We start from the raw sequence: 57671 nt of genomic DNA, 5'->3' as shown, positions 1-57671 counted from the left end.
AAGCAAGGAATCCGCATCGGGGGGAATCTCGAATACCTTAATCCCCATCTCAGTGAGACGACCGATGATAGCTTCCATTTGTGTTGGGTCGGCATAATCGTTCGGGAGAAGATTAATGAGATCTTCGTGAACCAAGTATCCCTTATTTTTAGCCTCTTCTAATAAGGTGCTAAAACCTAACCGTTGGCTTTCAATGACATTTTCTTCCAATTTAGCAGGAGTAGAGGATGCAGGAACCGCCGCTTCTTTAGCCTTCTGCGGAGGAGTCAGTTTTTTAAGAGCTTCTTCTCCAATCTTTTTATACACAGTGATTTTCTCAGCTCTCTTTACCACCCCCTTCTAGATGGTTTGGATTTCTTTGCCATTGGGCGTTTAACCGCAGGTTTTGATTTGGGTTTTACTGGAGCTTTAGTCTTAGTCTTAGTCTTAGTCTTAGTCTTATTAGTCTTATTGGTCTTTACTTTTTTTGTACTTATTTTTTTCTTCTCTTTCAAGGTATTGAATTTTTTCTTAGTATTGGTCTTAGTATTGGATTTTTTTTACGAGTTGGCATAAATATTCCGCTACCCTATAGTTCTTGGTTAAAATATGGCCTGTTTGCTAAAGTAATTAGTATGACATTCTTTCATCCGTCAAATTGAAACCCCCGAAATGATCTTCTAGGTATAAGTTTGGTCAGATGAGATGGATAGTTTTCTTTATATAAGGTCAGTTGACTGTTTCGTCAAGTTCTTTCTTCAAGTTCTTTCTTCTTAAGAGCTGCCATGTTTTTTCTTTTTCAGCTTGTTCTTTAAGACGTTGAATGGCGTCTTTGAGTTCAATGGCTAAATCGTCTGTTGATAAACGGGCTTCTTCGAGGAGACGCCGTCCCACTAAATCCGCAATTAGTTGGTGTTCTTGAGAGTCGGGCCATAGAGCCAGCAACTCAGCCGTTGAGTTAATCTGCTGCTTGGTTAAAAGCGTGACAACTTTAAAAAGCAATTGCATATCGGGCATGTTACTAATACTAATAGGAAGGAAATCCTTTGGAATTAGAGCAACTAACGAAGGTATTTGTGCCAAAATAGATATCGCATGATAAGCTAGAGAAAGCACTTGCGAAGGTGAAGAGGAATGATTTGGTGAAGTACGTCCCTTTTCTGAATTGTCTTCATTGTCTTCAATAAGCGAATGGATTTCATCAATTTCTACCGCTAGCCGCTTGGCAAGTTCTTTGATGAGAAGCTGATAGAAAAGACCTTTGGGCATGGTATTGAGATATTCTAAGGCCTTTTTAGCAAAATTGGCTTTATCAGCGATGGAATGAAGCGGAATTTCTCTTTGCAAATGTTCAAAGAACACCTCACTCAATGGCAATGCTGCTTTTATTTTTGCTTCGAAAGCATCTTTGCCAATCTTGCGAATTAAACTATCGGGATCTTCTTCTTCGGGTAAAAATAAGAAACGGATATGAATACCATCGCGCATTAAAGGCAGGCTTTCGGTAAGCGCTCGCCATGCAGCTCGCCGTCCTGCATTATCGCCGTCAAAGCAGTAGACGATTTCATTGACATACCGCAATAATTTTTTTAAATGTTGAGTATTAGTTGCTGTGCCCATCGTAGCCACAGCGTAAGGAATCTGATGTTGATGAAGAGAAATAACATCCATATAACCTTCTACAATTAGAAAGCAAGACAAATTAGCTTGTTTTTTTCGGGCTTCATACAGCCCATATAACTCGTTGCCTTTGTGAAAAATTGGCGTTTCTGGGGAATTCATGTATTTAGGTTGGTCGTTACCTAAAGCTCGTCCTCCAAAAGCGATAATACGGCCGCTCTGAACGTCGCGAATAGGGAAGATGATCCGATGACGAAAACGGTCGAAGAGACGATGATCTTTTTTAATGAGCAATCCGTTGGTAATTAGTTGAACTTTAATTTTAGAATTCTTAGTAAATGCTTTTAAATTCTCCCAATTCGACGGTGCATATCCAAGGGCAAATTGTTTGGCAATCTCGCCCGTGAGGCCGCGCGATTTTAAATAATTAATAGCGATTGGTGAACGTTTCAATTGTTGTTGATAATAACGAGCAATTTTTGCTAAAAGGCTATAATACTCTTCTTGTTTGGGTGAGTTAGAATGTCGAGCTTCTAGGGAAATTTCCAGGCTAAATTGAGCAGATAAATCTGTAATGGTTTCAACAAATTCAGTACGATCGAATGCCATTAAAAAATTGATAGCATTTCCACTAGCCCCGCACCCGAAACAATAATAGAATTGTTTCGCAGGGCTGACAGTAAATGAGGGTGTTTTCTCATTATGAAAAGGACAAAGCCCTAAATAGTTGCGACCTCTCTTTTTCAGACTTACACGCGACTGAATTAATTCCACAATATCAATACGAGATAACAGATCTTGAATGAAAGATTGTGGGATACGTCGCATAATTCTATTTTATACGCAGCTCGGATTTGTCGCAGCCGTTTCTTACTAATGGAGTGGAGGAGATAATCTTTAAATCAATATTTAGACTTGACTCAAGAAGCTTTTCACTTTTGCGCTAATGCGCTAACCCGCACCCATATCGTCGATGCGGTGGTCTCCTAGACATTTCTTTCAGTAATACCATTATACCCTTTTCCCCATATCTTTTATTGAGCTCTCCTGGGTCTCTTCAATAGCTTTCTGAATCAGCGTATCAATTTCCGTTTCGCTTATAATGTCAGGAAGGTAACTTTCTAGTATTTCAATTTCGTGTTGTTCTTTCTCAGCGAGATCGGGCCGATTACTGCTTTCATATTGCCTAATGAACTCACGACGTTGTTTGATTATTTTTTTGATTACTTTAATTGCGTCGCTCTCTTCCAACCCATTACCATCTCGTCCTTTGGGGTTATCGATTTCACGTTGCTTAATTGCTGCAATTAACAAACGAATAGTACTTAGACGGTCCTTCTCTTGTGCCCGCATAGCAGTTTTCATATTTTCTTAATGCGGGATTTGAGGTTATTATTCATGGGCCTCTTTGCTTAATGATAAGTTAATAGCGGGTCCGCTCGCGTTCTAGTGCTTCCCTTTCTTTCTGAATTTTCTTCGCGTAGCGCTTCACAGCAGCAGCTCGTTTTCGCTTACGTTTGCTTGTAGGCTTTTCGTAATATTCTATTTGACGTAATTTGGTAAGGATACCCGCTTTTTCACAGGCTCGTTTAAAGCGCCGCATAGCGACATCAAAAGCATTACTATCAGCCACTTCTATCATTGGCATACGTTAATTCACCTCCAGAGTTCGCAAAATGGTACTGGGTTTGAGAATAGAATGCAATCATCTAAGCAAGTTTTCCAGAAATTTAGAATTTCCAGGTGCATTCTGTGCATTGCTCGTTCCAATAGGGACGGCTTGGGGACCCCCGCCCGCCCATCCTTAGCACTCTATAATAAATGGGATTATACTAATCTTGTTTTGGCAAAATGATACCGGACAATCAAGCAAAGGAGACTGTATTATTGACACATCATCAATGCGCCAAGTTGGGTCTATCCGCATTTGGTTTTGTAGTTAAGATTGTTTGGGCGTTGATATTACTCATTTTCGGATAGGTCAGTTGGTGGACCTCAGTTGGGGGTTGATCGATGGTTTCCCTAATTGGATCGGTTTATTTAGGTTATGCACCTACCTTTTGGAGAACGATTGTAGAGGTGATTTGGAGATTTATGGACGGATTTATCAGTGGTGTGATTTTCTGCCTGCTATTTATAATGCTTGCAAATGCTTGCAGTGGCAGATGTATGTCGCAAATGGATGGTATTGACGGTAAGAAACTGGTGAAGTTCACCGCGATTAAATTTGAATTAAAATCCTCCAATCACCTCATTAACCTTAGCCCCGTAACTTATATTATATTCCTGTTGAGTTGCGGGGTTTTGTTATCGGTGAAAGTAATTGCAAGTCCGAACACTGCGCGAATTTCTTAAGTTAGAATCCAGTGGTGGTATTGTTCTTTTTATCGCGGCTGTCTTTGCGCTGATTCTTGAGAATACACCATGTCGTACTTATTACGAGGCCTTGTTTAATGTCCCTCTGAGTATTCAATTAGGCCCGTTGCAATTAACCAAACCCTTATTATTATGGATTAATGATGGATTAATGACGCTTTTCTTTTTATTAGTGGGTTTGGAAATTAAACGAGAAATGTTTGAAGGAGAGCTTAACAGTCTTACTAAAGCTTCGCTACCCGCAATAGCAGGACTAGGGGGGATGGTGGTCCCAGCTTTAATCTATATTGCTTTTAATTGGAGCGATCCTATCTCTCTACGGGGGTGGGCAATTCCTGCCGCCACTGATATTGCGTTTTCATTAGGAATTTTGTCGTTATTAGGAAACCGATTACCTATCGGCCTCAAGATATTTTTAACAGCTTTGGCTATTTTTGATGACATTGGCGCAATTCTTATTATTGCAATTTTTTATACGCATCATATTTCCTTAATTCTCTTGCTAAGCACGAGTCTGCTTTTAGGATTATTGTTTCTATTAAATCGATTACGTGTGACAACGATCACGGCTTATATTCTGATTGGAGTTGCTTTGTGGTTTTGCGTTTTAAAATCTGGTGTTCACGCTACCTTAGCTGGTATTGTCTTAGCTTTTGCGATTCCAATCCGCGATCGGGAAAATCCACGAATTTCGCCATTGCGCAATTTGGAACATAAATTACACTCCTTGGTAGCTTTCGGAGTGCTGCCGGTATTTGCTTTTTTGAATGCAGGTGTTTCTTTTGCGGGGATGGGTTTAGACAATTTATTCAGCCCAGTCACATGGGGAATTGCTCTAGGCTTATTTTTAGGGAAACAAATTGGAATTTGGTCGGCCTCTTGGCTGGGTATCAAAGCAGGTTGGGCTCACATGCCACATGGTGGGAATTGGCGTTCCCTTTATGGCATAAGTTTGGTAGCAGGTGTAGGTTTTACTATGAGTTTATTTATTGGAACCCTCGCATTTGGCTCCGTTGGACAGCATTATCCTGCAATGGTGCGATTAGGTGTTATTACTGGTTCCTTCATCGCAGGAATATCGGGTTATCTAATTTTATACTTTACTTCTTCTTATCGTGATCCTCCATAAGTAATCCCTAGATTGCATTTCTATTAGCCGGGACTGAGTCCGAGCGAATTCAAATCGAAGCGGCGGCCCCTCCGGATAAGGGGATTTAATATCTCCTTGTGCTGAAATAAGCAGACGAGTTTTTACATCATAAAAAACGTCCACTAATTTAATAATGATGTTATTAAATTTTTTTGATCCGAGCGTATGATTGGGATGACGTTACTGACTAGAATTATTTTATATTTTTTGAAAGAGCTAAAAAATCTTTTGTGGATCGCAGTGTTCCACATAAATTCAGGAAATTAAACCATGCCGTTTTTCCTACTTGTTTCCGAATGGGAATAAGCCAGTTGAATAATTCGATAGGCGTATTAAATTCTTTGTTATTTTTTTGCGAAACGAAATATTGAAAGACTTTTTCCATATTTAGTTCCGCTTTTCATTCAGAGGAGCGAAATAAACTCCAGCCGGTACTGTAAATTTCAATCAATAATCTTACGAAGAGCTTAAATGAAAAATTTCGGTATGTTCTTTAATCAGGCTAATTGGCAGAAGAAATTGCTCACGTTGTAATCCTTCTTTGTAAAGATTATCCGGAGGAATATTTGAGCTTGCGATGAAATAAATTTTCCGAACAAACAAGGCTGTTAATAAACCACTCACTCAAAAGCATGACGTCGGAAATGTTATCCACGAAAACTCATCGAAACATAGTACTTTTGCTTCCTATGCCAGTTTTCGAGCAATGAGATCCAATCGATTTTTGTGATCTTGTAAGTGGATTAAATCATTGTGAATCCCATTCATGAACTGATGAAAATGGATCCTCATTTTATTGATAGACAGAAAATGGTAAAGAGGTCAATTAGATAAGTTTTACCAACTCCCACACATCTCCCCATAAGTAGAGTTCTTTGATGGGTTTTGAAGCGAAGAAAAAACTCCGAATTGAGCTTTCTTGTTTAAGGATTTTAGAATGTTGCAATTGATCGACAACCTCTTTTTGTTGAGGATCTTTTTCGATGCGGACAGCTTCTATTTAGTGTTTGATAGTATTTTAAGGAAGTCATTCGTGCGTTAATTTTAAAGTAATTTCGGCTAATCTCTTCCCTAAGGCTTGGCAGAGATTTTTTCTTCTGGGCTGATTGTCCACTTACTTTCGCAACCGGCCATATGGCTAGGCCCGTAAGGAGTCCCTCCAGTGGTTGTGGTGAATAATTCAGTTTCACTATAAGGTAGGCCGACAATAAGTGCGCCATGATGGAGCAAAGGCAGTATCATGCTGAGAAGCGTAGTTTCCTGGCCTCCGTGCAAACTGGCTGTAGAAGTGAAAAATCCGGCTGGTTTACCGATCAGCGTGCCGGATTGCCATAGCGCGCTTGTTGTATCCAGAAAATATTTTAATGGAGCGGCCATATTTCCGAATCGTGTAGGACTGCCTAGGGCTAGAGCGGCGCACTTTTTTAGATCGTCGTGAGTGACGTAGGGAGGCCCTGATTGGGGAATTTCAGGTTCCATAGCTTCAGTTTTTGGAGAGACAGGAGGAACTGTGCGAATTCGTGCCTCAATTCCGTTAACCTTTTCCACTCCTCGCGCTACGTATTCGGCCATTTTAGCAGTGGCACCGTGATGGCTATAATAGAGTACTAAAACAATTAACATCTTTGTAAAACCTTTGATTAAAGCTACTTAAATAGTAAGCCTAAAAATAAAACTTCGCTAGGGGCTAGAGGGTAGGTGATTGTATTGCCAGATAGCATCCGCCTCCCAATTTTTTGTTAAAGCTCCCTTGTTGTTGTAAATCGAGTATTATAAGGGGGGCCTTATCAGTAATACCTATTTTCTTAGTATGGTTATATGTATCTTGGACGATCATCTTGCTTGGAGCAGTGGTTAGTAATATAGTGGGTTGTGATCTTCCGGAGAAATACCGCGTCCTTTAAGATGTTAAACTAAAAAACGCAGATGATCATAAAAATTTTTCGTTTATTTTGTTTGTTTTTTTTGTTTTCTGTAGTTTTTCCCACCTTTACAATTCCTTTTCTTTTACCGTCAAAGAAAAACGATTTATTTGGGCAAATTCAATTTGCCACTGTCCAAAACGGAGATACATTTTCGTCGATTGCCCAACATTATGATGTCGGTTATTACGAACTTGTGGAAACAAATCCCGAAGTTGATCCAGATCATCCGATACCGGGAACGGTTTTAATTATTCCAACTCAATATTTATTGCCTCACATTCCACGAAACGGCATCGTCATCAATTTAGCCGCTATGCGTCTCTTTTATTTTCCGAAAAGAAAGAATTATTTTTATACTTTTCCTGTAGGGATTGGAAAATTTAATTGGTCTACTCCGTTAGGAAAGTTGCAGATAATTCAAAAAATTAAAAACCCTGTTTGGGTTGTTCCTGACAGTATTTTTCGTTATCGTCAAGAACAAGGCGATCCAGTACCAAAAGTGGTCCCTTCCGGTTCCGACAATCCGCTAGGTTATTATGCCTTGCGCTTATCCGAACCTACTTATTTAATCCATGGTACAAACGATCTGGGAAGCGTGGGCCGAAGAAGTAGTGCAGGCTGTATCCATTTGTATCCCGATGATATTAAAGCTCTGTTTAATATGGTGAATGTAAATACTCCCGTTTTGATTATTAATCAACCTTATGTAGCTGGTTGGAATGAAGGGAAGCTGTATATCGAGGCCCACCTACCTTTGGAAGAACAACGCGAGAAACTATTGGCAAATACTTCAGAAATAGTCACAGGACTCGTTAATAGTCTTTCAAAAACAGATAAGGCAACTTATCAAATCGATTGGCAGAAGGTGAATGAAATTGTAAAAGAACACATTGGTGTTCCGACTTCTGTCAGTTATGCGACGGCTGGGTTTTAGCGCATATACATACCTATTCGATTAACTACATAGGCGCTCGTAAAAGCCTCTGCTGCATCTCCAAGCATTTCACTTTTTTCTCATATTAGCCTCACTTGGATTTTGGGCGAAAATTGATGTCAGTCCAAAAATAAAGATATTTCTGGTAATTTCTCCTGCTACCATTGGTAAGGTAGATAAAATACATAATTTGAAAATGGAATGAGCTGTCTTCCAAGTATTTGACGGCATTTCTTCGACGAGAGTATTTTCTTGCGAAGCCTGTGATTATCAGAAAGTAAAGGTGTTCTTTCTGTACGACCTTGTTATGGTTTTTTAAAAAAGTTTAAGGCGCGCGCCTACCCTGAAGGGGGCTGAAACCGTTGGCGCAAATTTAAATAAGTAGCTAAGAATCTCATTATTTTGACGGAAAAATTTTAAAGCAGCAATTAGCAGTAAAAACAAACTTACGGTTGTTTTTAATTCCTTTACGTTGCAATCCAAAACGCCCAGAGGCATTAATGACACGCACATAGCGTCCGAAATATTTTTTTTCTAAGGGTTTCTAAAATTTCGAGGAAAGATAAATTTTTCGTCCAAGAAAATTGTTTGTATATATCTTTCATGAGGGGATCGAATAAATCAGAACGCTTAAAGTAAGCGGCTTTTAAGAAATTGAAAAATCTTGATCTGATAATTTTTCGAGTTTTTCTGCTAATGTGCTATAAAAAATAGCTATAGCAGCACGTTGATACCGAATGTCACGACTCTGCGAAGTATAGGTACGTCGATTATCCCAATCCACACACACCATATTGAATGGGGTAGGAAACCATCAAAAATAACGCCTACTAATGCTGGACTAGATAAATTCCTTCTAAAGCTCGTATTTTTGCTTCCTGATTAACTTCAAGTCTAACTTCCAATGCTTAAAGCAGCAGATACTATATCTGAAAAAGCGATTACTAATTTAGTCCATTCATATCGACAAAGAATACCAACCCGCTTATAGAAAGTGCGGACAGAAATTTTTCAACAATATCGGACATGATAAAACCAAAAAAATAATATCCCCAAAAACGGAACCCAGGTGTTTTGGCACAGAGCGCTATCGAATTATTTGCATAAATCTGCTCATAGGAATCTTCATTAGCAGAGATATAACAAATTATGAAACTTATCTTGGCTATTCCAAAGCATACAATTCCAATAAAAGGATGTTGGATTAGCCGATGAAGGATCGCGCCATCAAATAATTTAAGAAATCCCTGTGGTGCAAACAGTTGCTCGAGGAGTGTCAGGTCATGGGAAATCCCCCCTGTAATGGGTATGGGTGCGAGAATTATTCTTTAAAAATGGCATGAAAAATTTAAGAAATTTGTTTATTTCCTCTCCTACAATTCCTCCATTGGTCATGGCAGGAACAGCAGAGGATAATTTATTAAGAAGTTCCGCAATAGAAGAATGCAGTAAAATCATATTTAGATCCCAAAAAAATTTCTCTGGGAACAGGCTGCAACCAGAAAACGTCTTCTGCTAAAGTTGGAAGTTGTTCAGAAATATAATAAAGTATGTTGAACGTACTTACTTCTTTAAAGAGAAAATAGAAAACATCTTTTTTTGTAACGCAGTCGCATTTTGCGATTCCCTTGGCATTTGTGATTCCACTTCTTTCAAGGGCTCTAACAATGCCTGTCTGTTTCTCGGACGGGATTTTTTCCCTCAAACATACAGAATATTTTCGATGAGAATTTTCGATGAGACCGGAATAATCAAAGGTTGTTTTGATTACTTCCAGTGCTTGAAAGAAGGTCAATCTCCCTGAGGTGGTGGTGAAGAAGACATAGCCGAGGCCAACTTGTAGGTAATTTATCGTCTTTCAGAGTAAGCCCGATATTTGGTAGGCGATAATCGCACTGGGAGAGTGGAGCTCATTATTTTGATAAATAGAGAAGTATTCTGTTGGTGACGAATCTGTGCGATTATCGATTGATCGAAGTTATCAAGATCGAAAGAAAATTCTTCCGGATGTTCATTTTCTGAAGCGGTTCTTTTAATAGTAGGTTCCACTACTATCCGAGACTCTCGGTCTTCCCGTTTCTGTTTGAATTTCGGGCTCTGCATTTTTTATCGAGACAGAAGGCTCTGCATTAAAGTTCTGAACTATTTTTTTCTAAAGGCATTGCTATTGCAACAGTTCCATTTCTATCTGTCAGCGTATCTAGAGATATGTATAGAAGTGGAAGGCTCTTCTTTGTGGGTATCAGGTTCATCAAATACAATCAGTTCAGAAGTTGCAGTTTTCATTGAGGCTTGCTCAGAAGATTTCTCTAGTGTTTGAGTATCAATCTTTTCTAAGTTTTTTGGGCTGTGGTGGGTGGTATTAATATTAGGATTTTCGGTAGTACGCATGATCTTTCTCGAAGGTTATTATTATTGGTTTGTGAGTACTAGGTCCAATTAATTCTGCCACCGTTAAAAAACTTATCGGAATTATTTGTTGATACGTCACCCGACGTATATTTTAATGGTGACAGAATTAATTAGATAGGGCATGGGGGTATGGTAACGCCTAGATCTTAAAGAAACCTTAAAAATAAAAAGTTTATTTTAAAAGTTTATTTTAAGAGGGTGGATTTTGAGTCATGAGTCCTATATTGCTGGCGCCAGCATATTGCAATAACACCATCATTTGAACGACTTTTCCATAGTCTACTTCCTTATCACCTTTCACATAGATTTCTTGTTTTTGATGATTTTGGTTAGCCAATTGTAAAGCTGCGGCGACTCGAGTAACTAAATCTTGAGTTGTAATTGGCTGAGAGGGTTCTTTTGCAATATTAAGAAAATAACTTCCGTGACTATCAATACTGACAATGATGGGGGCTTCTTGCTGTGGACAAAGTGTTTTCGCAGCGGCTTGCGGAAGCTTGACATTAACGCCTTGTGTTAAAAGCGATGCAGTTATCATAAAAATAACCAATAAAACTAACATGACATCAATGTACGGAACCACATTGATCTCAGCTAATGGTCGCTTGCGCATTTTCTTCCCTTACACTATAAGATTTTCGATGTAATAGAGTTAAAAATTCTTCTTGGAAATTATCATAAGCTTGAGTTATTTGTTCTAACCCGTTGGTAAAGCGATTGTAAGCAATTACAGCGGGTATAGCAGCGAAAAGCCCTGCGGCGGTTGCAATTAAGGCTTCTGAAATTCCAGGAGCTACCATAGAAATAGTAACCTGTTGGACAGCGCCTAAAGCTCGAAACGAGGTCATTATCCCTAACACCGTCCCAAACAATCCTACATAAGGACTGGTTGAACCGACTGTTGCTAAAAAATTCAAATTACGTTCCAAAAAATCTACTGCCCGTCTTTGGGCAATACGCATGGCGCGTTGCGTTCCTTCTAAAATAGCCTCCGGATTGGGATGGGATTCTTGTCGCAAACGAGAGAATTCATTAAATCCAGCGAAAAAAATGCTAGCCGTACTTGAGAGTTTATTCTTTTTTTCTGCGAGTTGATGATATAGCGTAGTTAAATTGGTCCCAGACCAAAAAAGATGTTCAAACTTCTTTATTTCTTTGCGAGTTTGGCGTAATAAGAGAAGCCGTTGAAAAATAATGGCCCATGAAGCAATAGAAGCCAGAAATAAAAGAGAAATTAAGAGTTTAACAACAAAGCTGGCATTACTGATAAAACTCCATAGAGTGAGTTCGTCCATTTTTTTCCTCTCTATTGTATAGATTATCGATTGATTTTACCAGAGATGGTTGAGTAGAACACCTCTTTAACCTTTAGGTTTGCGCTTTGTCTGGGGGTAAGTTTAACACCCATGGGGAGTGGTTCGAGGTATCGAAATAAATTCTTGTTGTTTGTCTTTGGGTATACCCGGCGAAGTGAAACTTCGCCAAAGAACAAGAAGGGTGAGAATACTGCCAATAATAACAAAATAAATAAATAAGCCTCCGTGACTCTGCTTCATGCATGAAGCCAGGCGCTAATAAAGGACCCGTTGTGGGTACCACCAGATACTGTAAGCGAGTAAGAGACCTTGGGTGGCTAGCCACAGTATCTTTGCTGTGCAAAGAGTCTAGGACATAAGTAATGCTCAAAGGATAAATAGTGAACGTCAACCCGCCAAAGAAAAATAATAAAAATTAATAAAATTTAAAGTATAAATAATATAAAGGGTTTGAGATAAAGGGTGTTGTGATTAAGATGCTCAAAACAAGCACTCAGGCGACTACTATTACAATCACTTTACGGAGGTCTAAGACATTTGAAATTTTCCCCATGGGATATTGGAGTAACATTCCGCCAAAAATAGTAGCGCCCATTAAGACCTTAAAATCATTGATACTTTGCACTTGGATGATGTATAACAGGGCAATAAACCGTAGGTAACTCCTAGGATCAATCCTGAACAAAGACATTCAAAAATATCTACTGGCGATATTCGATAAAGTTGAAAAAAGTTTAAAGCAGAAGAAGCTCTTCAAAATGCGCAGGGTGGTGGTAAGTGTGTGTCATTGCTAAAGGAACGACTGATAATGAGGATAGAAAGGGCAGCTATAATGAAAGAAACAAAACGCTTTTTAAATCACCCAGGTGTAATAAAATTGGCCCGGAGAGTGCTTGTGCAGCGTAAAAAAATCATATAGAGAGAAAGGACTTGACCACGGGTACATTGATTACTTTTAACTAAACAACCAACTTTCTTAACTAATAACCAACTTTCTATTAACCAACTTTCTATGGTGATGAAAAGTCCGCTATGCAATAACCATTTAAAAGTCGCAATATTAGCCACCATCTAATATTAGCCACCATCAAAGATTAAGATAAAGTGCTTGAAATAATAGTAATAGCTACTACAGTGAGGCAAAAGTAGCATACGCACGAATATATGCCCCCCGAATATAAAAGTTTCAATGCGAAAAGAACCAATTGCGAAAAGAACCAATAACGAGGTCAGCATAATAGGCAGAGGAAATGGCACCAATCATTAAAGAGGTAGTACCGTCCATCCAAAAAAGAGATAGTGCCATCCAAATGCAAACGCACAGTGACATAAGTTAAGAAAAAATCATTTCCCATTGTAAGAATTGATTAAGCTTAATAACGGAGAAATAACGCTGACGAGAACTGAAACATTCAGTAAATTCCTTGAGTATTCTGTTTTGAAATTTAGTATTAACACACCCGTTCCTTAACGGGCAATGAACTTTGCAGATGATGATTTTTGGTTCTGACCTATTAGGAAAAAATTCTACTGGATAAGAATGGATAAGAGTTTAGGTTAGTCCTCGATGGCTAGTTGTTCTTGCGAAGCGAGAAGGTGAGGCGCGGGTAATTTGAAATGATAGTAGGTTTGTTCCGTAGCGATACGACCTCGAGGTGTACGAAGAATAAAGCCTTCTTGAATTAAATAAGGTTCGATGACGTCTTCGATAGTACCACGTTCCTCACAAATAGCCGCCGCGAGACTCTCGATTCCGACAGGGCCTCCTTGGAATTTTTCAATAATATTGTGAAGTAATTTTCGATCCATCAAATCTAAACCACGAGTATCAACATTTAATAAATCTAGCGCCTCCTTAGCGATATTTTCGGTAATGATTCCGGAAGCTTGGACTTGTGCAAAGTCACGAACTCGCCGAAGCAACCGATTTGCAATACGAGGGGTGCCTCTGGAACGGCGAGCAATTTCTCGGGCACCTTTTTCCTCAATATGCACCCCTAAAATATTGGCTGCTCGACTTACTATGCGAACTAAATCGTCGACGCGGTAAAATTCCAGACGTTGGACAATCCCAAAACGATCACGTAGAGGGGAGGTTAATAGCCCTGTACGCGTAGTGGCGCCCACTAAAGTAAAAGGCGGTAAATCCAATTTAATTGAACGAGCCGCAGGACCTTCGCCAATAATGATATTCAATTGAAAGTCTTCTAACGCTGGATACAACACCTCTTCAACAGCTGGATTTAATCGATGAATTTCGTCAATAAATAACACATCGTGCGGCTCAAGATTCGTAAGTAAAGCCGCTAAATCACCTGCTCTTTCTAACACGGGCCCCGAAGTTTGTTTTAATCCCGCTCGCATTTCATGGGCAATAATATGGGCTAGGGTTGTTTTACCCAATCCCGGGGGACCAAAAATTAAAACATGATCTAACGCTTCCCGCCGTTTAATTGCTGCACGAATAAAGATATTCATTTGTTCCCGTATAGCTAATTGACCGATATAATCATTTAATCGCCGGGGACGAATGGAATGTTCTATTACAGGTACAGGTTCACTCGGCTCCGCAGAGATATCAATTAAGTGATTTTCCATGAGTTATACTCCTGCTACTATTTTTTTTAATGCTTGGCGAATTAAGTCCTCACTCGTTAACTCTGGTTCCTGCACTGCATTGATGGCACGCTTTGCTTCTTTAGGTTTATAGCCTAACGCAATTAAAGCGCTAATAGCATCTTGAGTGGAACTGGCAAGGGGTGCATTAGTTTCGTTATGAGAAATTATATTCAACTGCCAGCTTGTTAAAGCATCTTTTGTTTCAATAATTAAACGTTCCGCCGTTTTTCGGCCAATTCCTGGAATTCTTATTAATTGATGAATATCTTGGTTGATAATACAAGACACAAATTCATCTAGGCCAATACCGGACAATATTGTTAATGCTAATTTCGGCCCAACACCATTTACTTTAATTAACGCGCGAAATAAACGACGGTCACGTTCGTTATGGAAGCCATACAGTGTATGAGCATCTTCGCGAACAACAAGATGAGTATAAAGAACTATTTCTTCACCAATATTGGGGAGGCATTGAAATGTCGATAAAGGTGCTGCGATTTCATAGCCCACTCCGCTCACTTCGAGTAATAAATAAGGATGTTGTTTTTCAAGAATAATTCCTCGAAGCTGTCCAATCATGCATCTCTTCCTTTCTAAACTTATTTATTAACTAACTATGCTTAGTGAATTCGTCTTGGTTAAGAGATTTTTCTGCTCACAAAATCACCCAACTAAGGAAAATTTTTATCAAGCCCGCATTAATTTTTCGGTCAAACAGAAACTGATTGCATGGCATAAAGCAATCGCCAATGCATCAGCCGCATCGGCCGGCGGCGCTTTTTCCAATTGTAACAGCATTCGAATCATATGTTGCACTTGTGCTTTTGTAGCTGCCCCATAGCCTACGACGGCTTGTTTGATTTGACGAGCACTGTATTCAGTGACAGGTAAGGCATAAACCGCAGTAGCTACGAGAGCGGCACCGCGAGCCTGTCCCAGTTTTAAAGCCGATTGATGATTATGAAAAGTGAATACCTGCTCGATAGCGGCTTCGTTGGGTTGATGAGTAGCGATGACGTTACGTAATCCTTCCTCGATTTCTTGGAGTCGATAATTCAAAGATTCGTCCTGTGTTTTAATTTGCCCGAATGTTATACAACCTTGTCGAGAACCTTGCGACCAAATAATTCCGTAGCCGGTAACTCGTGATCCTGGATCGATGCCAATTATAATTCGCTTCGGTTGGGCCATTCCGCTATTCTAACACTTCCTCGGGATAATCCGCGTTAGAATAAACATTTTGGACATCGTCAAGATCTTCTAATATTTCTGTCAATCGCTCCATTTGTTCGGAACTTTTTTTATCCAGTTTAACTTCCGTTGAAGCAAGCACAGTAACTTCAGCATGAGAAGGAATAAGGTTGGCGGCCTTCATGGCTTCACGCGCATTCTCAAAGACTTGAGGACTTGTTAGCACATCGATACTACCATCGTCATTCGTATTTACATCGTCAGCACCAGCCTCCAAAGCGACCTCTATAATTTTTTCTTCATTATTTCCTGGAGCAAAGGTGATGAGTCCTTGTTGTTTGAATAGATAAGAAACGGATCCTTCTACTCCCAAATTACCTCCGCACTTGCTGAAGGCATGGCGCATTTCAGCCACTGTACGATTTCGGTTATCAGTTAAACAATCCACCATTACAGCTACACCGCGAGACCCATACCCTTCATAGCGGACTTCGATTAAATTATCGGCAGCTCCTGCTCCTGCACCACGTTTAATAGCCCGATTGATGGTATCTTTCGGCATGTTAGCATTAAATGCTTTATCGACTACGGCGCGCAATCGAGGGTTAGAATTTATATCTTCGCCTCCCAAACGGGCAGCTACAGTAATTTCGCGAATCAGTTTAGTAAAAACTTTGCCGCGTTTGGTGTCCTGGAGAGCTTTCGCGTGCTTAATATTAGCCCATTTACTATGTCCAGCCATGATTCACCTATTTTCTATTATTTTCTATGTTTGCTTACTTTGAAGCCTAAAGTTTCTAATTGTTGAATTTCAACAGGAGCAGGGGCATTTGTTAAAGGACAGTGCGCCGTTTGGGTTTTCGGAAAAGCAATTACATCCCGAATGTAGGAAGCTCCGGTCATGGTGGCTACCAGGCGATCTAATCCAAAGGCAATGCCTCCAATAGGCGGACACCCAAATTGCAATGCCATAAGTAAGTGTCCGAATTGGATTTCGGCTACTTCTTTTGAAATACCCAGAATTTTTAATATCGTGTACTGCATGTCAATGTCGTTAATACGAATGGACCCACCCCCAATTTCGCTTCCATTAAGGACCATATCGTAAGCGTGTGAGAGCGACGCCCCAGGGTCAGCGATCACTTTTGCGGGATCTGTTTCTTGGGGAGCCGTGAAAGGATGATGTAACACTTGCCAATCTCCTGCGCCTTCTCGTTCAAACATCGGAAAGTCCACAACCCATAACGGCTTCCATTGTCCTACATATAAATTGCGATCGGTACATAATTGGTCGCGCAAAGCTCCAAGCGATTCGTTGACAATTTTTGCTTTATCGGCGCCAAAAAATATCAGATCGCCATTTTGTGCTTGAGTGCGATGTAGAAGCTCGGAAATGATTTGGTCCGGTAGAAGTTTCAGGATCGAGGATTGAAGCTCTTCACGCCCGTGGTCGATACTTCCCGCTTTCATGTATGCTAGCCCTTTAGCGCCGTAGATACGTACAAATCGTGTGTAATCGTCAATTGCTTTTCGTGTTAATTTGGCACCTTTCGGTAAGCATAAAGCAACTATGCGCCCCTGAGGATCATTGGCTGGCTCTTTAAAGACTTTAAATTCGACAGTTTTCATCAGATCGGTCACGTCGACAAATTTCAAAGGATTACGAAGATCAGGCCTGTCTGTACCGTAGTTTTTAATTGCTTCCACATAAGTCATACGTGGAAAAGGATTGGGTAAATCCACATTTAAAAAAGTGGAAAATAAATAACGGATCAAATTTTCCATCAGATCCTGAATATCTTTCTCTTTCACAAAGGCCATTTCCAAATCGAGCTGAGTGAATTCGGGCTGGCGATCGGCTCGGAGATCTTCATCGCGGAAGCAGCGAACGATTTGGTAATATCGATCAAAACCCGCCACCATCAAAATTTCTTTAAAAATTTGCGGCGATTGGGGCAAGGCAAAGAAATAGCCGTGGTGAGTTCGACTGGGAACGAGATAATCACGGGCCCCTTCTGGGGTAGATTTAGTTAACATGGGGGTTTCTATGTCCAAAAACCCACGTTCATCCAAAAAGCGACGAATTTCCCGAATGATGTAGGAGCGCATTTTGAGGCGGTGAGCCATCTCAGGTCGTCGCAAATCGAGATATCGGTATTTCAACCGCACTTCTTCGCTTATTTCTTGGTATTCATCGATATTAAAGGGCAATGGTTTGGATTTATTTAATAGAGTTAGATGCGTTGCCGCTATTTCAACTTCGCCAGAAGTGATATTTGGATTAGCCGTTCCTTCCGGCCGTTGTCGGACGCTACCTTTAACGCTGATGACATATTCATTTCGCAGACTTTCGGCAGTCTTAAAGGCGAAAGGGCTGACTGGATCACAAACAACTTGAACGAGTCCTTCTCGGTCGCGTAAATCGATAAAAATTAAATCACCGTGATTTCGACGACCCTGAACCCAGCCTGCAAGAGTAATAGTTTGTCCAATCAATGCGGAATTAATTTTATTGGTGTAATGCGTGCGCATATTTTTCTCGGCTAAAACGACAAGCAACTTTGAATAGTAGCGGGAGTTATAGGACGGATCAAGAGAGATTGCTAGGAAACAATAATCCGGCGAGTGCTGTTTCACGTTTGCCGGAATTCACAAGGCCATAGTGGGTCGCTACTAGAGGATCGTAGTTCTAATTTCTGGTTTTGAACCTGTTTGATATACCAATTTGTGATAGAGGACACCCCTTGGATCAAGAAAACATATAGGCTAATAAAACCATACTAGTATAAAGATGAAAATTGCCATTCCCAATAGCTCTCGCATAGAGGTGGATCATAGCGCCAATTATTAATGGAATGGTAGCAACAACAAAAAAGACATAAACGATTAACATCAGAAAAAGTACCTTAAACTAAGAATGCTTAGTGATTTAAAAAGAATTTATATTAAAGCTTCCGCTGGGGGGTATGGTTTTTTATCCACGATTAAGAGAATAGCTAAAATAGTAAACACGTAAACTAGAATAGAAACCGCTCCAGCAAGTAAATAAAGCCACACGGCGTAACGCGACCATCGGCATTAGAAATCACTAGAAATCACTGGAAGATAGAAAATATAATTTAAGATGGTAGCAAAAAATGTAATTAAAGCCATTCCAATCATGACTTGGAGGGTTTGAAATATTGATATCCACGCTCTTATAGCAGCGTTAATTTTCTCCCCTCGAGCTCGTTAACCGCAGTCGTCACCGCACCAGCAAAGAAGGGTGTGATGACGATGCTATTTTAAGACTGTAATGCACCGAAGGTGTTTCGGGGTTGATTCGGAATATTTCAATGACTATTATTTGAATAATAAGAGAAGCGATGCTGATTAAAATCGTAATAGCCCGAATTAGCCATTTACTTCCGTTGACAAGTCGCCATCCTTCATTCAGAATGTCGTTAATTGAAAAACATTTGGCTTTGGGTAAGCTTTCCATAATGTTCTCCTTTCGTTTAGATAAAGCCATTCCTTGACAAGGCTTCAATTATAGCAAATTATAGCAAATGATATGATTATAAATTGGGCGATGGTGGCTTGATGGTTGGCGTAACGACGCCCAGCGAAATAATCATTTGGAACGCTTCTTCAATCGAAATATTGAGATCAATAACGTCTTTCTGAGAAGCCAACATTAGAAAGCCCGATGTTGGGTTGGGAGTCGTGGGCACGAAAACTGCTAGGATGTCTTTTTCCTCTAAAGGCATTTCCTTAAAATCGTTAGCGGTCACAAAACCCACGCTCCAGGTGCCTCGACGTGGAAATTCGACTAATACCACTTTTCGAAAAGATTGACCTTTGGGTTGAACAAAAGCATGGGTAACTTGTTTTACTGCTATGTAAATACTGCGAACGAGAGGGATACGGGCTAGTATTTTCTCCCACCAACTAATAAATTGACGACCAATAAAGTTAGTAACTAATAAACCTGTCAGTAAGATAATTATTAAGGTGAAAATTAACCCGAGACCTGGGAAGTCATGGCCAAATAATTGTTCAGGTTGGTAACGATGAGGTAGAAGGCGTAAAGTGCTGTCTAAAAGATCAACTAGGAAACGAATAACAATAAACGTTACCCAAATGGGTAGCCAAACGAGTAAGCCTGCAATTAAGTAACGTCGGATAAATGGTTTTCCTTTCATCTATTTTGTCTTTTTTAGTCTCTTGTGGCTTTTCTTTTGTTGTTGCCTTCTAGTGCTTTTGATTTTCCTTTGTCGTGAAAATCGGTGACATACCGGCCTTCTGCCCCTTTAAGCTAAAAATCAGTGGGATAAACCAAACATTTCAAAGCTTGTTCATAACAAGCATGACATTCAGTCACGAAGGGGTCGGTAATTTTTTGTAAGATCTTAGTCCGTTCTGCGCAATTTTGACATTGATATTCCTAGATCGGCATAGGATTTTACCATTTTAGTATGTCTCTATTTTAACTATATTTTAAAAGACAATTCTAGCAGAAATAAGTGTGGTAGAAACTCCCTAGAGTTAAAGATCGCAGGTGCTCCTGAACTTCTTCCAGAGGCTTGTCATCAAAGGTGTTGTAATTCGAAGATGAGCCTGAGTGCAGTGACGCTTGATCAGAGGATGGAAAGAAAGAACAGGAATTCCAAAAAACCTTATACCTGTTGCTTTTCCCCAACTGAATTAAAATATTTTTTCCGCATCAAGGCTCTGGGCCAATAAAAATGATTGCAGCCCGAAGTTAAAGCAAAAAGGCTCCAAGCAAGATCGGCAAGTGATCTTTGATGTTACCTTTGCTGAAATGAGCAGTTGCAGATGCTATCCCTACGAAAGTCATCAATACCATGGATAGGGTATCCATGAAAATTTCAAACTTTAGAATTTTTTATGTGAGAAAGGGGAGTGCGGGCTTTCGACAGCACCTCCAGCCTTTTTTAAATTTTCTTAAGCAATTTTGCGTTCGAATTCTTCATGATTAGAGACAACCTGAGTGAAGGAAATAATTCCAAGATCGATAAACATTAAAAAATAAGCAAAATAAAATAATATAAAGGTTGGATATCTCTGGGTGAAGGGTATCAAAGGTGTAGAACAAACTTTCTCATCACTTAATTGACATAAAATTTCCCATAATTGGTTCATCGAACCAATTAATTACGAAAAATAATTGTGTAAGTGTAAAAGTTCCAATTCTGGATAGACTGGGAATGAGATATTTCTATATAAATTTAATAATCTGTGAACAAGAGGGTAAAATAAATAATGTTTTTCGATATGTTATTCCATATAAAAATGCTTGCTTCAAATTTTCTCTTTTCTTGGATAAATTTACGTTTAAATCTCGTATAAGCATTAGCGCCTGACAGACCAAAAGCAAGAGTTTCAAGAACGCATAAAGCGCCTAGTGAATAATTTTTACTGTTTCCCAAATAGTACTCAAGGACGTGATTAATCGCTAAAATGCTACCAGGTATTTTATAGAAGAAAAGAAGAAATTTGAAATAAATAATTTTTTAAAATTCCTTTATCAACTTCATAAACATTAGTTAGTTTAAAATCAAGATTAGAAATTTTTGGCTTGGTTTCATAAAAAATTGTATTAATTTTTCCTACAGAATTTTGAAATCGGTAATTTTCAGGATAAAATTCGTCACTATCCATTGAATTTTAACATTATAAATTGTAATTGGAAAGAATTCTTTCCAAACCTTATTTCATAAGATCTTTCATAAGATTATGGTTTTCTTTATTTGATTGAAATTCAAGCCATTCCGTTCGAAATTCTAACTTAGAAGATAATGAAAATACTTTTGTAAACATTCGTATAATAGCCTATCAGATTAATTTGTTCATAATCCGATATATTTATTATTTCTTGGAAAGGGATATTGGAAAGGGACAGTGGAACGTATTTTTTATACAATCGCTTTCAAAAAGTTCATTGTATCCTTCTAGCAATAAAGTCAACCCCACTTCATTATTGATACCTTTTGTTCTAAGATTAAACTAATGTAATTCTAGATCAATCTTTAGAATGAGGATTTTTATAGTTAAATCAATTTCAAAAATTTTTCCATTTTTTTGTTCGAATGGAAAATAAACTTTGGTATATATTTAGGATTTATTTCTATAAGTTTTTAACAATCTTCAAAATAAGGAAAAAATCGCTTTTCGCCTAATATATTCATCTTAAAAATTTAATTCATTTATCGTTTGAAATTGAAAGATTTTTATATCTAATTCCTTTTATGAAGAAAAAGTAATTAGAGCACAATTCTATTAATGTGTTAACTGATTCCGATACTCTTCTGAAAAGTTCACTTCCTTAGATTCAAACTTATTTTTTTAAAAGTTGAGATTAAATTTTAGACTTTTTCAACATTAAGTTTTAATAATTCTACTTTTTTCCAAAAAGATATTACCTTTAAATCAATAAATACTATCTAGAGCTAATTTAATATCCAGAAGATTCGGTCGAATATTAAATAAAAATCTGAATAATCCTGAATATTTTATTGTTTTTTTGATTAAGATGGTAGGAATTTTACTAAATCTATACTTCATGGAAGTATCTCATTTTTTATCTTTTAATTTTTTAAGTTTTTTTATTTCTTTTTTCTTATTTGAATTTTCTTCCAGAAGTAATTCTGTTTTTGTAGAGTAATTAAAATGACTTTTCCTTTTAGGAGTTCTTCTTTATTTTTATTGAAATTAGAATTATAATATTTGTATATCGATAAATTAAATTATTATAAAATTACTCTTTTTAAATCAGTTTTATCGAACCAAATTTCTATTACTGCCTGTCTTGAAATTTGATTTCTATTTAAAGGGCACTTTATTATCTCATCAAAAATATCTTATCAAAAATCTCTTTTAACGAGCTTCCTAATATAGCCAAATCAGCTAAGAGAATATTTTTCAAATTGTAAAGCGAAGGAATAATCTGAAATTGGAGGCCAGATTGTATTTTCTCTGATTTGACTTGGTTGGAATATTGAATATCTAAATGGACATTATATCCACGTAATTTTCAGTAGGCATTGAAGCGTACCAGTCCGTTAATGGAAGAAAGGATAGTTAGTTAATTAATAAAAAATTTTTGTAATTTCTCTAAAGTATTTCTCTTCAAGGACAAATAATTTTCTTGAGATATTAATTGATCAAAGAAAATAATCATTTTTCAATTATTAGATTTAGACGCTGAGGTTCTTGGAGATCATTTACACATTTCATCAAAAAAGTCAGAATTTCTGAAAATTCCAACTTTCTACGATGATGATTTCTACGATGATACGAAAGGCTATTATTTTTTTTTAAAAAATATTAAAAATAGCTGGAGTTTTAGGGTGTCTTAAACAGATTTGATATTCATCTTTCAGAAGTTCATTTTCAACGTTTTTAAAATGGATGCTTTTATAAAAGGATAATAAGTTCAGGCCAATATAAGTCGGGATTTTTCTTTTAATCTTGTTCCAATCTTCCTTTGAGAGCATTATAAAATTTTAAAGAACTATAATCGAAAGTTTCCATAATTATGTCAAGATAGATGTTGGAAGTTTCGATTTTAACTTTCTGATGAAAAGATAAGGTGGGTGAAAGATTATCTAATAGTTAGAAAATAGGTCTGAATTACCTAAACGGATCGCCCAATAAATAAAAGGACCATCCCCTTTTTCTGTGGTAATTATTTCATCAATGCAATAAGTGACCGCTTGCAATTGGGACGATGTTAAATTTTCAAGTGCTATTCTTGCGCATTGAGTGATATCCTTTCTATTTGCCATACCTACTTCCATAGTGCAGATTTGCGTAAGAAGCAGGAATTTTTTCATAACCTGATGTACAGATAAGTTTCGTAAAAATCTTTCAGGCTTTTGTTGTAATTTATTTAATTCAAGTTTTATTATTTCTGGTGTTATGTCCAAATTTTTAATAGAAGGAATAGCTAATTCCATGATTTCATATTAAATCTTTAAAAGATTTAAATTATCCTAACTCAATTTTTTAACTTTAGTTGTGGAAGGGAAGTATTATCGGAATAAAGATTAAGATAATATTAAAATAATTTCATCTCTACGCGTGACAAAATAAAAATACCCGTTTTGTTTCTGTGCGCGGCTGGACAATTTTGCCGTCCCGCGGACAAATCGTGGAAGAACAACAATGGTTCGTTTTTAAAAATTATTTTAATTTGATAAAACCAAAATAGGCTGCAAGAAGCAACCTTGTTTTAAACGTGAGTGGTTTTCTAAAATTTTTTTATTCATCCCATCTTAGCGTACCGCCAGATTGGTATTCAATCACGCGAGTTTCAAAAAGTTCTTTTCTTTTTTAAGATCCATCATTTCACTCATCCAAGGAAAAGTATTTTTAGCGCCAGGAAATTGTTCGGATAAGCCAATTTGAGCAAAACGACGATTAGCAATGTATTGCAGATAGTTTTTAAATATTTCGGCGTTTAATCCCAAGATGCCTCGTGGCATGGTGTCTTTAGCGTACTGATATTCAAGCTCTACTCCCTCGAAAATCATTTTAGTGACTTCTTCTTGAAAATCTTTCGTCCATAAATGAGGATTCTCGATCTTAATTTGATTAATCACATCAATACCAAAATTTACATGCATCGATTCATCGCGTAAAATATATTGAAATTGCTCCGAGGTGCCAGTCATTTTACCGCGTCGCCCCATGGCGAGAATTTGGGTAAAACCTACATAGAAGAAAATTCCTTCGAAAATTACATAAAATGCAATTAAATCTCGCAATAAACGCTGATCAGCTTCTGGAGTTCCAGTTTTAAAAGCAGGATCTGCAAGACTTTGGGTGAAAGGTAGTGCACACGCGGCTTTTTTAGCGACTGCGGGCAATTCCCGATACATATTAAAAATTTCCGCCTCATCTAATCCTAGACTTTCAATGATGTATTGATAAGCATGTGTATGTAAGGCTTCTTCGAATGCTTGACGCAATATATATTGACGACATTCAGGATTGGTGATATGCCGATATATTGCCAATACCAAATTATTGGCCACTAAAGAATCTGCCGTTGAGAAGAAGCCAAGACTTCGCTTCACAATCATTCGTTCGTCCGCGGTTAGCCCATAAGGATCTTTCCATAAGGCAATATCTGCCGTCATATTAATCTCATTAGGCATCCAATGGTTAGCACAGCCGGATAAATATTTTTGCCATGCCCACTTGTATTTGAAGGGAACTAATTGATTAAGATCAGCGCGGCAATTAATAATTTTTTTATCGTCAACTTGGATCCGTGCAGCTCCCATTTCAAGCTGTTCTAATCCTGTTGCCCCACTATGAGGGGCGCTAGCACTGCTCCCTGATTCCCTGCCGCCACCCTCTTCATCTTCCAGGTTGGAGTTGTTCTCTAAAGTGGCTACTCGTTTATTCTGAACCGATTTTTCTGAAGTATTGCTCAAGGGGTCTGGATCATGATAATCGCCCCAATCGAGTAGGCTACTGGTTTCTTGGTAGTTTGACATCTTTCTTCTCCTTCTTACATTCTTAGAAAAAGGGAATTGTGGGGCGCTAGCATTGTCGTTCTTTCCCCACGAATTCCTGCTCTCGCAAAAATAACTGATTGGGATTCACTTTTTATTGGCAGGCCTCGCAATCGGGATTATCGATTGAACAGGCATTCGGAGCAGTTTGATCTGTGACTGCATTCAGTGTTGCATCATGAATGGTCGCCTTTTCTATTCCGGTCGCTCCCATGCTGCGTAGATAATAGGTTGTTTTCAAACCACTTATCCAGGCCATACGATAAAGAACATCGAGTTTTTACCCGACGGTTCTGCCATATATAAGGTAAGTGATTGTGCTTGATCAATCCATTTTTGTCGCCGCGATGCTGCTTCAACTAGCCATTGCGGTTCCACTTCGAACGCCGTTGCATATAACTTCTTAAGTTCCGAAGGAATTCGATCTATTTTTTGCACACTACCATTATAATATTTGAGGTCATGCACCATAACGTTATCCCATAAATGGCGACTTTTAAGTTCTTTGACCAAATAGGGATTTATGACCGTAAACTCGCCCGACAAATTCGATTTAACAAATAAGTTCTGATAAGTGGGCTCAATGGATTGAGAAATTCCACAAATATTGGAAATCGTTGCTGTGGGTGCAATTGCCATAACATTGGAATTGCGCATTCCATAAGCCTTGACTTCCTGACGTAATTGATCCCAATTTAACGTCTGATGAGTATTTTGTTCCAAATATTTACCACGATTCTTCTTCAACAATTGAATAGAGTCGATTGGTAAAATACCCTGACTCCACAAGGAGCCTGCGAAAGTTTCATAGGCGCCGCGTTCCTTAGCTAATTCCACCGAGGCTTGGATAGCATAATAGCTAATTATTTCCATGCTTTGATCTGCAAATTGTACGGCCGCTTCAGAAGTATAAGGAATCTTTTGTATGTACAAGGCATCTTGGAAGCCCATCAAACCCAGGCCGATAGGTCTATGTTTAAGATTAGAATTACGCACTTGTGGCACGCTGTAGTAATTAATATCGATGACATTATCCAACATCCTAATTGCCGTTTTGATAGTGCGAATCAATTTCTCGACGTCTAATTTGCCTTCTTTTATATGATTGACGAGATTAATACTGCCCAAGTTACAAACAGCAATTTCATCTATCGAGGTATTCAAAGTTATTTCTGTACATAAATTGGAACTATGAATAACGCCGACATGTTGTTGGGGCGAGCGTAAATTGCAGGCATCTTTGAACGTCACCCAAGGATGGCCGGTTTCAAAAAGCATACTAAGAATCTTGCGCCATAATGAAACAGCGGAAATGTTTTTTGCACGAATTTCACCTCGACGAGCTTTTTCTTCATATTCGACATACACCTTTTCAAAAGATTCACCAAATTTATCATGTAAGTCCGGCACCTCATCGGGGGAAAACAAAGTCCAAGACTCATTTTCAAAGACTCGCTTCATAAATAAATCCGGAATCCAATTGGCTGTATTCATGTCGTGAGTGCGGCGACGGTCATCACCTGTGTTTTTGCGTAAGTCCAAAAATTCTTCAATATCCATATGCCAGGTTTCTAAATAAGCACAAACAGCACCTTTGCGTTTTCCTCCTTGATTCACGGCAATAGCAGTAGCGTCAGCCACATTTAAAAAAGGAACAACTCCCAATGATTTTCCGTTAGTGCCTTTGATATAAGCGCCCATTGAACGTACCGAGGTCCAATCATTACCTAAACCGCCAGCATATTTGGATAATAAAGCGTTATCTTTAAGAGCGTTGTAAATACCTTCTAAGCTGTCGGGTACGGTAGTTAAAAAACAGCTAGAAAGCTGAGGGAAGGGCGTTCCTGAATTAAATAATGTCGGTGTTGAACTCATAAAATCAAAAGAGGAAAGAACATTATAGAATTCAATTGCCCATTTGGTGCGGTCTTTTCCTTCCGATTGAGCTAATCCCATTGCTACACGCATAAAGAAAACTTGAGGTAGTTCGATACGCACTTGATGATGATGAATTAGATAACGATCATACAGTGTTTGCAAACTCAAGTAGGTGAATTGCTGATCGCATTCAGGCTTTAAAACTTGGCCCAAGCGATTTAAATCGAAGTTATTGAGATTAGGATCTAAATGCTCTGTCTCGATTCCTTTTTGAATAAAAGTTTTAAAGGCTTCAGTATAATAGTGTGTAATTTCTTCATGCATTAAATCATGAGCTATGTTTAAACCATTTAGCGCTTCGCTATAGAGATCGTGTAAGAGCAATCGTGCAGTGACATAGGTGTAATTTGGTTCATTTTCCACAAGCGTCCGCGCCGTCATCACTAACGCTTTATAAATGTCTTTCAAAGCAACGCCATCAAACAGATTATCCTTTGTTTCTTGTAAAATTTTCTTGGCATCTACGTCTTCTAGATCACTGCAAGCTAAATGGACGATGCGAGTTAGCCACATATCGTCCAAAGAAACTTTGGCACCATCGTCGAGTGTTATGCGAATGCCTCTTTCTAGAGGGGGGTGTTTTTTGTTCTTCTCGTTGTTTGCGACGTTCTTCTCGGTATAAGACGTAGGCACGGGCTACTTTATGTAGCCCCTCATACATCAGTGCGAGCTCTACTTTGTCTTGAATTGCCTCAATATGGATGGTACCCCCGGATGGCCAGCGCTTTTGGAACATGGCGGTAATCTGCTCGGTAAGTCGGGTAACGATTTCTTGAACTCGACTGGAATTTTGAACCGATTTTCCTTCTATGGCCAAGAAGGCTTTTTTCATTGCGATAGCAACACGACTGACATCGTATTTCACGACCCTCCCATCGCGCTTCATTACGCGTAATTGACCAGGCTGAACAGTGTCTAATGGAATGGTAGATTGAAAATCAAGAGCCGGTTGGTTGTTTTGGTTTGTGTTTATTTCCATGAGGTCTCCTGGCCGATAATAAATAGAGTTTGTACACGGTTAATATTGATTGGGAATAAATTTTTTGATCTCTGGATTGGCAGCTCACCGAATTGGTTCTTCCTTTGAATCCACAATGTATGAGTATTTTCTTCCTTATTATATAAAAGATAATGTGTTTTAGTGTGAATTGCAAGTAGAGTAACATGAGCGAAAACTGTGGATAAAATACAGAACTCAAAATAGCTGCGGCTTGGAAGTGGAGGTGTTATGTATAAATTTTTCTTGCAAAAAAAGTGATGGAAAGTCGTTAGCAAGGGAACAATGAGTTAAGATGGTGTAGTGGATCAAGCAGTTATTAACAAACGTGGATTTCGATTGAGTGTTGGAATGGTTCTGGTAAACCAGCAGGGGAAAGTATTTTGGGGCCGCCGGGTAGGAGATTTAAATGCTTGGCAATTTCCTCAAGGAGGTTTTTTACCTAATGAAACGCCGTATGAAGCCATGATCCGAGAGCTGAAGGAAGAAATAGGTTTGACGGTTAGCGAAGTTATTTACGTGGCTGAAACCCGGCGTTGGTATCGCTACCGGTTATCCGCACGATTTCGTCGTTATGAAAATGGCAGGGCTTTATGCATTGGCCAGCGGCAAAAATGGTTTTTGTTGCGTTTGGTAAGCGATGATGCCTGCATATCTCTAACTCATTTATCGCAACCGGAATTTGACCAGTGGTGTTGGGTGGAATATTGGTATCCCATTAATCACGTGGTGAAATTTAAACGCGGGATTTATCGTAAGGTTTTGAAAGAATTTTTCGAGTTTGTTCAACCATGATGTTAAAAATTCTTGGCCAGATTACTCAAGAAGTAAATGCTGCTCCGAATTTGGAAGAAGCCTTGACGCTTGTTGTTAAACGATTGTGTGAAGATTTACCAGCTGATGCTTGTAGTATTTTTATTTGTGATGATGTGCACGGAGAGTACGTTTTAATGGCCACCCAAGGGTTAAACAGCAAACAAGTTAGCAAAGCACGTCTCAAATTTGGGGAAGGATTAATTGGGTTAATTGGCGAGCGGGAAGAACCTATTAATTTGGCAGATGCGCCTCTTCATCCCAGTTTTAAGTGCTGCCCTGAATTAAGTGAGGACGAATACCATGGTTTTTTAGGAATTCCCATTATTGAACAAGGCGAATTGCTGGGTTTATTAACGGTCCAGCAGCGTGAGAGTCGCCCTTTTTCTGAAGAAGAAGAGGCTTTTTGTGTCACTGTGGCGATTCACTTAGCCGCCGAAATTGCTCATGCTCGCGCTAAAAGAGCATTGGAGGAACTAGGAGCTCAAAAACGGCGTCGGAAAAAAATAGAAACAGTTTTATTTGGTGTACCAGGCTCTTCAGGTGTGGCTATTGGAACCGCTATGATTGTATACCCGCCAGCAGATTTGGACTCGGTTCCTGATCAAGAAATTACAGATATTGAAATAGAAATTTCTGATTTTGAGACCGCTCTTGCTGCAGCGCGCGATGAAATCTACCGCCTACAAGTGCGAGCCAAAAATTCTCTCAGTGTAGCAGAAAATGCGTTATTCGATGCTTATCTTCAATTGCTTGATAGTCGAACTTTCATTAATGAAGTTATTGCTGAAATTAAAGGAGGACAATGGGCACAAGGGGCCTTAAAACGCGTTATTAAAAAACACGTGCTTCATTTTGAAGCTTTGGAGGATCCTTATTTACGAGAACGGGCTTCTGATTTTCGAGATTTGGGGCGCCGCGTTTTGAGTCATTTACAATTTAGCAAACAAGAAGAATTGGAATATCCCAAAAATACGATCTTGGTGAGCGATGAAGTGACACCAGCCTCTCTGATGGAGGTCCCTCGCGATCGTTTAAAAGGTGTGATATCTGGGACGGGATCGAATAACTCTCATGTCGCTATTTTAGCGCGCGCCTTAGGACTTCCAGCTGTGATGGGGGTGCGCGGAACTCCGCTTTTTAAATTATCTTCAAAAGAACTTATTGTAGATGGTTATAATGGTCAAATTTATTTGTCTCCCTCGGCTGAGATTAAAAAAGAATTTAAAGCACTGGCTCAAGAAGAACAGCAACTCGATGAAGAATTAAAAGCATTGCGTGACTTGCCTGCCGAAACAATCGATTGTCATGCATTAGCCCTTTACGTTAACACAGGTTTGGCTATCGAGGGAGGGCTTTCGCTAAGCGTGGGTGCTGAAGGAGTAGGATTATATCGTACCGAAATGCCCTTTATGATTCGTGATCGATTTCCTAGTGAAGAAGAACAACGTATTATGTATCGGCAATTGTTAAATACGTTTGCTCCTCGTCCAGTCATCATGCGCACATTAGACATTGGGGGCGACAAAACCTTATCTTATTTCACTGTGGAAGAAGATAATCCTTTTCTTGGATGGCGAGGTATTCGAGTCACCTTGGATCATCCGGAAATTTTCTTACAACAAGTTCGTGCTATGTTGCACGCTAGCGAGGGGTTAAATAATTTATCCTTATTATTGCCGATGATTACTTCCGTAAGGGAAGTAGAAACGGCTATTCGTATGATCAATCAAGCGTACGAAGAATTAATTGAAGAAAATGTGAAAATTGAATTGCCGGCAATTGGATTAATGCTGGAGGTACCAGCAACGGTTTACCAAGCTTCTGAATTAGCAAAACGAGTGGATTTTCTTTCTGTTGGAAGTAATGATTTAATTCAATATTTATTAGCCGTCGATCGCAATAATCCGCGGGTAGCAAATCTTTATGATGGCCTGCATCCCGCCGTTTTGCAAGCTCTAAAAATTGTGGTAAAAGCAGGGCATAAAACAGGAAAGCCGGTTAGTATTTGTGGAGAAATGGCAGGTGATCCCCTGGCCGTAGTTTTATTGTTGGCAATGGGATTTGATATGTTGAGTATGAACGCTCGAATATTACCGCGCGTGAAATGGGTTATTCGTAATTTCTCATTAGAGAAAGCCAAAGAATTATTAGAAGAAGTTTTAAAAATGGATGATCCCAAAGATATTCGTCTTCATATGGAAAATGCTCTGGAGGAAGCAGGTTTGGGCGGTCTAATTCGTGCGGGAAGGTAAAAAATACTGAGCTTTCTCAGATTATTTCTGTTTGAATTCCCTGCAATAAGTCATAGGTTTAAGGAGTTTATAATGCTTCATTATCCAAATATTAATCCAATAGCCTTCAAATTAGGGCCGATTAAAGTGCATTGGTATGGACTCATGTATTTAGTGGGATTTATATCTGCTTGGGGGCTAGCCTTATATCGCGTTCGTCAACCCCAGAGAGGGTGGAATCCGGCGCAAGTTGACGATTTAATTTTTTACAGTGCGTTGGGGGTAATTATTGGTGGCCGGTTAGGGTATATGATTTTTTATGATTTTTTTAACTTTATTGTTAACCCGTTGACTATTTTTGAAGTATGGCATGGAGGTATGTCATTTCACGGTGGTCTTATTGGAGTGGGAATAGCTATGTGGCTTTTCAGCCGCCGAACTAAAAAGCAATGGATGTATGTAACCGATTTTGCTGCGCCTTTAGTGCCCTTAGGTTTAGCAGCAGGAAGAATCGGGAATTTCATCAACGATGAATTATGGGGACGGGTCACAACAGCGCCTTGGGGAATGGTCTTCCCAGATGCGGGGCCTTTCCCACGTCATCCCTCACAGCTCTATGAATTCTTTTTAGAAGGAATTTTGCTCTTTATTACTATATGGTGGTTTTCTGCTAAACTTCGACCACGATTTGCGGTAACATCCTTATTCTTACTCTTTTATGGATTATTTCGCTTCACGATGGAATTTTTTCGTCAACCTGATCCGCAATTGGGATATATTGCATTTGGGTGTTTGACTATGGGACAACTTCTATCGTTGCCAATGATTATCAGCGGTGGATTAGGTTTGTGGTGGGCATATCGGCACAGGGAATATTAAAATGATTAAACAATTCGTTCTTATAATTCGTTCTTATTATATTACTTTCATTGGCAGTGATATTTTTTAGAACTGAACTGAGCCATATTTTAGATGGATTAATTTATGTTCACAATTATATTGTGCGAATGCTTCATATGATCTTTTCCGATGATGCAGCAGGAAAGGGAAGGCTGATTCAAAATATGATAACCCTCTTAATTATTTCCCTGCTGTCTAGCTTTATCATTGCGAGTGTATTTTGGTTGATTAAACGTGTGGCTATGCCGCATATTATGGACGTCATATGGGTATTTGGTTAATCTTGCTAACAACCATGTTAGCGCAAACGCATATGATGCTATCGGCGAAGCAAGCTTCGGCAAAAACAAATCTCGTAGCGATGGGACGATGAAACAACACCTCGAGTTTTTAAATTTCATTCTGGAACACGGTATTAGTAAGAAAAATCGAACTGGCGTTGGGACGCGTAGTATTTTTAGCTACGAAATGCGGTTTGATTTGCAACAAAGATTCCCTTTAGTCACGACAAAGAAAATCCATCTAAAAAGCGTTATTTATGAATTGTTATGGTTTTTAAAAGGCGATACTAATATTCAATATTTAAATGATAATGGCGTTACTATATGGGATGAATGGGCAGATGAAAATGGGGAATTAGGGCCTATTTATGGAAAGCAATGGCGTCATTGGCAGTGTGTTGATGGGCGCATTATCGATCAAATGGAACTACTCCTTGATACTATAAAAACCAATCCTGATTCACGACGATTGATTGTGAGTGCTTGGAATGTAGGGGAATTAGATCAAATGGCCTTGCCGCCATGCCATTTGCTTTTTCAATTTTACATAGTTGATAGCACGATTTCCTGTAAATTGACCCAACGGTCAGCAGATGCTTTTTTAGGGGTACCTTTTAATATCGCTTCTTATTCGTTATTAACGCATATGGTGGCTGAGCAATGTGATTTAAAAGTAGGAGAATTTATTTGGTCGGGAGGCGATTGTCACATCTACAATAATCACTTGGACCAAGTTCGCGAACAATTATCGCGTCCCCTTCGTGAATTACCGCAATTAAAAATCAGACAAAAACCGGCATCGTTATGCAATTACGATTTCGCTGACTTTGAAATTATTAATTACAATCCTCACCCAGCTATTAAAGCGCCGGTGGCGGTCTAGTTTTTTTGACGCGGTTATTTTTCCAAAAACTATTGCGTAGGTTTCAAATTCACCTTTCATTTAATTTTTCCCTTGGATAACACAAAATACAGAAATCCTAAGGAACCTCAATAAAGAAAAAATGATAAAAAATCATAGGACGCATTGAAGTGTCTCGAAAATTAGACGAAGGAAATAGATCTATTGATATTATACTTAATTTATTAAAATAGTGAATTTTAGGTAAATGTTTAAAAGTTCGTGTAGTCGGCTCATTTTTATTATTATTATTTTATTATTATTATTTATTATTATTGTTTGTGATAATAGCCCACCTCAGTTATGGGCAAGGTAATGTTTATATTGTAAACGCCGCTATGAAAGCAGGTACTGATGCGCTCATTCTTTATGTGAACTTAAGATAAAGCTGGTATCTACAGATCAATACAGTATATATGTTTCCCAGGCAGGTCAGTTTGTCCAAATATACCGAAAGTACAATCTATAGATATTTGGACAGATATTTGGACATGGTACAAAAATTGACTTGGTGAAAATAATGTCCATCTCTGTGGGATAAATGTTAATCCGAACAGTTCTTCAACTGTTACAGTAAAGGGATCAGAGAGAAATCCTCCAATGATGTTTCTAAAGCTGAGATAGGGAAATTAGATTATTTTAGAGGTTAAGCTTCTTTTAAGAGAAAATTTAATAAGGTCGCAGAAAGCGTAAATTGAAGGATGATTTAAATTGCTTTAAATAACAGTGATTACCATAATTTAAATCATGAAGTAAAAAAATGAGATGGCAATCAGTTGGAAGGTTTGCGATAGCAGGATGGGTTGTAGGTATTATTTTCAATGTTTTTAATGAAAATGAAAGTGGGAGTGACCGATACCTTGGAGGATGTTAGCTGATATTAGAAAGAATTCCCTCTTTTGGGCTGTTGTCGGGCATTGCCGCAATAGGAATTTGGTATAAAAGGGATATTCTGGTGTTTTGGAAAGTTGGGAGAGTGGATGGACAACTTGAAACTAGGCGGCTCCTTGATTCGCGATATGGCAGCGTCGACACCACTACTACCCACTATAGAAAAAGTAAGCGCAATTCAAGTGGTGCCATAGGTGTGACTCTGATTTTCTAAAATAAAAATTTCTAGGGGTAGATCAGAGATGGTTTATAGGGGTTCTTTATTAAGAATGGGCATTTAAACCATGCAACATAAGAAGCGCTTCATACAATTGGTAATCTGTTTTTGCTAATTCTAATTGAGCTTGCAATAGTTTTTTTCTTGTTCAACCGATGTTTTCGAGCTTTTAACCATATCATTGGGTAAATGATTTTGGAAATCTGCTTCATCGAGGGTGAATCCCATTTCAGCAGGCTTGATGGTAAGTATGGTAAGTTCGGGCACGGTAACGTTTGGAATAATTCCTTTTTCTTGAATTTCTCGACCAGCTGGGGTGTAGTACAAAGCCGTGGTTAATTTAATGGCATCGTCATGATCAATAGGTAACACAGTTTGAACAGATCCTTTTCCAAAGCTCGTCGTACCCATAATGATGGCGCGTTTATAATCTTGAAGAGCACCTGCTACGATTTCTGAAGCAGAAGCAGAGCCTCCATTAATTAACACTACTATCGGAGTGTTAGGAATTAAATCTCCCGGGGTAGCTTTGATGTGAATGTTGGCGCCGGGAACTCGACCTTTGGTATAAACAATGTAATCGTTATATTGATAAATTTTATTGGAATCGAGAAAACTATCAGCTACTCCAGCGCTGACATCCAAAAGTCCGCCGGGATTATTCCGCAAATCAAGAACTAAACCTTTTAAATGACTATTGGACTCCGTTTTCAATTTAGAAATTGCCTCATGCAATTGTGTGACCACAGACCCTTGAAAAAAGGTAATTCGAACGTAGCCGTAGTCTGGTTCCAACATCTTACTTTTTACGCTAATTAAATGAATCGGTTCGCGAGTGATATTAAAAATAAGAGGTTTATCTGTAGATTTTCGTAAAACCGTTAATGTAACACTGGTGCCTTTCTTGCCTTTTATCCTACCCACTGCTTCCAGTAAACTCATATTTTGAACGAGTTGTCCGTTAATTTTTACAATAAAATCATTGGGTTTAATTTCGGAACGGGCAGCAGGAGAGTCGTCTAGAGGACTAATGACTTTTAAAAGCCCATCTTTTGAAAGTGTAAGTTCAATGCCAATGCCTACAAATTCTCCAGATACAGTCGTTTTAAGCTCTTTTATATCGTTAGTGTCGAGATAGCTGGAATGAGGATCAAGGCTGACGATCATCCCACTAATGGCATTATTGAACAATTCATCATTGTCAACATTCTTAATGTAATAACGGTGGATAAGGGCTATAGTGGTAACAAAGCGTTGAACATTCTTTTTTGACAATTCATCATTTTGATTTTCAATTTGTGTTGGCGTTATTATTGGCAGCAACGGATGAGAAATAGCTAGGGTGGATGTCAAAAAATTCAAGCTCAAACCAAAAAAGGATGTTACGAATACAATTTTACCTTTAGAAATAGGTCTCAGTTTATCTCTGCTGATTGACCACTGTAACTTCATCGATTTTCTCATCGCTTCGCACCATTGTAAAGGATTTAGAGGTTTAGCATTCTTGGCGGATGGCAAAATAAAGCGCTGGTTTGTCACAGCCGCTGCTTTGTTCTATACAGTGGCTACTCAATCGCCTTTTTGGACCACGGCACCCGACTTTTTATATAAAAAATGATTCCGTCCATAAAGTGTCATATAATCATGTCCATGGTTGATAATCAATAAAAATCCATAATCTGGCAACCACTTAGCGAAAGCTACCCCTCGCCGGAAGCTAATGTATAAACGGGCTCGTCTTCGGATGCTGCGATCAAGATGCCATCCCATTTTAATTCACTGTGGTCAATTGAAGTGCCGAAATAAGGAAGAAGGGGGTACCCTCTTTCGTAGGCCAGGTCAAATAACCTTTTAATTTAGCAAAATTAGCAAAATCTACCTTCATCACCGCCTCGCAACCGCCTCCCGTTGAGCGCGTTGCTCGATACCAACTAGAGTGTTTTCTAATAGTTAGTTGTTTATTGGTTAATAATTCATCCAGTCGATGATTTTTAGTTTGAATTTTATTTATTAAGATCTGAAATGGCTTGTTGACGCTCTCGTTTTTATACTTCTAATCCAGCACGCGTTTCACGTTCCTGATTTTGTAATTTTTGTAAAATTGCTGTTTGGGATTTAATTTCAGTTTGATTATTCTGCAATTGACTAAAAGTTACTTGTAAATCGTGAATAGCAGTCAAATGATTTTGAGTAAAATAATTAATACATCAGATAATACATCAAAGGATAAGCAAATTCCCTTCTTGCATATTATTTCAAAATAATTAAGTTACGTCCTGTCATTTGAAAGGGTTTTTTGAGCCCGATAAGGAAGAGCAAAGTTGGCGCTACATCATCCAAAGCGCCAATTCCTTTTGGAATTGAGCTTCTCTTCCTACGTAAATCAATGGTACCAGATTACAGGTATGAGCTGTATGCGGTTGTTTTGTTTTTTCGTCAAACATTTTTTCTGCATTGCCATGATCGGCGGTAATTAGGGCTTCGCCGCCGGCTGATTGCAGTGCTTCAAGAATACGCTTTAGGCAATTATCGATCGTGTGAATAGCTGTCTTGGTGGCCGCTTCGTCACCCGTATGGCCCACCATGTCCGGATTAGCAAAATTGCAAACAATAAGATCGTAATCACCATTTTTAATCATTTCTATGAGTTTATCCGTTACTTCCTCGGCACTCATTTCAGGTTGAGAATTATAAGTGGCTATCTTGGGCGACGGAATTAACATTCGATCCTCTCCCAGGAAAGGAACTTCTTGACCGCCATTTAAAAAATAAGTTACGTGAGCATATTTTTCCGTTTCAGAAAGTCGCAGTTGCCGAAGACCCAACCGAGATAAATATTCACCCAAGGTATTGGTTAACTGCATCGGTGGAAAAGCGACGGAGGTATCGAGATTTTTTTCATAGGTTGTTAGAGTTACGAAACTGGCGAGCTTTGGGGTTACTTTTCTCTCGAAAGCTGTAAAATGGTTATCAACAAATGCGTGCGTGAGTTGCCGAGCGCGATCAGCGCGAAAGTTCATAAAAATGATGATGTCGCCATCTTGCACGGTTAGGCGTTTTTCCCCATTGCGATGGATGCTAGTCGGTTTAATAAATTCATCGGTTTCGCCTTGTTCATAAGCAAGAGCAAGCCCCTCTTCGGCGGTGGCAGCGTGATGAGTAGCAATTTTTTTAGTTAATAAATCATACGCTTTTTGGGTTCGATCCCAGCATTTGTCGCGATCCATGGCATAATAACGGCCGATAAGAGATGCGATCTTGGCCTGGATAGCCCCTCCCCCTTAGAAGGAGATTGAGAATAACTAAGGAACTGTTTATCAATTTTTTTAATAGACGATAACGCCGATTTTGGTGGAGTATCGCGGCCATCCAAGATAGCATGTAAATAATTTTTTTACACCCTGAAGATGCACCAATTCGATCATTGCTGCAATTTGGGTATCTCGACTATGTACCCCGCCAGGTGATAACAAACCAATTATATGGACGGATTTGTCATGCCGTTTGGCTTTTTCGATGGCATCAATGAGAACAGGATTCTTGAAAAATTCACCGCTTGAGATCGCCTTATCAATTCGAGTTAAATCTTGAGGTACTTTCCGACCGGAACCAATGTGAAGATGCCCCACTTCTGAATTGCCCATTTGCCCTTCTGGCAAACCTACCGCGCTACCCGAAGCGTGCAATAGTGTATGAGGGCAATGGAGCCATAATTCGTCTAAGGTGGGTGTATTAGCGAGCTTGATCGCGTTATGGGCCGTTTCTTCACTTTCCCCAAACCCATCAAGAATAATGAGTACCATAGGTTTAGGGTGATATTTCGCTGGTTTATTGGTTGGCTGGCTCATTCGGCAAATCTCGTTAAGTTAAGACTTGTTAAAAAGGCGATCATTTTACCGGTTTCAAGAAGTTATTTCGAGAGGTGATTTATCCGTAGAACTTGAAAAAGGAGCTTTGAATTTTAATCCCATTTGCAGTTAAATGATGGCCATGAAAAAACAAGCTTCGTATGGTACCTGGCGATCGCCTATTAGTGCAGAGGTGGCGGCGGCTTCCTCTCGCGTTCTCATGAATATTGAATCATCCGGAGAGAATATTTATTGGCTGGAACGCCGCCCAGAAGAAGTAGGATGGCATGTGATTATGTGCCTTTCGCCGGAAGGCAAAATATATGCTGTTACGCCTTTTAGTTTTCATGTCCGTACTCGTGTTCATGAATATGGTGGGGGAGATTATCTCGTGGATCGAGACATAGTTTATTTTGCTAATGACAAAGATCAGCGTTGGTATCGCCAAAAGCTTGGTGATACCCCGCAGCCAATTACCCCTGCTGTCGAGAAAATAAAACTTCGCTATGCGGATGGGGTTATAACTCCTGATAAAAAATGGCTAATTCTCGTTCGGGAATCGCATGGAAAAACCGTTGAAAATGACTTAGTAGCTCTTTCTACGGACGGAAGCCAACAAATTAAAGTATTAGCACAAGGTTATGACTTTTATTCTTTTCCCCGTCTAAATATCTTAGGGAACAAAATTGTCTGGACTTGTTGGAATCAGCCACAAATGCCGTGGGATGGGACCGAACTTTGGCAGGCTGATATTACGGCCACGCTTGAATTAAGGAATATTAAAAAGATCGCCGGAGGGGTGGGTGAGTTCATTTCTCAGCCACGTTTTGGCCCTGATGAAAAACTTTATTTTCTTTCAGACAAAAGTGGTTTTGGAAATATTTATCGCTACAATGGCACACAATTCGAAACTATTTGTCCAATGGAACGGGAGTGCGACTTTCCGCAATGGAATTTTGGACTCAAAAGTTATGACTTTTTAGATGGAGATCGCTTAGCTGTTATTGTAACGGATAAAGGTGAACAAACATTGGGAATCATTAAAGACAGTTATTATTCAGCTTTAAAACTGCCTTTTTCAAATTTTGCGCCGACGTTAGTAGCTAAAAATAATCGGATTATTTTTATTGGAGCAAGTCATAAAAAGTTTTCTGTCTTATCATGTTATGATATTAATCATAGTCAATTAAATATCTTATATGAGAGCACATCGCTAAAAATTGATGAAAAATATCTTTCATTGCCGAAATCGATCGAATTCCCTACAGCAGAAGGAAAATCTGCTTACGGTTTTTATTATCCTCCTTATAATGAGGATTATGTAGCTCCACAAAATGAAAACCCTCCGCTAATTGTTATTAGTCACGGTGGACCCACGAGTACTGCTTCCACAGCATTAAATTTAAAAAATCAATTTTGGACCAGTCGCGGATTTGCTGTTTTTGAGGTTAATTATGGTGGTAGCACGGGTTATGGAAAAGCTTATCGAGAACGTCTAAAGGGCCAGTGGGGTGTTGTCGATGTTGCTGATTGTGTCAATGGTGCTACTTACCTGGTAAAACAAGGAGAGGTAGATCCTGAACGATTAATTATCCGAGGAGGAAGCGCCGGCGGATATACAGTATTATGTGCCTTAGTTTTTTATAACATTTTTTCATTAGGAGTAAGCTATTTTGGTATTGCGGATTTGGAAGGTTTCATGGACGACACCCATAAATTCGAGTCACATTATTTAGAAACATTAGTAGGAAATTATCTCGAAAAAAAAGCCGTTTATAAAGCTCGCTCGCCCCTTAATCATACAGAAAAATTATCTTGCCCCATTATTTTTTTACAGGGATTAGAAGATAAAGTTGTACAACCCGCTCAAGCCGAAATGATGATTGCCGAAATGAAAAAAAGGAACTTCCTTATGCTTATGTGACCTTCACCCATGAGCAACATGGATTTAGGGACGCAAAAAATATTAAAACGGCTTTTGAAGCTGAGCTATATTTTTTCAGTCAATTTTTTTATTTTAGACCTTCCGATAACTTACCACTTATTAAGATAGAAAATCTGTATAATTTAGCTGAGTGAATACCATGAGCATTAAAATAAATTTTATTGGGGTGGGGCGCGTGGGAAAAACTATCGCTAAACAAATCATAAGTAGAAATATTGCTCTTATTCAAGGAGTTTGTAATCGCTCATTAGAAAGCAGCAAGAAAGCAATAGCCTCTATTGGACAAGGAGAGGCCTTCGCGAGCATCCAAGAATTGCCACCGGCTGACATTACTTTTATTACCACTTACGATGACGTTTTAGAAACTTGTTGTCAAAACTTGGCAAAGAGCCCTAATCTGAAATCGGGAAGCATTGTGCTCCATTGTAGTGGTTCTCTTTCATCGGATTTATTGATTTCTGTAAAAGAAAAAGATTGTTACATTGCTAGTGCTCACCCGATGCGAAATTTTGCCAAATCTTCTAATATAAGCCGAGATTATGCTACTTATTGTGCTCTCGAAGGCGATGATGAAGCGCTAAGTTTATTATCTCACCTTTTTAAATCAATGAATTATTCGATTTATCCAATCGATAAGAAAAATAAAGCTATTTATCATGCTGCAGCCGTTTTTGCTTCCAATTATTTAGTGACCTTATGCGATAGTGCTTTATCTTGTCTAAAAAATGCGGGGATAACGGGCGAGGACGGAATTAAAATGATTTTAAATCTAATGAAAAATACTCTAGATAATCTTGATTTTGCTCAATCAACTGAAACTGTTTTAACGGGACCTATTAGCCGCGGTGATTTAGAGGTGATTAAGCGTCACTTACAAGTGTTGTCAAACACCAATTTAATAGGGCTTTACAAAGTACTCGGTTTATCAACCTTAACGCTTACAAATTTACCCGATAGTAAAAAAGAAGCCCTCGCCTTAATATTTTCATCCTGAAACGGATACTTCGCGAGCAAAGTATAAAAAGGGATCCGCTTACATCCCTTGGGTGAATCAAGTATACTTGCCAAGGTTTTACTATTAAACGCGTTATATTATGGAAAAGTTACCTCAATTTTTTATTAATCATTGGCTTTTAGTTACAGCATTTATGATTGCCTTGATTGCCTTATTTATTTTAGAGGCTCGAAGTAAAGGGCTTAGAAGAGGTAATCGTTTGACGCCTTTTCAGGTAGTCCGGTTCATTAATGATAAAAAGGCTGTAGTTATCGATATTCGTGACCCTAAAACCTTTGAGAAAGGACATATCACCAATGCAGTTAATATTCCTGCCACTGAATTGGATAAGAGTTTGAAAAGGCTCGAACAATATAAACAACAACCGTTAATCATTGTTTGTGGGATGGGTCAAAAATCTGCTTATTTTGTAAATAAATTGCGCAAACAAGGCTATCAAAAAGTTTATATGCTCGCTGGTAATATAGAGGCATGGTCCAATGCTAATATGCCTGTGGTGAAATGATATGGTTAAAGTAGAAATTTACACCACTGATTATTGTCCTTATTGTTTAAGAGCTAAGGCCCTACTTGAGCAAAAAGGAGTGGATTATATAGAAATCCGTGTGGATAAAGAACCCGCGAAATTTGAAGAAATGATCAAACGAAGCAATGGACGACTCAGTGTTCCACAGATATTTATAAATGATCGAGGAATTGGTGGTTTTGATGACTTGTGGAAGTTAGAGCAAAGAAAAGAACTGAATAAGTTGTTAATTTCTAATAAAAATGAGGAAAACTGATGGCAGAAAAACAAACCGTTAATCAGCCAAGTAATGGCCCAGAATTTGCAATCCAACGATTATATGTGAAAGATTCATCATTTGAATCGCCACATAGCCCTCATGTATTTTTTGAAGAATGGAATCCGGAATTAGATTTGGATTTAGCCACTAAGATAAATGATTTGGGAAACCATAACCATGAAGTGGTTTTAACCGTGAAAGCTATGGTTAAAATGAAAGAAAAAATTATTTTTATAGCTGAAATTTTTCAGGCTGGGATTTTTATTATAAAAAATTTCCCTGATAACCAAATGCGACCGATGTTGGGAAGCTTTTGTCCTAATATCCTTTATCCATATGCACGCGAAGCAATTACGAATATGGTTGTTCGTGGAGGATTCCCTCAGCTCTATTTGGCACCAGTGAATTTTGACTTGCTCTTAGAACAGCACGATCGTTCCCAAGAGAATAACGATAGCAATCGTATGCATTAGATATGATGGATCGCCCTCTAACTATCCTCGGTGCTGGTTCTTGGGGAACGGCTCTTGCTCTTTTATTGTCTCACAAAGATCAAAGTGTTCGACTCTGGTCTCACGAAGAAAAACATGTGCAGGAAATGCAATCCGAAGCAATTAACCGCCGTTATTTGCCAGATCACCCTTTTCCAAAGTCGTTGTGTGTTTATTATGATTTAGAAGCGAGTCTCGAAGGAGTGACGGATATATTAATCGTTGTACCTAGTTTTGCTTTTCAGGAAGTCGTTCAGCTGATAAAACCCTATGCTAATTCCCACGGCCGTATCGCTTGGGGAACTAAAGGTCTTGCAGCCGGTAATCGTTTGTTGCATGAAGTCATCGAAGTAGAATTAGGTCAATTACCCATGGCGGCATTATCGGGGCCAAGCCTTGCTACTGAGGTGGCAGCTGGATTGCCGACTGCAATAACAGTGGCGAGTAATGATGCAGATTTTTCTCATTATTTAATTGAACGACTACATAGTCCTTATTTTCGAGTGTATCAAAATAGCGATTTGGTAGGAGTTGAAATCTGCGGAAGTGTAAAAAATATATTAGCCATTGCAACCGGAATCAGCGATGGGTTGGGGCTGGGCGCGAATGCTCGCGCTGCATTAATCACCCGAGGATTAACTGAGATGGGCCGTTTGGTTAAGACCTTGGGTGGTCGGCAAGAAACCTTAATCGGATTGGCTGGATTAGGCGATTTAGTCCTTACTTGTACGGATAACCAATCACGTAATCGCCGATTCGGCTTAGCATTAGGGGAGGGTGTCAGCAAGGAAAATGCGGAGCAAGCGATTGGTCAGGCGATTGAGGGTCTTTATAATACCAACCAAGTTTGGTCACTCGCGAAAAAATATAAAATTGAAATGCCTGTCACCCAGCAAATTTATCGCATTCTGCATGAAAATCTTAATCCCAAACAGGCTGTTCAGGAACTTTTACATCGGTCTGCTAAAACAGAAACTTAATGCATTCTCTAAAAAAATTTAAAAAAAATTATAAAATCCTTAAGTAAAAGGAATGAGTTGAATCCTTGTTGCCGCCAAGCTTCATATACAATAATAGAAACGGCGTTGGCAAGATTAATGCTGCGCTGTGTAAGTAACCATGGGAATGCGAATTTGCTCAAGTTCCGGAAATTCATCTCGAATATGTTGCGATAAGCCACGACTTTCCGGACCAAATAAAAAAATATCTGAAGGCTAATTATAAGAGACATTGGAATACATGGTCTTTCCTTTAGTAGTGCAGACAAAAATGCGACGATTGGGGAATGCTTTTTAAAGGAAACAAAATTTTCGTGTTGGATAACCATTGTCCATGCATGATAATCCAATCCCACTCGGCGCAATCGTTTTTCGTCCTAACTCAAACCCCAATCAATGGATGAATTAAATACAATTGAGCGCCGATATTAGCGTAAAAACGAATGATGTTGGCCAGTATTGGGCAGAAAATCTCAGGCTGGAAATAGTGGTTCAAATTCAGGAAGTCGATAATATCGCCTCTGGGTGGCTCGAGAATCCAGCGATGTGGGTTCTTTATATCAGGAATAATAATCGGTGTGGCAAATAACCTCCTAGTCTTGTTTCTTACCCTGAGATGGGATATCGAATTCAAAATTCCGGGTTATTGAAGAACGCGTTGACAATAATTGCGAATATTCTGTTTTATTATTTTTTGAAGGCGAAAGGGTATTTTCGGTTTCATCTCCAAGCCTTTGCTCCGCCAATAAGTTTCTAAAGCGCTTTAGAGCGTTTCAGCCATTTCAATATTTTTTTTAAACTATTGAGGTTGTTAATCAATTGAGGATCAGCCTAATCCGTCTTTTTTTGTTGAATTGCGGGCAAGATACTCCCCATTGAATCCAATGAATTTTTTGCTCGCAATTCTTGTCTCATTGCGCGTAGAAAACTTTCAGGATTTTGTGGATAAAGCTTATTTTCTAACTCTATTAAGAGTGTATTTATCCAAGGAATAATCTGATTATCAAAGCTTTCCAAAAGAGATTCATTCTCAGGGTACATAAACTCTCTCCGCTATTTAGGCATTGTAGCTCGAATTAAGCGGGGCGAAAATCTATTAGAACTATATCTCTTCCCCGGGGGGTTACGACCTAATGTGCGTAACTGATATTTGGTGCCTTGGTTGCTTTCGTTTTGTGGGGAAGGGTATAATCCTTTTCGTTTTCGGCGATTAACTTATTGCGCTGCTGCAAATAAGCACTGCGTACAAAAGCGTAGGAGTCAAAAGAAGCGTCAACAAGTGAATTAGTCTCCATCAAACCGGCGCGAATGTTGCTCCATTTCAGTCCCATAATAGTGTAACGAAGGCTTTTGGGATGTAAATAGGGCCAAGGGGAGGCGTAATAATCGATAGGTTGAGTAAGAGCTACTCGGAAGGTAGTTGGCTTCATAAAAGGTAGCACCAAATAAGTGGGTTGTTTATGGTCACTATAAAAGGCCAATGTCATTCCAAAATCTTCATGATGCTTGGGTAGGCCCATTCGCGTGGCTATATCAAAGAGTCCTCCAATTCCAACAGTCGTATTGATGATAAAACGCCAACCATCAATAAACATCCAATGAAATTTGCCTTGTAAAACGTCATTGGGCACCGTGGTTAACATGCCTAAATTAGTGAAGGCGTTAGAAATACCGAGTTGCAAAGGTGGAGGTATAATTGTTTTATAGACTTTAGCCACAGGGCGGTAAACTAAGTGATCTACGGCCTGATCAAATCCAAACATTGCTCGATTAAATTTTTCATAAGGGTCTTGGGGATTGATCGGATTTTTTATACAACCGATTAAGTCCATCATCGCTCCTAGGCAAAATAACATCAAAATAGATTTTATTTTCCGCATGAATTTTCCGCATGATTAGTTCTGAAAGTCCAAAAGGCACTAGTGGGATTCCACCCACCGGAGCCTAATTCCAAATCAAGGGATAAATTATATCATGCTACAGAAGGGTTTAGTCGACTCGGATTTGCCATTTTAATTTCAGCACGATAATAAAAATGATATATTTTTTCTGTGGCTAAAGATTTATCAAACAAAATAGTTTTAATAACTGGAGCTTCTAGTGGTATCGGGGGCTTGCGTCGAGCAATTCGTCCAGTTAGGCGCACGCCTTTTGTTGTGTGCCCGCCGTCAGCAACAATTGATGGAAGTTGCAGAAGAGAAGTTGCAGAAGATATAATAAAGACATGTTTCATGCCAACGTTTATTCTTTTCCCCTCGATGTGAGAAATTTCAATTCGGTTGGAAACTAATTACATCAATTACCGACTGAATGGCAGAATGTGGATATCCTTGATAAACAATGCTGAGCTTGCTTTGGGCGTTATGATGATTGATGCTAATGTAAAGGGTATGTTGTTTTGTACGTGTCACCTATTATGTATTACCTACAATGCTTAAATGAAACCAAGGGCATATTATTAGCATCGGCTCGCTTGCCTCCCATCAAGTTTATCGGAGTGGAGTTTGTATATTGCGCTACCAAATTCCCACTGAGAGCGATTAGTGAAGGATTAAAAATAGATATTCATGTTACGCCAATTCGAGTAAGTTCCGTTGATCCCTGTGCCGTTGAAACTAATTTTTCACGAGTACGGTTTAAGGGTAATGAGGAAAGAGCTAAAGCCATCTATCAGGGGTTCATGCCGCCTTTTCCTCTACTGCATAAACAAGCTGCGCACATGGTGAATCGGAGTGAATAATGAAAATTGTGAATATAGCTGCTTATAAATTTATCACTTTAAGAAAAACTATTGTCGGATTTGCAAAAAGTGCTGCGAGATAAAGAAAAGGAATGTCGATTGAAAGGTACAATTTTATTAAGTTGCGAAGGGGGTGTTAACCTCATGTTAGCCAGGGGGAGCCCCCTGAAGTTATTTCAGGCTTTCAAACATTTTTAGAGGATTTCCCTAAATTTAACGATTTATTTTATAAAGAAAATTTTTCTTTAAAATATCCTTTTAAAAAAATTATCCTTTTAAAAAAATTTATTGTTCGAATTAAAGAAGAAATTATCACGATGCGTTACCTTCATATTAATCCTGTAAAAGAAATGGCTTCGCATATTTCCCCTGAAATACTTCATCGCTGGTATCAAGAAAACCGTGATATCGTAATTCTCGATACACGTAGCGATTTTGAAGTGACTATGGGAAACCCTCATTAACGCGCTATTGATCTTAATCTTCGATCATTTAGTGATTTTCCTCGAGCTATTGATAAACTGGTAGAGAATCTTTGAAAGAAAAATCCGTTGTGACTTTCTGTACGGGTAAGATTCGTTGCGAAAAAGCAACGCAAAAAAGCAACTGTGGTGATGTTAAGGAAAGGATTTAAAAAAATTTATCAACTGGATGACGTGGTATCCTCAATTATTTTGAGAAATACGGCGGAGCTTTTTAAAGGGAAATGTTTTGTTTTCGATGACCGAATTTTTATTGAAACCGCATAATAATTAGATTTAGGTCCATATCGCCACAATACCCATTGCAATAATCCCAAGTGAAGTGGCGAGTACTTTTTGATAGCGCTTTAAAGAGTCACGTGGGGGATGAAAATGCTCATGGCCTGCATGAAGCGTGCCAATGTAAAAGAAGCTGCCGGCAGCAAAGGCGCTAAATAAGCTCGTGATAATAGCGGCCGTTTGCGTTTGAAGAAATGATTCAATAAAAGCAGCTACGATGATTCCAAACGGAGTCACTAAAGTAAAAGCCCATAAAATTACTTTAATTTTCTTTTCTTTTTTAATACCCCGATGTAGTCCTATCATTAAAGCAAAGCTTTCGAACGCTTTATGAGCAAGAATAGCGATTAATAGAATCGACACGACGCTGATTGAATCGGAAATGCCGAGTGCGGCTCCAGCAATGAAAGCATGAACCGACAAAATTCCTATTAACATCCAAGCACTCGCCGTACACATTTGCTTGAAGGAAATAATTTGACGTTGTTTTTCTTGCAATATAATTGAACGCTCAAGGCTAAAAAGAAGTAAAAATCCACACCCCATAAGCACAATAACCAGCACACAGGAGCTCAACGCACTGAGTTCGTTCAATAGCCCCTGAACGGCGTCAGGGAATAAATGAAAGACGGCCGCTCCTAGAAAGATACCATCAGCAAAAGCATCACCTATTGACAATAAATGTTGATAATGGCGAATAAAATGTAAGGATGCAAAACCTGCCGTTAGGGTAACGATAGAAATGATGAGGGCTATCAATCCCTTATAAGCAAATAATGACATACTAATTCCCCTAGCAGAAATACATTGGAACTGCTACATTAAACTCTACTTATTTCAATGATAGGTTAATTATGAATCTAGATTATTTAGATTTTGAACGACCCATTACAGAGCTTCAGGAAAAAATTAACGAGCTCCGTCGAGTGGGTAACAGCCAAGAGCTCAATCTTAGCGAAGAAGTGGCTAAGTTGGAAGAAAAAAATGCTCAATTGACGCGCCAAATCTTTTCTGATTTAAAAGCACACCAAATTGTGCAATTGGCGCGACATCCTTTGCGCCCGCATACTGTCGATTATCTTCAGCGGATGTTTTTAGATTTCAATGAGTTACACGGTGATCGCCATTACGATGACGATACCGGTATCATTGGAGGATTAGCTCGTTTAGATAATGAACCGGTCATGGTAATTGGTCAGGAAAAAGGTCGGACTACTAAGGAAAAAATCTCTCGCAATTTTGGTATGACAAAGCCCGAAGGATTTAGAAAAGCGCTGCGGTTAATGAAACTTGCTGAACGATTTTCAATTCCGGTTATCACGTTGATTGATACGCCGGGTGCTTATCCCGGGGTGGGTGCTGAAGAACGCAATCAAAGTGAGGCTATCGCCCGAAATCTTTATGAAATGTCACAATTAAAAACTCCTATTATCTGTACCGTAATTGGGGAAAGTTGTTCCGGGGGGCATTAGCGATTGGAGTAGGAGATCGTACTTTAATGTTGCAATATGCCTATTATTCCGTAATTTCGCCTGAAGGTTGCGCTTCTATTTTATGGAAGAGCGCTGAAAAAGCAGGTGACGCTGCCGAAGCGCTAGGGCTAACTGCAGAACGACTCAACGAATTAGACTTGATTGATGAAATAGTGAAAGAACCGCTCGGGGGGCGCACCGCGATGTCGACGCTATGGCAGCGAAACTCAAAAAACGCCTACAGTTAAATTTGTCTACCTTGCAGTCCAAACCTATGGATACTCTTTTGGAAGAACGTTATCGTCGGTGGTTAAGTTACGGCAAGGATTGAATGCGTGCTTACGCCGGAAAAACTTTCCGTCGTGTTAACTACCCACACGATCTGTTCCCGTTTTTACATCGCTTATAGTGGGGGACTGGATTCTCATGTCCTTTTACATGCAATGAGCGAATGTCTCAAGAAAAATCCGCTTTTGTACATTCGGGCTGTGCATATTAATCATGGACTTAATTCAAAGTCTGATCAGTGGGAGCAACACTGTCGATATATCTGTGAGAAATTAAAAATACCTTTTCAGGCGGAACGGTTAAGGTTAACAATTCACCCAGGCGATAGCATTGAAGCGGTTGCCCGAAAAGCCCGTTATGAAATATTTCGCCGTATTATTCGTGATGATGAAAATATTTTAACGGCTCACACCCAAAATGACCAAACGGAAACTTTTTTATTGCAGTTAATGCGTGGCTCGGGTGTCAAAGGATTAAGTGCTATGCCAATGAAAAAGAAATTAGGTTCCGGACATTTATTGCGTCCGTTATTAAATTTTAATCGCCATGAATTAAAAGTTTATGCTGAAAAAAATCATTTGCATTGGATTGAAGATGATATGAATCTAGAATTGCGCTTTAATCGAAATTATCTACGCCACGAAGTATTACCTGTTTTACAGCGGCGTTGGCCGCAGGTATTTGCCACTGTTTCACGGTCAGCAAGCCATTGTGCTGAAGCGGCTATTTTGCTTGATCGGTTAGCGGATAATGATTTACAAGCTATGCAAACGAGATCAAAATTGGCAATTAAACCCCTTTTGCAATTAACGCCTGAGCGACAGCGAAATATTTTGAGACGGTGGATTTCTCGTGAGGGATTTCTTGTACCTCAAACCAAGCAATTAGAGCAGATACGAAAAGACGTATTGGAGGCAAAAGAAGATGCAAATCCCATTTTTACTTATGGTGACATAGAAGTTCGTCGATATAGAAATGAGCTGTATTTATCGGCTTTTTCACCGCTCTACGATGATGCCAGCTTAATTATTCCTTGGGACTTTCAGGGCCGTTTGACCCTTCCCAATAATTTAGGCATTTTACAAGCAGTAAAACGAAAGGGTAAGGGAATTAAGACTGCACTTAATCTGCGTGAGGTAACAGTACGTTTTCGCCAAGGGGGCGAACGATGCCGACCAGTAGGGCGAAAAGACAGTCATTCATTAAAAAAATTAATGCAAGAATGGAGAATCCCGGTTTGGCAACGCGATTCCATACCGTTAATTTATTGTAATGAAACATTAGTAACTGTTGTGGCTTATTGTATTTGTGAGGGATTTGTTTCAAAAAGCCCAGAATGGGGGTGGGTTATTAGTTTCGAGAGAGGCAGATTAAAATAAATTTTATTATTGCATTTGAGGGAGGGGGTTTATGAAACACCGATTGAGTATTAAAATATGCATTATGCTAGTTGCGTAGCTAGTATCCAGACTGCATTAAAAGACATCCTTGGTGTAAGATCCGTTTCGGTAAATTTCGCTACGAAACAAGCGAAAATTGAAGGGGGATGTCGTGTCGATCCAAAAAAATTAATTGAGGCAGTCAAGCAACAAGGATACGAGACGCATTTTATCGTTGATGATGGAGGTTAGATACTGACGAATCTCAAAATTTCTCCGCAATTTAATCAAAAAGCCTTTGTAGCAGCTATTGTAGGATTTCCTTTGATGATTAATGAATTTTGGCAATGGCTTTCTATCCGTAAATCAGTCACGCATTCAATGGCTTCGGGTTATTATTGGACTCTTTGGTTTCTTTGTTCTTCATTATTCTGGTGGCCATTAGATGAACGCATGCGTGTTAGGCCGGGCAAAAAAGTCCCTGTGGACGGAAAAATTATTGAAGGTAGTTTCCCAAATTGATGAGTCGATTCTGACAGGAGAATCGATGCCAATAACGACGAAAAAAGGATGATCAAGTGGTCGGAGGAACAATCAATATTGCGGGTAGCTTTATTTATCGAGCTAACTTGTGTAAGAAAAGATTCGGTTCTCGCTCAAATCATTGCTTTGGTCCGTCAAACATAAGATTCTAATCCAGATTCTAAACCTAAGATTGGCTTGGCCGTATCGTTGATACGGTTTCAGTCGTCTTCGTGCCTACTGTTATTATTATTGCTATTTTAACAGCTATGGGTTGGTTTGATTTCGGCCCTGAAACCACGTGCTTTATTTTAATTATCGGGGCCCGCCATGCCCGTCTTAGTTATTGCTTGTCCCTGTGCTCTTGGGCTGGCAACGCCAATTTCTATCATTGTAGGAATTGGGAAAGCCGCTGAAATGGGTGCTCTTATTTGTAATGGAGAAGCACTGCAAATAGCTTCTCAATTAACAAAAATTATTTTAGATAAAATTGGAACGATAACCGCCGGAAAACCTGTGTTAGTAAACATTAAAGCGCTACACGAGGTTGATAAAAGAATTATTAAAACTAGCAGATAGTTGTTGAAAAAGGTTCAGAACATCCTTTAGCAGAGGTGATTGTGGAAGCCACTAAAAAACAAAATTTATCTCTAGTTCAGGTTGATGAATTTGAAGCCCTTTCGGGCCATGGTGTTAAGGCTCAAGTTTCGGAATTCCTATTAGGGCAGGTATTTTTTACCCACTTGTAAGGCTATTATTAAGCCCTATTATAGTGGAGTGTAGCCATAATAGCATTATCTTCCGTGACTATAGTAGCTAATGCCAATTATTTGCGTTTTTTTCAAAAAAATAGAAAAAATATGAATTATTTATTTTTTTAATTTGTCTAGAATTATTTTGATTACCTTTGTTATTTGGTGGTTTTGGATGAAAAAACGGCCTGTATCGGATGACTTTAACCATGATTGATTCATGGGGCAACAATATGAAGAAAATATTATTTACATGGCAGTCAAAAGTTCGCGATTATGAGCTAGATAGTGAAGGAATTCCACGCCATTTTTCTCCATTATTTTGAGCAATATCGTAATGATTATGCGCGTTCAGTAGATATTGATTTTTATAAATTTCATTTAAAAGGCTATGATTTAGCAGTGTCTGGGTTAGAAGCTCGTTATTATTCACACTTAAAAGCAGAAGATGAATTTTATGTCACTTCTGAAATAGGGACTTACAATGAACAAAGATTACAAATCGTACAAGAAATAAGAAATTTAGAAGATAAAAAATTAGTAGCAAGCGCATCTATTTCTATCACTTGTGTAGATCAAAAAAACACGAAAAGCTTGTATGACTGACATTTTAAAGCAGAAACTTCCTGCTGAGAAATATAAGGACTTTTAAAATTTCTCTAACGATTGCGACTAATAAGAGACTCGCTGTGTTTATGTAAGTATACTACTATCCATGCATTAAAAAATGATAAAGCTCTGTGATGACCGCAATTCCCCAAAAATTCATTCGTAATTTCTCGATTATCGCGCATATCGATCATGGTAAATCAACCTTAGCCGATCGATTTATTCAGCTTTGTGGCGGATTGATGGATCACGAGATGAAAGCCCAAGTTCTTGATTCAATGGATATTGAACGGGAGCGGGGAATCACGATTAAGGCCCAGAGCGTCACTTTGGCCTACCAATCCCGAGATGGACATACCTATCAACTAAATTTTATTGATACTCCGGGGCATGTGGACTTTGCTTATGAGGTATCTCGATCATTAGCGGCTTGTGAAGGCGCTTTATTAGTGGTAGATGCTGCCCAAGGCGTAGAAGCACAAACGGTAGCGACTTGTTATACGGCTATCGAACAAGGACTTGTGGTATTGCCGGTGTTGAATAAAATTGATCTACCACAAGCAGATCCCAAGCGCACCATTCAGGAAATTGAAGATGTTATTGGCATTGAGGCACATGATGCCATTTGGGTAAGTGCTAAAGAAGGTATTGGAGTAAAAGAGCTGTTAGAGCAACTTATCGTCACCATTCCTCCACCAGTTAGTGATCCCGAAATGCCATTACAAGCTTTGATTATTGATTCTTGGTTTGACAGCTATTTGGGAGTGGTTTCTTTAGTGAGAGTTAAAGCTGGCACTTTGCGAAATGGAGATAAGATTAAAGTCATGTCGACGAGTAAAGATTACTATGTCGATCAGGTTGGTCATTTCACACCAAAACGCCAAGCATTAGAAGCCTTAAGCGCTGGTAGTGTAGGTTTTGTGTTCGCTGGGATTAAAGACATTTTTGGTGCTCCCGTAGGGGATACCTTGACGCACGCTAAAGAGCCTGCCAAAGTACCTTTGTCTGGCTTTCAGCAAGTTAAGCCTCAAGTTTTTGCTGGTTTATTTCCCATTGACTCAGATCATTATGAAGCATTTCGAGAAGCGCTTGCTAAATTGCGTTTGAATGATGCGGCTTTGTTTTATGAACCGGAATTTTCAAATGCTTTGGGATTCGGATTTCGTTGCGGTTTTCTCGGGATGCTCCATATGAAAATTGTCCAGGAACGTTTAGAGCGCGAATATAATCTTGAATTAATTACCACAGCGCCCACGGTGAATTATCAAGTTGTGACGAAGCAAAATGAGATTTTGTATGTCGATAATCCCAGTCGATTACCCGAAGTTAGTAAAATTGCTGAAATTCGTGAACCTATTGCAGTGGCAAATATATTGGTACCGCCTGAATTTTTAGGTGCGGTAATCAGTTTGTCCGTAGAAAAACGGGGAGTCCAAAAAAACTATTATATTTAAGCAACCAAGTATCAATGACTTACGAAATCCCCTTGAGCGAGGTGGTATTGGATTTCTTTGATCGCTTGAAGTCTGCGAGTCGGGGGTACGCTTCGTTGGATTGCAGTTTCAATCACTTCCAAAAGGCGGATCTGGTAAAATTAGACATCTTGATCGGTGGTAAAACCGTGGACGCCTTAGCGACTATTGTGCGTAAGGATCAAGCCTATTCACGAGGACGTGAATTAATAAAGCGATTAAAAGATTTAATTCCGCGACAAATGTTTGAGGTGGCTATTCAGGTGGCAATCGGTGCTAAAATAGTTGCGCGTACCTCCGTGAAGGCGCTTCGCAAAAACGTGACAGCTAAATGTTATGGAGGAGACGTAACACGAAAACAAAAATTATTGGAAAAACAGAAAGCCGGTAAAAAACGTATGAAACAAGTAGGTAAAGTAGCTATTCCTCAAAAAGCATTTTTAGCTGTTTTAAGAGTGAAAAATGATACTTAATTTTGCCTTTTATTTAACCATTGCAGTACTGCTGATTGGAATAATTTCTCTTGTGGATTGGCTTTTCATTAAAAAACGCCGTCCCCCAAAAACCAAAGCTTCTTTTCTTGTTGAATACAGTAAAGCTTTTTTCCCCGTTTTGTTAATTGTTTGGATAGTCCGATCTTTTATCATTCAACCTTATCGCGTACCCACAGGCTCATTAGAACCCACTGTTATGCCGGGTGATTTCATAGTGGTGAAACAATTCGCTTATGGACTTCGTTTTCCCGTGATTAACAAAAAAATCTTACCTATTGGTGAACCAAAACGAGGTCAAATCGTTTTATTTCGCTGGCCTGAAAATCCCGCAATTGTTTTTGTTAAGCGTGTTATTGGATTGCCCGGTGATCATATTATTTATAAAAACAAGGAACTTTATATTGATGGCAAGAAACAAAAGCAAAAATTCCTCTATACCGCGAATGATAAAAATTCATGTGGATATCAGCGACTCGTATATGTGAAAGAAGAAGATCTTAACGGCATTAAACATAAAATCTATGTGCAACCAGCTGGTGGAGAAACCGAAAATTACGATTTAGTCGTTCCTCTGGAACATTATTTTATGATGGGTGATAACCGAGATAACAGTGATGATAGCCGTCAATGGGGGTTTGTTCCAGAAAAAATTTAATTGGTAAGGCGTTTGGAATTTGGCTCAGTTGGGATTCTTTAAATAAATCTATTCGGTGGAAACGTATTGGAAATGGGTTGCAATAAGCGATTTTGCTTTTATTTCTAGGGAAAATTGCATGAGTAAGCTTGATGAGTTGATGCAACATTTAGGACATCAATTTAATAATATTGGACTGTTACGAACGGCATTAAATCACCGTAGTATGGGGGCTCACAATAACGAACGCTTAGAATTTTTAGGAGATTCTGTTTTGGGGTTTATTATTGCATCGGAATTGTATCAGAGTCATCCCCAAGCGCGGGAAGGAGAATTAAGTCGAATGCGTGCTTCTGTTGTTAACGGCGAAGTGTTAGCACAATTATCAATCTATTTAGGGATAAGTGACAATTTACGCTTGGGGGCGGGTGAACATAAAAGTGGAGGGACCCGACCATCAATTTTGGCAGATGCTTTGGAGGCAGTAGTTGGTGCTATTTATCTTGATGCTGGATTAGAAAAATGTCGTCGTTGTTTGTTACATTGGTATGGCAAGCAGGTAGATGACTTGTCCAAATTAACTCCCCAAAAAGATCCTAAATCCCGTCTGCAAGAATGGTTACAAGCTCGTAAACTATCTCTTCCCATTTATGAAGTGCGGGTTAGTGGAGAAGCACACGCTCAAACTTTTACAGCCATTTGTCATGTGCAGGGCCTGCCTTATAAAACAAAAGGTATCAGTACCACACGCCGACGAGCAGAACAAATTACTGCTTTACGTTTTCTGGAATTGGTAGATGAATAAGAATGTTACTTATTGCGGTTATGCTACTATTATTGGTCGGCCTAACGTGGGTAAATCCTCATTACTCAACCAAATTTTAGGCTATAAACTAAGTATTACCTCGCGAAAGCCTCAAACCACTCGATATCGAATCCTGGGTATTAAAACCTTTAAAAATATTCAAGTTATTTATGTTGATACGCCAGGTTTGCATTCAGATACTTTTCAAATGATAAACCGTTATATGAATCGTATTGCCCGAGAAACGTTGCAGGACGTTAATCTCATTCTTTTTGTTATCGAGCCTCATTGGGATGAACGCGATACTTGGGTTTTAAAACAGTTTCAAAATATTGAGAGGCCGGTTTTTCTGATTATTAATAAAATAGATCAAATTAGGACCTATTCAGAATTATTACCTTTAATTGAAAAAGTTTCTTCCTTATATTCGTTTAAAGAAATTATTCCTCTTTCTGCAAAAACTGGCGATCAAATAGGAGTTTTGGAGCAAAAAATTAATGATCAAATACCGGAATCACCTTTTTGTTTTCCACCCAAAAAAGTTACCGATCGTAGTGATCAGTTCCTGGCAGCTGAAATAATTCGTGAAAAACTCATGCGGTCATTGGGTCAAGAAATTCCTTATTCGTTGGCGGTTACGCTGGTAATGTTCCAACGGGAAGAAAAAATTCTTCGTATTTCGGCTGTTATTTGGATAGAACGAAAAGGACAGAAGGGAATTGTGATAGGGAAAGACGGAGAGCGACTTAAAAAAGTTGGAACAACTGTGCGTATTGATATGGAAAGATTATTGAACCAAAAAGTTTTTCTACAATTATGGGTTAAAGTCAAAAGTGGTTGGTCGGATAGCGAGCGTCTATTAAAAGAGCTGGGGTTTGAGGAATGATACATCGCGTTTTTTTGGAGCCTGCTTTTATCATGCATCGACGGCCATACAGCAATACAAGTTTAATCCTTGAATTGTTGACACTAAATTACGGCCGAATTTCTGCTCTCGCGCGAAGTGCCCGCGGGTTAAAATCACGCTATAAAGGTAGATTAGAATTATTTTTCCCCATGCTTATTTCGTGGTCGGGACGAGGAGATTTAAAATTTTTAGGTGATGCGGAATTGAATGGAATGCCTTATCTTTTAGAAGGTGAATCTTTATTGTGCGGTTTTTATTTAAATGAATTGGTGTTGCGTTTATTACACCCGGACGATCCGGATTATTATTTATTTCCCCATTATCAAAACGCATTGGATCAATTATCGAAGGGTTACATAGAACCTTCTTTACGAAGTTTTGAGAAACGGTTGTTAGAGGAACTGGGGTATGGTCTGCCTTTAGGATGCGATGTCAAAAGAAATACGCCATTCGAAAAGAATCAATTTTATCAATATATCCCTGAGCGAGGATTTTTACTCTGCGAAAAGAGTGGAGAATTAAATGTGTTTTCAGGAAAAAGTTTACTTGCCTTACGAGAAGAAGTATTCTCCAATGTAGAACTGCTTAAAGAAATAAAGCGCCTGATGCGATTAGCTCTAGGAAGATTACTTGGAAAAACTCCCCTTAAGACTCGGGAATTATTACGATAAAGTAGTATATTGTATTTGAAAGGAGATCCTATGGTTCGTTTAGGTGTAAATATCGATCACGTGGCCACATTGCGCCAAGCACGTAAAACTCACTACCCAGATCCGGTTGAAGCGGCTTTAATTGCAGTTGAAGCAGGCGCTGATACCATTACTCTACATTTGCGAGAAGATCGACGTCATATTCAAGATGATGATGTGCATAATTTGAAAAGCCAATTGACAGTGCCGTTGAATTTAGAAATGGCAGCAGCTGAAGTCATTATGCGCTTTGCTGAAGAAGTTAAACCCGAGCACTGCTGTATAGTTCCCGAAAAACGAGAGGAATTAACGACAGAAGGTGGTTTAGAAGTTGCTGCCCAAAAAAGAGTATAAAAGAAGCCTGTTCTCGTCTTGCCAATGAGGGTATCGAAGTTTCTTTATTTGTTGATCCTGATGAAAAACAAATCGATGCTGCGAAAGTTTGCGGAGCCCCCGTCATTGAAATACACACAGGTCATTATGCCGATGCTAAGACCGATTACGATCAAAAACAAGAATTAGAACGCATTACTTCTGCAGCTCATTACGCTCATACTTTAGGTCTAATGGTAAATGCCGGTCATGGTTTAACAATCCATAATGTCCAACCCATTGCAGCTATTCCGGTAGTTAATGAAATGAATATTGGTCATAGTATTATTTCGCGCGCTGTTTTGATTGGTTTAGCTGAGGCTGTTAAAGAAATGAAAACATTGATCATTGCTGCAAGGATCATTGCTTCAAGATAGCGAATTTGTTAATTATGGAACTAAGTGGATTAGTGTCGTTAGGCAGCCGATCAATTGTAGTTCTTATTCTTAATTTAATTTAAAAGAAGATA

51 protein-coding genes and 13 pseudogenes (2 of these 64 cut by a window edge) are annotated in these 57671 nt (G+C 38.9%); 29 read left to right on the top strand and 35 right to left on the bottom strand.

All coding sequences use genetic code 11. The annotated features are described in order from the left end of the window. From rpoD to rpsU, 4 genes and pseudogenes are all read right to left on the bottom strand, one after another. Positions 1-494 (bottom strand): annotated as a pseudogene (rpoD, locus tag MRH55_RS07345) (RNA polymerase sigma factor RpoD); it reaches 1616 nt to the left of the window's first position. A gap of 214 nt (positions 495-708) precedes the next feature. Further along, positions 709-2427 (bottom strand): DNA primase, encoded by a 1719-nt coding sequence (dnaG, locus tag MRH55_RS07340; protein WP_304985510.1) that lies wholly within the window; start codon positions 2425-2427, stop codon positions 709-711. Positions 2428-2610: 183 nt separating this feature from the next. Further along, positions 2611-2964: a GatB/YqeY domain-containing protein gene (locus tag MRH55_RS07335; protein ID WP_304985509.1), complete on the bottom strand. Its 354-nt coding sequence runs from the start codon at positions 2962-2964 to the stop codon at positions 2611-2613. Between the two features lie 58 nt (positions 2965-3022). After that, on the bottom strand, positions 3023-3247 hold the full coding sequence (rpsU, locus tag MRH55_RS07330; protein ID WP_304985508.1) for a 30S ribosomal protein S21: 225 nt from the start codon (positions 3245-3247) through the stop codon (positions 3023-3025). A 365-nt stretch (positions 3248-3612) separates the two neighbouring features. Here rpsU and MRH55_RS07325 point away from each other — a divergent pair, with 365 nt between their 5' ends. Together MRH55_RS07325 and nhaA are read left to right on the top strand one after the other, a co-directional pair. Further along, the gene (locus MRH55_RS07325) at positions 3613-3954 is read left to right on the top strand and encodes a hypothetical protein (protein ID WP_304985507.1); all 342 of its coding nucleotides are present in this window, start codon (positions 3613-3615) and stop codon (positions 3952-3954) included. Next, the gene (nhaA, locus tag MRH55_RS07320) at positions 3923-5104 is read left to right on the top strand and encodes a Na+/H+ antiporter NhaA (RefSeq protein WP_304985506.1); all 1182 of its coding nucleotides are present in this window, start codon (positions 3923-3925) and stop codon (positions 5102-5104) included. The genes MRH55_RS07325 and nhaA overlap by 32 nt, the downstream gene beginning before the upstream one ends. On the opposite strand, the gene zapE (MRH55_RS07940) is transcribed toward nhaA, so the two are convergent. From zapE (MRH55_RS07940) to wrbA, 3 genes and pseudogenes are all read right to left on the bottom strand, one after another. Continuing rightward, on the bottom strand, positions 5069-5248 hold the full coding sequence (zapE, locus tag MRH55_RS07940; protein WP_369421187.1) for an AFG1/ZapE family ATPase: 180 nt from the start codon (positions 5246-5248) through the stop codon (positions 5069-5071). The two genes, nhaA and zapE (MRH55_RS07940), sit on opposite strands and share 36 nt — an antisense overlap. 333 nt (positions 5249-5581) lie before the next feature. Further along, complete coding sequence (gene zapE, locus MRH55_RS07315) at positions 5582-5749, bottom strand: AFG1/ZapE family ATPase (protein WP_304985505.1); 168 nt, start codon at positions 5747-5749, stop codon at positions 5582-5584. A 403-nt stretch (positions 5750-6152) separates the two neighbouring features. Further along, positions 6153-6748: pseudogene (gene wrbA, locus MRH55_RS07310) on the bottom strand (NAD(P)H:quinone oxidoreductase). 146 nt (positions 6749-6894) lie between these two features. Here wrbA and MRH55_RS07305 point away from each other — a divergent pair. Both MRH55_RS07305 and MRH55_RS07300 read left to right on the top strand, forming a co-directional pair. Beyond that, positions 6895-7029 (top strand): annotated as a pseudogene (locus MRH55_RS07305) (YhjD/YihY/BrkB family envelope integrity protein); the annotation flags it as partial. Between the two features lie 22 nt (positions 7030-7051). Further along, positions 7052-7984 (top strand): L,D-transpeptidase family protein, encoded by a 933-nt coding sequence (locus MRH55_RS07300; protein WP_304985504.1) that lies wholly within the window; start codon positions 7052-7054, stop codon positions 7982-7984. A gap of 646 nt (positions 7985-8630) precedes the next feature. On the opposite strand, the gene MRH55_RS07295 is transcribed toward MRH55_RS07300, so the two are convergent. The 18 genes and pseudogenes from MRH55_RS07295 to MRH55_RS07210 all read right to left on the bottom strand — a co-directional run bounded on the left by MRH55_RS07295 (position 8631) and on the right by MRH55_RS07210 (position 27969). Beyond that, a complete protein-coding gene (locus MRH55_RS07295; RefSeq protein WP_304985503.1) occupies positions 8631-8768 on the bottom strand; it encodes a hypothetical protein in 138 nt (45 codons plus the stop codon). A gap of 636 nt (positions 8769-9404) precedes the next feature. After that, on the bottom strand, positions 9405-9779 hold the full coding sequence (locus tag MRH55_RS07290) for a hypothetical protein (RefSeq protein WP_304985502.1): 375 nt from the start codon (positions 9777-9779) through the stop codon (positions 9405-9407). Positions 9780-9832: 53 nt separating this feature from the next. Continuing rightward, positions 9833-10087 carry a hypothetical protein gene (locus tag MRH55_RS07285; RefSeq protein ID WP_304985501.1) on the bottom strand — a complete coding sequence of 85 codons (255 nt, stop codon included), beginning with the start codon at positions 10085-10087 and terminating at the stop codon, positions 9833-9835. Between the two features lie 81 nt (positions 10088-10168). Next, a complete protein-coding gene (locus tag MRH55_RS07280; protein WP_304985500.1) occupies positions 10169-10375 on the bottom strand; it encodes a hypothetical protein in 207 nt (68 codons plus the stop codon). Positions 10376-10586: 211 nt separating this feature from the next. Beyond that, positions 10587-11009 carry a protein TolR gene (tolR, locus tag MRH55_RS07275; protein ID WP_304985499.1) on the bottom strand — a complete coding sequence of 141 codons (423 nt, stop codon included), beginning with the start codon at positions 11007-11009 and terminating at the stop codon, positions 10587-10589. Continuing rightward, positions 10987-11691 (bottom strand): protein TolQ, encoded by a 705-nt coding sequence (tolQ, locus tag MRH55_RS07270; protein ID WP_304985498.1) that lies wholly within the window; start codon positions 11689-11691, stop codon positions 10987-10989. Before tolQ ends, tolR begins: the two co-directional genes overlap by 23 nt. Before the next feature lie 102 nt (positions 11692-11793). Continuing rightward, a complete protein-coding gene (locus MRH55_RS07265; RefSeq protein WP_304985497.1) occupies positions 11794-11952 on the bottom strand; it encodes a hypothetical protein in 159 nt (52 codons plus the stop codon). 1317 nt (positions 11953-13269) lie between these two features. Continuing rightward, positions 13270-14310, bottom strand: a complete 1041-nt coding sequence (gene ruvB, locus MRH55_RS07260; protein ID WP_304985496.1) for a Holliday junction branch migration DNA helicase RuvB — start codon at positions 14308-14310, stop codon at positions 13270-13272. A 3-nt stretch (positions 14311-14313) separates the two neighbouring features. Further along, a complete protein-coding gene (ruvA, locus tag MRH55_RS07255) occupies positions 14314-14913 on the bottom strand; it encodes a Holliday junction branch migration protein RuvA (protein ID WP_304985495.1) in 600 nt (199 codons plus the stop codon). Positions 14914-15021: 108 nt separating this feature from the next. Continuing rightward, a complete protein-coding gene (ruvC, locus tag MRH55_RS07250) occupies positions 15022-15525 on the bottom strand; it encodes a crossover junction endodeoxyribonuclease RuvC (protein ID WP_304985494.1) in 504 nt (167 codons plus the stop codon). Positions 15526-15529: 4 nt separating this feature from the next. Beyond that, positions 15530-16267, bottom strand: a complete 738-nt coding sequence (locus MRH55_RS07245; protein WP_304985493.1) for a YebC/PmpR family DNA-binding transcriptional regulator — start codon at positions 16265-16267, stop codon at positions 15530-15532. Between the two features lie 17 nt (positions 16268-16284). Further along, positions 16285-18119, bottom strand: a pseudogene (gene aspS, locus MRH55_RS07240) (aspartate--tRNA ligase). A gap of 155 nt (positions 18120-18274) precedes the next feature. Further along, positions 18275-18418: a hypothetical protein gene (locus MRH55_RS07235; RefSeq protein WP_304985491.1), complete on the bottom strand. Its 144-nt coding sequence runs from the start codon at positions 18416-18418 to the stop codon at positions 18275-18277. 351 nt (positions 18419-18769) lie between these two features. Continuing rightward, a complete protein-coding gene (locus MRH55_RS07230) occupies positions 18770-19006 on the bottom strand; it encodes a hypothetical protein (protein ID WP_304985490.1) in 237 nt (78 codons plus the stop codon). 76 nt (positions 19007-19082) lie between these two features. After that, on the bottom strand, positions 19083-19709 hold the full coding sequence (locus MRH55_RS07225; RefSeq protein WP_304985489.1) for a DUF502 domain-containing protein: 627 nt from the start codon (positions 19707-19709) through the stop codon (positions 19083-19085). A gap of 3426 nt (positions 19710-23135) precedes the next feature. Beyond that, on the bottom strand, positions 23136-23486 hold the full coding sequence (locus MRH55_RS07220; protein WP_304985488.1) for a hypothetical protein: 351 nt from the start codon (positions 23484-23486) through the stop codon (positions 23136-23138). A gap of 304 nt (positions 23487-23790) precedes the next feature. Further along, positions 23791-24905: pseudogene (locus tag MRH55_RS07215) on the bottom strand (ribonucleotide-diphosphate reductase subunit beta). 241 nt (positions 24906-25146) lie between these two features. Then, a pseudogene (locus MRH55_RS07210) lies at positions 25147-27969 on the bottom strand (ribonucleoside-diphosphate reductase subunit alpha). A 321-nt stretch (positions 27970-28290) separates the two neighbouring features. On the opposite strand from MRH55_RS07210, the gene MRH55_RS07205 reads away from it, so the two are divergent. The 5 genes from MRH55_RS07205 to MRH55_RS07185 all read left to right on the top strand — a co-directional run bounded on the left by MRH55_RS07205 (position 28291) and on the right by MRH55_RS07185 (position 33098). Beyond that, complete coding sequence (locus tag MRH55_RS07205; RefSeq protein ID WP_304985487.1) at positions 28291-28782, top strand: RNA pyrophosphohydrolase; 492 nt, start codon at positions 28291-28293, stop codon at positions 28780-28782. Further along, positions 28782-31055, top strand: coding sequence for a phosphoenolpyruvate--protein phosphotransferase (gene ptsP / locus MRH55_RS07200; protein ID WP_304986170.1), 2274 nt, complete (start codon positions 28782-28784; stop codon positions 31053-31055). The genes MRH55_RS07205 and ptsP overlap by 1 nt, the downstream gene beginning before the upstream one ends. A gap of 72 nt (positions 31056-31127) precedes the next feature. Then, entirely contained in the window at positions 31128-31913 is a 786-nt protein-coding gene (lgt, locus tag MRH55_RS07195) for a prolipoprotein diacylglyceryl transferase (RefSeq protein ID WP_304985486.1), read from the top strand. 128 nt (positions 31914-32041) lie between these two features. After that, a complete protein-coding gene (locus MRH55_RS07190; RefSeq protein WP_304985485.1) occupies positions 32042-32215 on the top strand; it encodes a hypothetical protein in 174 nt (57 codons plus the stop codon). A gap of 88 nt (positions 32216-32303) precedes the next feature. Beyond that, a complete protein-coding gene (locus MRH55_RS07185; protein WP_304986169.1) occupies positions 32304-33098 on the top strand; it encodes a thymidylate synthase in 795 nt (264 codons plus the stop codon). A 1172-nt stretch (positions 33099-34270) separates the two neighbouring features. Here MRH55_RS07185 and MRH55_RS07180 read toward each other — a convergent pair. From MRH55_RS07180 to gpmI, 4 genes and pseudogenes are all read right to left on the bottom strand, one after another. Then, a pseudogene (locus MRH55_RS07180) lies at positions 34271-35562 on the bottom strand (S41 family peptidase); the annotation flags it as partial. Between the two features lie 231 nt (positions 35563-35793). Next, on the bottom strand, positions 35794-35994 hold the full coding sequence (locus MRH55_RS07175; RefSeq protein ID WP_304985484.1) for a M23 family metallopeptidase: 201 nt from the start codon (positions 35992-35994) through the stop codon (positions 35794-35796). A gap of 275 nt (positions 35995-36269) precedes the next feature. Then, positions 36270-36404, bottom strand: a complete 135-nt coding sequence (locus MRH55_RS07170) for a hypothetical protein (RefSeq protein WP_304985483.1) — start codon at positions 36402-36404, stop codon at positions 36270-36272. A 70-nt stretch (positions 36405-36474) separates the two neighbouring features. Next, a pseudogene (gene gpmI, locus MRH55_RS07165) lies at positions 36475-38072 on the bottom strand (2,3-bisphosphoglycerate-independent phosphoglycerate mutase). Positions 38073-38205: 133 nt separating this feature from the next. Here gpmI and MRH55_RS07160 point away from each other — a divergent pair. From MRH55_RS07160 to MRH55_RS07135, 6 genes are all read left to right on the top strand, one after another. Continuing rightward, complete coding sequence (locus tag MRH55_RS07160; protein ID WP_304985482.1) at positions 38206-39996, top strand: S9 family peptidase; 1791 nt, start codon at positions 38206-38208, stop codon at positions 39994-39996. Between the two features lie 160 nt (positions 39997-40156). Then, complete coding sequence (locus MRH55_RS07155; RefSeq protein WP_304985481.1) at positions 40157-41011, top strand: Rossmann-like and DUF2520 domain-containing protein; 855 nt, start codon at positions 40157-40159, stop codon at positions 41009-41011. A 100-nt stretch (positions 41012-41111) separates the two neighbouring features. Continuing rightward, positions 41112-41537, top strand: coding sequence for a rhodanese-like domain-containing protein (locus MRH55_RS07150; protein WP_304985480.1), 426 nt, complete (start codon positions 41112-41114; stop codon positions 41535-41537). Position 41538: 1 nt separating this feature from the next. After that, the gene (gene grxC, locus MRH55_RS07145) at positions 41539-41814 is read left to right on the top strand and encodes a glutaredoxin 3 (RefSeq protein WP_304985479.1); all 276 of its coding nucleotides are present in this window, start codon (positions 41539-41541) and stop codon (positions 41812-41814) included. Further along, positions 41814-42290: a protein-export chaperone SecB gene (gene secB, locus MRH55_RS07140; protein ID WP_304985478.1), complete on the top strand. Its 477-nt coding sequence runs from the start codon at positions 41814-41816 to the stop codon at positions 42288-42290. The genes grxC and secB overlap by 1 nt, the downstream gene beginning before the upstream one ends. 2 nt (positions 42291-42292) lie before the next feature. Beyond that, positions 42293-43288, top strand: a complete 996-nt coding sequence (locus MRH55_RS07135) for an NAD(P)H-dependent glycerol-3-phosphate dehydrogenase (RefSeq protein ID WP_304985477.1) — start codon at positions 42293-42295, stop codon at positions 43286-43288. A gap of 8 nt (positions 43289-43296) precedes the next feature. Here the strand turns inward: MRH55_RS07135 and MRH55_RS07130 are convergent. From MRH55_RS07130 to MRH55_RS07115, 4 genes and pseudogenes are all read right to left on the bottom strand, one after another. Further along, positions 43297-43808 (bottom strand): annotated as a pseudogene (locus MRH55_RS07130) (tRNA (cytidine(34)-2'-O)-methyltransferase). A 329-nt stretch (positions 43809-44137) separates the two neighbouring features. Next, positions 44138-44347: a hypothetical protein gene (locus MRH55_RS07125; protein WP_304985476.1), complete on the bottom strand. Its 210-nt coding sequence runs from the start codon at positions 44345-44347 to the stop codon at positions 44138-44140. An 89-nt stretch (positions 44348-44436) separates the two neighbouring features. Continuing rightward, positions 44437-45186 (bottom strand): MlaA family lipoprotein, encoded by a 750-nt coding sequence (locus MRH55_RS07120; RefSeq protein ID WP_304985475.1) that lies wholly within the window; start codon positions 45184-45186, stop codon positions 44437-44439. A gap of 92 nt (positions 45187-45278) precedes the next feature. Further along, positions 45279-45539, bottom strand: coding sequence for a hypothetical protein (locus tag MRH55_RS07115; RefSeq protein WP_304985474.1), 261 nt, complete (start codon positions 45537-45539; stop codon positions 45279-45281). A 171-nt stretch (positions 45540-45710) separates the two neighbouring features. Here MRH55_RS07115 and MRH55_RS07110 point away from each other — a divergent pair, with 171 nt between their 5' ends. Continuing rightward, the gene (locus MRH55_RS07110; RefSeq protein ID WP_304985473.1) at positions 45711-46046 is read left to right on the top strand and encodes a Rossmann-fold NAD(P)-binding domain-containing protein; all 336 of its coding nucleotides are present in this window, start codon (positions 45711-45713) and stop codon (positions 46044-46046) included. A gap of 317 nt (positions 46047-46363) precedes the next feature. Then, positions 46364-46510: a rhodanese-like domain-containing protein gene (locus tag MRH55_RS07105; RefSeq protein ID WP_304985472.1), complete on the top strand. Its 147-nt coding sequence runs from the start codon at positions 46364-46366 to the stop codon at positions 46508-46510. 294 nt (positions 46511-46804) lie between these two features. On the opposite strand, the gene MRH55_RS07100 is transcribed toward MRH55_RS07105, so the two are convergent. Beyond that, positions 46805-47590 carry a ZIP family metal transporter gene (locus MRH55_RS07100; protein ID WP_304985471.1) on the bottom strand — a complete coding sequence of 262 codons (786 nt, stop codon included), beginning with the start codon at positions 47588-47590 and terminating at the stop codon, positions 46805-46807. Positions 47591-47661: 71 nt separating this feature from the next. On the opposite strand from MRH55_RS07100, the pseudogene MRH55_RS07095 reads away from it, so the two are divergent. The 12 genes and pseudogenes from MRH55_RS07095 to pdxJ all read left to right on the top strand — a co-directional run bounded on the left by MRH55_RS07095 (position 47662) and on the right by pdxJ (position 57579). Beyond that, positions 47662-48610: pseudogene (locus tag MRH55_RS07095) on the top strand (acetyl-CoA carboxylase carboxyltransferase subunit alpha). 4 nt (positions 48611-48614) lie between these two features. Further along, positions 48615-49946 carry a tRNA lysidine(34) synthetase TilS gene (tilS, locus tag MRH55_RS07090; protein WP_304985470.1) on the top strand — a complete coding sequence of 444 codons (1332 nt, stop codon included), beginning with the start codon at positions 48615-48617 and terminating at the stop codon, positions 49944-49946. Between the two features lie 57 nt (positions 49947-50003). Then, the gene (locus MRH55_RS07085; protein WP_304985469.1) at positions 50004-50198 is read left to right on the top strand and encodes a heavy-metal-associated domain-containing protein; all 195 of its coding nucleotides are present in this window, start codon (positions 50004-50006) and stop codon (positions 50196-50198) included. A 600-nt stretch (positions 50199-50798) separates the two neighbouring features. Next, the gene (locus MRH55_RS07080; protein ID WP_304985468.1) at positions 50799-51047 is read left to right on the top strand and encodes a hypothetical protein; all 249 of its coding nucleotides are present in this window, start codon (positions 50799-50801) and stop codon (positions 51045-51047) included. A 41-nt stretch (positions 51048-51088) separates the two neighbouring features. Further along, a complete protein-coding gene (locus tag MRH55_RS07075; protein WP_304985467.1) occupies positions 51089-51217 on the top strand; it encodes a hypothetical protein in 129 nt (42 codons plus the stop codon). Between the two features lie 291 nt (positions 51218-51508). Then, positions 51509-51826 (top strand): acyl-CoA thioesterase, encoded by a 318-nt coding sequence (locus MRH55_RS07070; protein ID WP_304985466.1) that lies wholly within the window; start codon positions 51509-51511, stop codon positions 51824-51826. Between the two features lie 137 nt (positions 51827-51963). Beyond that, positions 51964-53774: pseudogene (gene lepA, locus MRH55_RS07065) on the top strand (translation elongation factor 4). Next, positions 53764-54536 (top strand): annotated as a pseudogene (gene lepB, locus MRH55_RS07060) (signal peptidase I). The pseudogenes lepA and lepB overlap by 11 nt, the downstream one beginning before the upstream one ends. 32 nt (positions 54537-54568) lie before the next feature. Then, positions 54569-55234, top strand: a complete 666-nt coding sequence (gene rnc, locus MRH55_RS07055; protein WP_304985465.1) for a ribonuclease III — start codon at positions 54569-54571, stop codon at positions 55232-55234. Continuing rightward, positions 55227-56120 carry a GTPase Era gene (gene era / locus MRH55_RS07050; RefSeq protein ID WP_304985464.1) on the top strand — a complete coding sequence of 298 codons (894 nt, stop codon included), beginning with the start codon at positions 55227-55229 and terminating at the stop codon, positions 56118-56120. Before rnc ends, era begins: the two co-directional genes overlap by 8 nt. Continuing rightward, positions 56117-56812 carry a DNA repair protein RecO gene (recO, locus tag MRH55_RS07045; protein WP_304985463.1) on the top strand — a complete coding sequence of 232 codons (696 nt, stop codon included), beginning with the start codon at positions 56117-56119 and terminating at the stop codon, positions 56810-56812. Before era ends, recO begins: the two co-directional genes overlap by 4 nt. A 30-nt stretch (positions 56813-56842) precedes the next feature. Next, a pseudogene (pdxJ, locus tag MRH55_RS07040) lies at positions 56843-57579 on the top strand (pyridoxine 5'-phosphate synthase). A gap of 74 nt (positions 57580-57653) precedes the next feature. Here pdxJ and MRH55_RS07035 read toward each other — a convergent pair. After that, positions 57654-57671: the 3' end of a UDP-2,3-diacylglucosamine diphosphatase gene (locus MRH55_RS07035; RefSeq protein WP_304985462.1), read on the bottom strand. Its footprint extends 714 nt past the window's final position; 18 of the gene's 732 nt are visible here — the last part of the coding sequence; the start codon falls outside the window, past its right edge — the gene reads right to left on this strand; it ends in the stop codon at positions 57654-57656.

Source organism: Coxiella-like endosymbiont (genome assembly GCF_030643785.1).
Taxonomy (GTDB): domain Bacteria; phylum Pseudomonadota; class Gammaproteobacteria; order Coxiellales; family Coxiellaceae; genus Coxiella.
This window is presented reverse-complemented; position numbering and strand designations above follow the sequence as displayed.

Excerpts from the sequence above, each read along its gene's own strand:
- dnaG (WP_304985510.1), bottom strand. The coding sequence starts at position 2,427 with ATGCGACGTATCCCACAATCTTTCATTCAAGATCTGTTATCTCGTATT.
- MRH55_RS07335 (WP_304985509.1), bottom strand. The coding sequence starts at position 2,964 with ATGAAAACTGCTATGCGGGCACAAGAGAAGGACCGTCTAAGTACTATT.
- rpsU (WP_304985508.1), bottom strand. The coding sequence starts at position 3,247 with ATGCCAATGATAGAAGTGGCTGATAGTAATGCTTTTGATGTCGCTATG.
- MRH55_RS07325 (WP_304985507.1), top strand. The coding sequence starts at position 3,613 with ATGGTTTCCCTAATTGGATCGGTTTATTTAGGTTATGCACCTACCTTT.
- MRH55_RS07300 (WP_304985504.1), top strand. The coding sequence starts at position 7,052 with ATGATCATAAAAATTTTTCGTTTATTTTGTTTGTTTTTTTTGTTTTCT.
- MRH55_RS07285 (WP_304985501.1), bottom strand. The coding sequence starts at position 10,087 with ATGCAGAGCCCGAAATTCAAACAGAAACGGGAAGACCGAGAGTCTCGG.
- MRH55_RS07280 (WP_304985500.1), bottom strand. The coding sequence starts at position 10,375 with ATGCGTACTACCGAAAATCCTAATATTAATACCACCCACCACAGCCCA.
- tolR (WP_304985499.1), bottom strand. The coding sequence starts at position 11,009 with ATGCGCAAGCGACCATTAGCTGAGATCAATGTGGTTCCGTACATTGAT.
- tolQ (WP_304985498.1), bottom strand. The coding sequence starts at position 11,691 with ATGGACGAACTCACTCTATGGAGTTTTATCAGTAATGCCAGCTTTGTT.
- MRH55_RS07265 (WP_304985497.1), bottom strand. The coding sequence starts at position 11,952 with ATGAAGCAGAGTCACGGAGGCTTATTTATTTATTTTGTTATTATTGGC.
- ruvB (WP_304985496.1), bottom strand. The coding sequence starts at position 14,310 with ATGGAAAATCACTTAATTGATATCTCTGCGGAGCCGAGTGAACCTGTA.
- ruvA (WP_304985495.1), bottom strand. The coding sequence starts at position 14,913 with ATGATTGGACAGCTTCGAGGAATTATTCTTGAAAAACAACATCCTTAT.
- ruvC (WP_304985494.1), bottom strand. The coding sequence starts at position 15,525 with ATGGCCCAACCGAAGCGAATTATAATTGGCATCGATCCAGGATCACGA.
- MRH55_RS07245 (WP_304985493.1), bottom strand. The coding sequence starts at position 16,267 with ATGGCTGGACATAGTAAATGGGCTAATATTAAGCACGCGAAAGCTCTC.
- MRH55_RS07235 (WP_304985491.1), bottom strand. The coding sequence starts at position 18,418 with ATGTTAATCGTTTATGTCTTTTTTGTTGTTGCTACCATTCCATTAATA.
- MRH55_RS07230 (WP_304985490.1), bottom strand. The coding sequence starts at position 19,006 with ATGGAAAGCTTACCCAAAGCCAAATGTTTTTCAATTAACGACATTCTG.
- MRH55_RS07225 (WP_304985489.1), bottom strand. The coding sequence starts at position 19,709 with ATGAAAGGAAAACCATTTATCCGACGTTACTTAATTGCAGGCTTACTC.
- MRH55_RS07220 (WP_304985488.1), bottom strand. The coding sequence starts at position 23,486 with ATGGAATTAGCTATTCCTTCTATTAAAAATTTGGACATAACACCAGAA.
- ptsP (WP_304986170.1), top strand. The coding sequence starts at position 28,782 with ATGTTAAAAATTCTTGGCCAGATTACTCAAGAAGTAAATGCTGCTCCG.
- lgt (WP_304985486.1), top strand. The coding sequence starts at position 31,128 with ATGCTTCATTATCCAAATATTAATCCAATAGCCTTCAAATTAGGGCCG.
- MRH55_RS07190 (WP_304985485.1), top strand. The coding sequence starts at position 32,042 with ATGCTTCATATGATCTTTTCCGATGATGCAGCAGGAAAGGGAAGGCTG.
- MRH55_RS07185 (WP_304986169.1), top strand. The coding sequence starts at position 32,304 with ATGAAACAACACCTCGAGTTTTTAAATTTCATTCTGGAACACGGTATT.
- MRH55_RS07175 (WP_304985484.1), bottom strand. The coding sequence starts at position 35,994 with ATGGGATGGCATCTTGATCGCAGCATCCGAAGACGAGCCCGTTTATAC.
- MRH55_RS07160 (WP_304985482.1), top strand. The coding sequence starts at position 38,206 with ATGATGGCCATGAAAAAACAAGCTTCGTATGGTACCTGGCGATCGCCT.
- MRH55_RS07155 (WP_304985481.1), top strand. The coding sequence starts at position 40,157 with ATGAGCATTAAAATAAATTTTATTGGGGTGGGGCGCGTGGGAAAAACT.
- MRH55_RS07150 (WP_304985480.1), top strand. The coding sequence starts at position 41,112 with ATGGAAAAGTTACCTCAATTTTTTATTAATCATTGGCTTTTAGTTACA.
- grxC (WP_304985479.1), top strand. The coding sequence starts at position 41,539 with ATGGTTAAAGTAGAAATTTACACCACTGATTATTGTCCTTATTGTTTA.
- secB (WP_304985478.1), top strand. The coding sequence starts at position 41,814 with ATGGCAGAAAAACAAACCGTTAATCAGCCAAGTAATGGCCCAGAATTT.
- MRH55_RS07135 (WP_304985477.1), top strand. The coding sequence starts at position 42,293 with ATGATGGATCGCCCTCTAACTATCCTCGGTGCTGGTTCTTGGGGAACG.
- MRH55_RS07125 (WP_304985476.1), bottom strand. The coding sequence starts at position 44,347 with ATGTACCCTGAGAATGAATCTCTTTTGGAAAGCTTTGATAATCAGATT.
- MRH55_RS07120 (WP_304985475.1), bottom strand. The coding sequence starts at position 45,186 with ATGCGGAAAATAAAATCTATTTTGATGTTATTTTGCCTAGGAGCGATG.
- MRH55_RS07115 (WP_304985474.1), bottom strand. The coding sequence starts at position 45,539 with ATGAAACATGTCTTTATTATATCTTCTGCAACTTCTCTTCTGCAACTT.
- MRH55_RS07105 (WP_304985472.1), top strand. The coding sequence starts at position 46,364 with ATGCGTTACCTTCATATTAATCCTGTAAAAGAAATGGCTTCGCATATT.
- MRH55_RS07100 (WP_304985471.1), bottom strand. The coding sequence starts at position 47,590 with ATGTCATTATTTGCTTATAAGGGATTGATAGCCCTCATCATTTCTATC.
- MRH55_RS07085 (WP_304985469.1), top strand. The coding sequence starts at position 50,004 with ATGCATTATGCTAGTTGCGTAGCTAGTATCCAGACTGCATTAAAAGAC.
- MRH55_RS07080 (WP_304985468.1), top strand. The coding sequence starts at position 50,799 with ATGCCCGTCTTAGTTATTGCTTGTCCCTGTGCTCTTGGGCTGGCAACG.
- rnc (WP_304985465.1), top strand. The coding sequence starts at position 54,569 with ATGAGTAAGCTTGATGAGTTGATGCAACATTTAGGACATCAATTTAAT.
- era (WP_304985464.1), top strand. The coding sequence starts at position 55,227 with ATGAATAAGAATGTTACTTATTGCGGTTATGCTACTATTATTGGTCGG.
- recO (WP_304985463.1), top strand. The coding sequence starts at position 56,117 with ATGATACATCGCGTTTTTTTGGAGCCTGCTTTTATCATGCATCGACGG.